The 57671-nt window shown below is 31.3% G+C and carries 52 protein-coding genes, 1 pseudogene and 1 riboswitch (1 of these 54 running past the window's edge); of the genes and pseudogenes, 43 read left to right on the top strand and 10 right to left on the bottom strand.

The window, feature by feature from the left end:
• The first annotated feature begins 308 nt into the window (after window positions 1-308).
• From CLOBL_RS02300 to CLOBL_RS02360, 13 genes are all read left to right on the top strand, one after another.
• Window positions 309-1520: an MFS transporter gene (locus CLOBL_RS02300; protein WP_077857525.1), complete on the top strand. Its 1212-nt coding sequence runs from the start codon at window positions 309-311 to the stop codon at window positions 1518-1520.
• A gap of 471 nt (window positions 1521-1991) precedes the next feature.
• A complete protein-coding gene (locus CLOBL_RS02305) occupies window positions 1992-3899 on the top strand; it encodes an acyl-CoA dehydrogenase family protein (protein WP_077857526.1) in 1908 nt (635 codons plus the stop codon).
• Window positions 3900-3954: 55 nt separating this feature from the next.
• Complete coding sequence (locus CLOBL_RS02310; protein ID WP_077857527.1) at window positions 3955-5154, top strand: FprA family A-type flavoprotein; 1200 nt, start codon at window positions 3955-3957, stop codon at window positions 5152-5154.
• Window positions 5155-5567: 413 nt separating this feature from the next.
• Window positions 5568-5933, top strand: coding sequence for a metalloregulator ArsR/SmtB family transcription factor (locus CLOBL_RS02315; protein WP_077857528.1), 366 nt, complete (start codon window positions 5568-5570; stop codon window positions 5931-5933).
• 24 nt (window positions 5934-5957) lie between these two features.
• On the top strand, window positions 5958-8390 hold the full coding sequence (locus tag CLOBL_RS02320; RefSeq protein WP_077857529.1) for a heavy metal translocating P-type ATPase: 2433 nt from the start codon (window positions 5958-5960) through the stop codon (window positions 8388-8390).
• A gap of 320 nt (window positions 8391-8710) precedes the next feature.
• Entirely contained in the window at window positions 8711-9325 is a 615-nt protein-coding gene (locus CLOBL_RS02325; RefSeq protein WP_077857530.1) for a class I SAM-dependent methyltransferase, read from the top strand.
• A gap of 181 nt (window positions 9326-9506) precedes the next feature.
• Window positions 9507-10457, top strand: coding sequence for a transglutaminase domain-containing protein (locus CLOBL_RS02330; RefSeq protein WP_077857531.1), 951 nt, complete (start codon window positions 9507-9509; stop codon window positions 10455-10457).
• Window positions 10458-10636: 179 nt separating this feature from the next.
• A complete protein-coding gene (locus CLOBL_RS02335) occupies window positions 10637-11104 on the top strand; it encodes a hypothetical protein (RefSeq protein WP_077857532.1) in 468 nt (155 codons plus the stop codon).
• A gap of 305 nt (window positions 11105-11409) precedes the next feature.
• Window positions 11410-12306, top strand: coding sequence for a zinc ABC transporter substrate-binding protein (locus CLOBL_RS02340; RefSeq protein ID WP_077857533.1), 897 nt, complete (start codon window positions 11410-11412; stop codon window positions 12304-12306).
• 79 nt (window positions 12307-12385) lie between these two features.
• Window positions 12386-12577: riboswitch (cobalamin riboswitch) on the top strand.
• A gap of 314 nt (window positions 12578-12891) precedes the next feature.
• Window positions 12892-13707, top strand: coding sequence for a cobalt ECF transporter T component CbiQ (gene cbiQ / locus CLOBL_RS02345; RefSeq protein ID WP_077857534.1), 816 nt, complete (start codon window positions 12892-12894; stop codon window positions 13705-13707).
• 67 nt (window positions 13708-13774) lie between these two features.
• Window positions 13775-14596 (top strand): ABC transporter ATP-binding protein, encoded by an 822-nt coding sequence (locus CLOBL_RS02350; RefSeq protein ID WP_077857535.1) that lies wholly within the window; start codon window positions 13775-13777, stop codon window positions 14594-14596.
• A gap of 124 nt (window positions 14597-14720) precedes the next feature.
• Window positions 14721-15473, top strand: a complete 753-nt coding sequence (locus CLOBL_RS02355; protein WP_077857536.1) for an energy-coupling factor ABC transporter permease — start codon at window positions 14721-14723, stop codon at window positions 15471-15473.
• On the top strand, window positions 15473-15796 hold the full coding sequence (locus CLOBL_RS02360; RefSeq protein WP_077857537.1) for a cobalt transport protein CbiN: 324 nt from the start codon (window positions 15473-15475) through the stop codon (window positions 15794-15796). Before CLOBL_RS02355 ends, CLOBL_RS02360 begins: the two co-directional genes overlap by 1 nt.
• Before the next feature lie 130 nt (window positions 15797-15926).
• Here the strand turns inward: CLOBL_RS02360 and CLOBL_RS02365 are convergent, their stop codons facing one another.
• The gene (locus CLOBL_RS02365) at window positions 15927-16364 is read right to left on the bottom strand and encodes a DUF3842 family protein (protein ID WP_077857538.1); all 438 of its coding nucleotides are present in this window, start codon (window positions 16362-16364) and stop codon (window positions 15927-15929) included.
• A gap of 360 nt (window positions 16365-16724) precedes the next feature.
• Between CLOBL_RS02365 and hypB the strand changes: the two genes are divergently transcribed.
• From hypB to CLOBL_RS02465, 20 genes are all read left to right on the top strand, one after another.
• Window positions 16725-17378, top strand: coding sequence for a hydrogenase nickel incorporation protein HypB (gene hypB / locus CLOBL_RS02370; RefSeq protein ID WP_077857539.1), 654 nt, complete (start codon window positions 16725-16727; stop codon window positions 17376-17378).
• A gap of 205 nt (window positions 17379-17583) precedes the next feature.
• The gene (cbiM, locus tag CLOBL_RS02375) at window positions 17584-18579 is read left to right on the top strand and encodes a cobalt transporter CbiM (RefSeq protein WP_077857540.1); all 996 of its coding nucleotides are present in this window, start codon (window positions 17584-17586) and stop codon (window positions 18577-18579) included.
• A 25-nt stretch (window positions 18580-18604) separates the two neighbouring features.
• Window positions 18605-19399, top strand: a complete 795-nt coding sequence (locus CLOBL_RS02380) for an energy-coupling factor transporter transmembrane component T (protein WP_077857541.1) — start codon at window positions 18605-18607, stop codon at window positions 19397-19399.
• 4 nt (window positions 19400-19403) lie between these two features.
• A complete protein-coding gene (locus CLOBL_RS02385; RefSeq protein ID WP_009171586.1) occupies window positions 19404-20132 on the top strand; it encodes an ABC transporter ATP-binding protein in 729 nt (242 codons plus the stop codon).
• A gap of 80 nt (window positions 20133-20212) precedes the next feature.
• Window positions 20213-20725 (top strand): GNAT family N-acetyltransferase, encoded by a 513-nt coding sequence (locus CLOBL_RS02390; RefSeq protein ID WP_077857542.1) that lies wholly within the window; start codon window positions 20213-20215, stop codon window positions 20723-20725.
• A gap of 66 nt (window positions 20726-20791) precedes the next feature.
• Entirely contained in the window at window positions 20792-21556 is a 765-nt protein-coding gene (locus CLOBL_RS02395; protein WP_077857543.1) for a ChbG/HpnK family deacetylase, read from the top strand.
• 389 nt (window positions 21557-21945) lie between these two features.
• Entirely contained in the window at window positions 21946-27138 is a 5193-nt protein-coding gene (locus CLOBL_RS02400; protein ID WP_077857544.1) for a discoidin domain-containing protein, read from the top strand.
• A 449-nt stretch (window positions 27139-27587) separates the two neighbouring features.
• Complete coding sequence (locus CLOBL_RS02405; RefSeq protein ID WP_077857545.1) at window positions 27588-28493, top strand: 4Fe-4S binding protein; 906 nt, start codon at window positions 27588-27590, stop codon at window positions 28491-28493.
• 1 nt (window position 28494) lies between these two features.
• Entirely contained in the window at window positions 28495-29808 is a 1314-nt protein-coding gene (locus tag CLOBL_RS02410; protein WP_077857546.1) for an O-acetylhomoserine aminocarboxypropyltransferase/cysteine synthase family protein, read from the top strand.
• A 224-nt stretch (window positions 29809-30032) separates the two neighbouring features.
• Window positions 30033-30884 carry an EamA family transporter gene (locus CLOBL_RS02415; RefSeq protein ID WP_077857547.1) on the top strand — a complete coding sequence of 284 codons (852 nt, stop codon included), beginning with the start codon at window positions 30033-30035 and terminating at the stop codon, window positions 30882-30884.
• 4 nt (window positions 30885-30888) lie between these two features.
• The gene (locus CLOBL_RS02420) at window positions 30889-31539 is read left to right on the top strand and encodes an ABC transporter permease (RefSeq protein WP_077857548.1); all 651 of its coding nucleotides are present in this window, start codon (window positions 30889-30891) and stop codon (window positions 31537-31539) included.
• 117 nt (window positions 31540-31656) lie between these two features.
• Window positions 31657-32559: a glycine betaine ABC transporter substrate-binding protein gene (locus tag CLOBL_RS02425; RefSeq protein ID WP_077857549.1), complete on the top strand. Its 903-nt coding sequence runs from the start codon at window positions 31657-31659 to the stop codon at window positions 32557-32559.
• Window positions 32560-32580: 21 nt separating this feature from the next.
• Window positions 32581-33342, top strand: a complete 762-nt coding sequence (locus tag CLOBL_RS02430) for an ABC transporter ATP-binding protein (protein ID WP_077857550.1) — start codon at window positions 32581-32583, stop codon at window positions 33340-33342.
• A 6-nt stretch (window positions 33343-33348) separates the two neighbouring features.
• Window positions 33349-33960: an ABC transporter permease gene (locus CLOBL_RS02435; protein ID WP_077857551.1), complete on the top strand. Its 612-nt coding sequence runs from the start codon at window positions 33349-33351 to the stop codon at window positions 33958-33960.
• Between the two features lie 229 nt (window positions 33961-34189).
• Window positions 34190-34468 carry an autorepressor SdpR family transcription factor gene (locus CLOBL_RS02440; RefSeq protein ID WP_077857552.1) on the top strand — a complete coding sequence of 93 codons (279 nt, stop codon included), beginning with the start codon at window positions 34190-34192 and terminating at the stop codon, window positions 34466-34468.
• Entirely contained in the window at window positions 34455-35087 is a 633-nt protein-coding gene (locus CLOBL_RS02445; protein ID WP_077857553.1) for an SdpI family protein, read from the top strand. Before CLOBL_RS02440 ends, CLOBL_RS02445 begins: the two co-directional genes overlap by 14 nt.
• A 337-nt stretch (window positions 35088-35424) precedes the next feature.
• Complete coding sequence (locus CLOBL_RS02450) at window positions 35425-35916, top strand: MarR family transcriptional regulator (protein ID WP_077857554.1); 492 nt, start codon at window positions 35425-35427, stop codon at window positions 35914-35916.
• A 26-nt stretch (window positions 35917-35942) separates the two neighbouring features.
• The gene (locus CLOBL_RS02455) at window positions 35943-36929 is read left to right on the top strand and encodes an efflux RND transporter periplasmic adaptor subunit (protein WP_077857555.1); all 987 of its coding nucleotides are present in this window, start codon (window positions 35943-35945) and stop codon (window positions 36927-36929) included.
• A gap of 15 nt (window positions 36930-36944) precedes the next feature.
• Window positions 36945-37598, top strand: a complete 654-nt coding sequence (locus tag CLOBL_RS02460) for an HlyD family efflux transporter periplasmic adaptor subunit (RefSeq protein WP_077857632.1) — start codon at window positions 36945-36947, stop codon at window positions 37596-37598.
• A gap of 9 nt (window positions 37599-37607) precedes the next feature.
• The gene (locus CLOBL_RS02465; RefSeq protein WP_077857556.1) at window positions 37608-39146 is read left to right on the top strand and encodes a DHA2 family efflux MFS transporter permease subunit; all 1539 of its coding nucleotides are present in this window, start codon (window positions 37608-37610) and stop codon (window positions 39144-39146) included.
• 191 nt (window positions 39147-39337) lie between these two features.
• On the opposite strand, the pseudogene CLOBL_RS28425 reads toward CLOBL_RS02465, so the two are convergent.
• Window positions 39338-39637, bottom strand: a pseudogene (locus CLOBL_RS28425) (elongation factor G-binding protein); the annotation flags it as partial.
• 70 nt (window positions 39638-39707) lie between these two features.
• Window positions 39708-40166 carry a MarR family transcriptional regulator gene (locus CLOBL_RS02475; RefSeq protein ID WP_077857557.1) on the bottom strand — a complete coding sequence of 153 codons (459 nt, stop codon included), beginning with the start codon at window positions 40164-40166 and terminating at the stop codon, window positions 39708-39710.
• Between the two features lie 194 nt (window positions 40167-40360).
• On the opposite strand from CLOBL_RS02475, the gene CLOBL_RS02480 reads away from it, so the two are divergent.
• The 5 genes from CLOBL_RS02480 to CLOBL_RS02500 all read left to right on the top strand — a co-directional run bounded on the left by CLOBL_RS02480 (window position 40361) and on the right by CLOBL_RS02500 (window position 46458).
• Complete coding sequence (locus tag CLOBL_RS02480; RefSeq protein ID WP_077857558.1) at window positions 40361-41236, top strand: SDR family NAD(P)-dependent oxidoreductase; 876 nt, start codon at window positions 40361-40363, stop codon at window positions 41234-41236.
• Between the two features lie 206 nt (window positions 41237-41442).
• Window positions 41443-42792: a citrate transporter gene (locus tag CLOBL_RS02485; protein WP_077857559.1), complete on the top strand. Its 1350-nt coding sequence runs from the start codon at window positions 41443-41445 to the stop codon at window positions 42790-42792.
• 97 nt (window positions 42793-42889) lie between these two features.
• Window positions 42890-45022 (top strand): hydantoinase/oxoprolinase family protein, encoded by a 2133-nt coding sequence (locus tag CLOBL_RS02490; protein ID WP_077857560.1) that lies wholly within the window; start codon window positions 42890-42892, stop codon window positions 45020-45022.
• Between the two features lie 58 nt (window positions 45023-45080).
• Complete coding sequence (locus CLOBL_RS02495; protein ID WP_077857561.1) at window positions 45081-45752, top strand: hypothetical protein; 672 nt, start codon at window positions 45081-45083, stop codon at window positions 45750-45752.
• A gap of 22 nt (window positions 45753-45774) precedes the next feature.
• The gene (locus tag CLOBL_RS02500) at window positions 45775-46458 is read left to right on the top strand and encodes a GntR family transcriptional regulator (protein WP_077857562.1); all 684 of its coding nucleotides are present in this window, start codon (window positions 45775-45777) and stop codon (window positions 46456-46458) included.
• A gap of 156 nt (window positions 46459-46614) precedes the next feature.
• Here the strand turns inward: CLOBL_RS02500 and CLOBL_RS02505 are convergent, their stop codons facing one another.
• The 4 genes from CLOBL_RS02505 to CLOBL_RS02520 all read right to left on the bottom strand — a co-directional run bounded on the left by CLOBL_RS02505 (window position 46615) and on the right by CLOBL_RS02520 (window position 50436).
• Window positions 46615-47670 (bottom strand): NADH:flavin oxidoreductase, encoded by a 1056-nt coding sequence (locus CLOBL_RS02505; protein WP_077857563.1) that lies wholly within the window; start codon window positions 47668-47670, stop codon window positions 46615-46617.
• A gap of 235 nt (window positions 47671-47905) precedes the next feature.
• Window positions 47906-48469, bottom strand: a complete 564-nt coding sequence (locus CLOBL_RS02510) for a hypothetical protein (RefSeq protein WP_077857564.1) — start codon at window positions 48467-48469, stop codon at window positions 47906-47908.
• A gap of 172 nt (window positions 48470-48641) precedes the next feature.
• On the bottom strand, window positions 48642-49694 hold the full coding sequence (locus CLOBL_RS02515) for a galactose ABC transporter substrate-binding protein (protein WP_077857565.1): 1053 nt from the start codon (window positions 49692-49694) through the stop codon (window positions 48642-48644).
• A 178-nt stretch (window positions 49695-49872) separates the two neighbouring features.
• Window positions 49873-50436 carry a TetR/AcrR family transcriptional regulator gene (locus tag CLOBL_RS02520; protein WP_077857566.1) on the bottom strand — a complete coding sequence of 188 codons (564 nt, stop codon included), beginning with the start codon at window positions 50434-50436 and terminating at the stop codon, window positions 49873-49875.
• Between the two features lie 330 nt (window positions 50437-50766).
• Between CLOBL_RS02520 and CLOBL_RS02525 the strand changes: the two genes are divergently transcribed.
• The 3 genes from CLOBL_RS02525 to CLOBL_RS02535 all read left to right on the top strand — a co-directional run bounded on the left by CLOBL_RS02525 (window position 50767) and on the right by CLOBL_RS02535 (window position 53071).
• Window positions 50767-51957 (top strand): multidrug efflux MFS transporter, encoded by a 1191-nt coding sequence (locus CLOBL_RS02525; protein ID WP_009171560.1) that lies wholly within the window; start codon window positions 50767-50769, stop codon window positions 51955-51957.
• 41 nt (window positions 51958-51998) lie between these two features.
• A complete protein-coding gene (locus CLOBL_RS02530) occupies window positions 51999-52583 on the top strand; it encodes an isochorismatase family protein (RefSeq protein ID WP_143323831.1) in 585 nt (194 codons plus the stop codon).
• A 290-nt stretch (window positions 52584-52873) separates the two neighbouring features.
• Window positions 52874-53071, top strand: coding sequence for a hypothetical protein (locus tag CLOBL_RS02535; RefSeq protein WP_077857568.1), 198 nt, complete (start codon window positions 52874-52876; stop codon window positions 53069-53071).
• Between the two features lie 40 nt (window positions 53072-53111).
• Here CLOBL_RS02535 and CLOBL_RS02540 read toward each other — a convergent pair whose 3' ends face one another.
• Both CLOBL_RS02540 and CLOBL_RS02545 read right to left on the bottom strand, forming a co-directional pair.
• Window positions 53112-54158, bottom strand: a complete 1047-nt coding sequence (locus CLOBL_RS02540; protein ID WP_077857569.1) for a substrate-binding domain-containing protein — start codon at window positions 54156-54158, stop codon at window positions 53112-53114.
• Between the two features lie 498 nt (window positions 54159-54656).
• Window positions 54657-55355 carry a DUF975 family protein gene (locus CLOBL_RS02545; RefSeq protein WP_077857570.1) on the bottom strand — a complete coding sequence of 233 codons (699 nt, stop codon included), beginning with the start codon at window positions 55353-55355 and terminating at the stop codon, window positions 54657-54659.
• Between the two features lie 121 nt (window positions 55356-55476).
• Here CLOBL_RS02545 and CLOBL_RS02550 point away from each other — a divergent pair, with 121 nt between their 5' ends.
• Together CLOBL_RS02550 and blaOXA are read left to right on the top strand one after the other, a co-directional pair.
• On the top strand, window positions 55477-56205 hold the full coding sequence (locus CLOBL_RS02550; protein WP_077857571.1) for a tetratricopeptide repeat protein: 729 nt from the start codon (window positions 55477-55479) through the stop codon (window positions 56203-56205).
• Between the two features lie 62 nt (window positions 56206-56267).
• Window positions 56268-57119, top strand: a complete 852-nt coding sequence (gene blaOXA / locus CLOBL_RS02555; RefSeq protein ID WP_077857572.1) for a class D beta-lactamase — start codon at window positions 56268-56270, stop codon at window positions 57117-57119.
• Between the two features lie 72 nt (window positions 57120-57191).
• On the opposite strand, the gene CLOBL_RS02560 is transcribed toward blaOXA, so the two are convergent.
• On the bottom strand, window positions 57192-57671 hold the 3' portion of the coding sequence (locus CLOBL_RS02560) for a glycyl-radical enzyme activating protein (protein WP_077857573.1). It continues 420 nt past the right edge of the window; 480 of the gene's 900 nt are visible here — the last part of the coding sequence; its start codon lies off the right edge, out of view — the gene reads right to left on this strand; it ends in the stop codon at window positions 57192-57194.

Here is a 57671-nt window from a genome sequence, read left to right on the forward strand (position 1 = left end):
ACAAATGTTTAAGTCATAAATAGAAATTAGTTCAATTTGTTATTGCAATTGAGCATTAATAATACTCAAAATAGTTATTAATAAAATATAAACTTTTTAGATATAAGATAGCTTAGATTAATATTAAGCTAGTTTTTATTTGCTTCATGCAAAAGTGTCAGATATTAATAGGTCAAAAATATTACCAATGTTAACTATGCTTTAAGACGAAAAGTGAATAATAAGCAGTTTATTGTGAAAAAGTATTTCTATGTCATAAAAAATCTAATTACGCTATTGAAATTAGAAATACATAGGGAGACTATAAGATGAAAGCTTTTAAAGAAAACAGAAACTTATTAATTTTAGGAATTCTATTCTTAGGGTGGACTTTCGGAAATCTTGATAAAACAGCGATTAATGTGGTAGCAACATCTATTTCTGAAGAGTTTGGATTAAATACCAGTCAAATAGGATTTATGATGAGTAGTTCATTTATTAGCTACTCTTTTATGAGTCTTATTGGAGGATACCTTGCAGATAAGTTTGGATCAAAGAAGATAGTTACTACTATTATGTTATTGTGGTCAGTGTTTACGTGTTTTACTGGAGCAGCTTGGTCATTTACTTCACTTGTTGCAATTCGCTTTATATTTGGAGCTTGTGAAGGTGGATTTCCTTCTGCAAGTTCAGTGACTATTGCAGAACTTTTTTCAAAAGAAAAACGTGCTAGAGCTAAATCCTTTTTAATATCAGCATGGGCTATTGGATGCGCATTTGGAACATTTGTTGTCTCTGAATTAACAGCTAGCAGAGGATGGAGAAGTTCATTTTATTTGTTTGGTATATGCGGATTAATAATTTCAGCAGCTTTTTTTATGGTATTTAGAAACAATAATCATGAAGGTGAAAAAACTACAAAAGAAATTGCAAAAAAAGCACCTTTAAAAGAAGTTATGAAGATTCAGCTTGTTTGGAAACTTGCTATGATGCAGTTTAGTATTGGTGTTTTTATGTGGGGAATGACTTCTTGGATGCCTTCCTACTGGATAAATGTTAGGCAGCTAGATGTAGTTACTATGGGAAAACTTTCGGCTATACCGTGGATTATAACTTTTTTGTTCATGAATTTTAGCGGCTGGCTTCTAGATAAATTAATGTCGGGACGAGAGAGAGTATTTTTATGTATAGCATTTGCAATAATAGGAGGTTTTACTTATCTTATGTATACTGCAGGTACCGTTCTCTTAGCTCTTTTTTATTTAACTATAACGACTGTAGCTGTAGGGATATCCTCTACAGCAATCTTTGTTATACCACTAAAATATATGGAGCAGGAATCCATAGGAACAGCAACAGGTATCTTTGATTTTGGACAGCAATTAGCAGGAATTATCTCACCATCAATTATGGGCTATATGATAACAAAGTTTAATGGATCTTATAATGGAGTTTTTTTATTTGTAATTTTTACAGTATCTATATCGTTTATTATATCATTATCAATTAGAACTAATAAATATGCTGAGAGAAAAGAATAAAACAATGAGAACGATACATAAAAGAAGTAATATTAAAAACCATGGAGCATATCAAAGCTCTATGGCTTTAATTATTTGTTATCTCTATATGACGATTTTATTTATATAAATGAGAGTAGTCCGATATTATATTAAAAAATTTCTGATATTTTTAAGTAAATAAACGATTTCAATAGATAATCAGAGCAAAAGTGACTAAAGTTTAAAAATATAACTATATACACCATTATATGGATTATTATGATAGAAAAAGGAGCGGTTTGAACTTGAAAAGTATACCGATGAAGTATACAATTAAACTATACGGTTTAGGTATACAATTCGTATGAATGATTCAATATATGGAATATAAAGCAAAATAAATAATTGTTAAGCTAGATTGCTTTGAAGAATTTTGCTCATATAATGAGAGTATTTTGGATATTTATAATATGTAATAAAAAAACCGTATTATTAAAGGGAGGTGCATTTATGTTTTTTAAGACTACTGAACAACATGAGAATTTGAGAACAAAAATTAGAGAATTTGCTGAAGAGGAAATTAAACCTATTGCATTTATGTTGGATCAAGAAAACAAATTCCCTTCAGAAATAGTTCAAAAGTTAGCACAAATGGGTGTGATGGGAATTCCGTATTCTAAAGAGTACGGCGGAGCAGGTTTAGATGTATTAAGTTATGCAATTGCAGTGGAGGAGTTATCAAGAGTTGATGGTGGAACAGGAGTAGTTCTTTCAGCTCATACGTCTTTAGGAACATATCCAATTGCTGCATATGGAACTGAGGAGCAGAAGCAAAAGTATTTAGTTCCTCTTGCAAAGGGAGAAAAGCTTGGGGCCTTTGGTCTTACAGAAGAAAATGCGGGCAGCGATGCTGGAGGAACAGAAACCACTGCAGTTTTGGATGGAGATCATTACATTTTAAATGGTGAAAAAATTTTTATAACAAATGGTGGAGAAGCAGATATTTATGTTGTATTTGCAGTTACAACACCGAATATTGGTACTCGAGGTATAAGTGCCTTTATTGTTGAAAAAGGTTCAGAAGGTTTTACCTTTGGCAAACATTACGATAAGATGGGAATTCGTTCATCGGCAACAGCAGAGCTCATTTTCAATGACGTAAAAGTTCCTAAGGAAAATTTATTAGGCAAAGAAGGAGATGGCTTTAAAATTGCTATGTCCACATTGGATGGTGGACGTATTGGGATAGCATCTCAAGCGCTTGGAATTGCTCAAGGTGCTTATGAAAATGCCTTAGAGTATTCGAAGGAAAGAATTCAATTTGGGAAACCAATATGCCAGCAGCAAATTATATCTTTTAAATTAGCAGATATGGCAACAAAGCTTAGAGCAGCTAGATTACTAATTTATAGTGCCGCAGAATTAAAAGAAAATCATGAAGCTTATAGCATGGAAGCGGCTATGGCAAAACAATATGCTTCAGACGTATGTCTTGAGATTGTTAATGATGCCCTTCAAATATTTGGAGGAAGCGGATACCTTAAAGGTATGGAAGTTGAACGTGCTTACAGGGATGCGAAAATTTGTACAATATATGAAGGAACTAATGAAATTCAACGTGTTGTTATAGCAGCTCATATCATAGGAAAAATGCCAAAGAATGAGCAGGTAACTAAAACTTCACAAAGTGGACCTATAACAGGTTATCGTAAAAAAGTAATCTTTAAAGATGGAACTTTGCAGGAAAGAGTTAATGCACTTGTAGAAGCTCTTAAAACAGATGGTTATGATTTTACTGTTGGAATTCCTATGAATACTCCTATCAGTAAAGCAGATAGAGTAGTAAGTGCAGGACAAGGTATTGGGGAAAAGAAAAATATGAGGCTTATAGAAGACTTAGCAGCTCAGGCTGGTGCCACTGTAGGATCATCTCGTCCAGTAGCTGAAACTCTTAAATATGTTCCACTAAATAGATATGTTGGTATGTCTGGTCAAAAGTTTAATGGAAATCTTTATATTGCCTGCGGTATTTCAGGTGCAGGACAACATTTGAAAGGTATAAAGGATGCAACAACAATAGTCGCTATAAATATTAATCCAAATGCAAAAATTTTCAAAAATGCGGATTATGGTATTGTTGGGGATTTGATGGAAGTCTTACCTCTACTCTCTTCTGCTTTAGATAATGGAGAACCAAAGAAAGAAGCTCCGCCAATGAAGAAGATGAAGAGAGCAGTTCCAAAGAAAGTAGTTCCTACATGGAAGCACTATGTATGTAATGGCTGTGGTTATGAATATGATCCTGGTATAGGAGACCCAGAAGGTGAAATAGTGCCTGGAACTCTTTTTGAAAATATTCCAGAAGAATGGACTTGCCCTGCTTGTGGGGAAGAAAAAGATATGTTTATCGAAGTCTAATTTCTATGAGAAGTAAAACTGAAAATTTGTTTTAGTGTAAAGGAGGAATAAATTCATGTATTGTGTTAGAAATATAACTGAGGATCTTTATTGGGTTGGCGGTAATGACAGGCGCCTTGCTCTTTTTGAAAATGTACATCCAATTCCAAGAGGTGTTTCTTACAATTCGTATTTGCTTTTAGATGAAAAAACTGTACTATTTGATACAGTGGACTGGTCAATTTGTCGTCAATTTCTTGAGAATATTAAAGGTGTTTTAGAAAATAGAGACTTAGACTATATGGTAATCAACCATATGGAACCTGATCATGCAGCATGCATTGAAGAAATTGTTCTTAGATATCCAAACGTAAAAATTGTATGTACTGAAAAAGCTTTTATGTTTATGCATCAGTTTGGTTTTAATATAGATGATAATATAATAAAAGTTAAAGAGGGAGATACAATGTCCTTCGGAAAACACACTGTTGCCTTTGTATCAGCTCCAATGGTTCATTGGCCAGAAGCAATGGTAACATATGATACTACTAATGGTGTATTGTTTTCTGCTGATGCCTTTGGTTCTTTTGGAGCCTTAGACGGCAAAATGTTTAATGATGAAGTAAATTTTGATCGTGATTGGATTGATGATGCAAGAAGATACTATACAAATATAGTAGGAAAATATGGCCCACATGTTCAAGCACTTTTAAAAAAGGCTGGTACTATAGAAATAAAGACTATCTGCCCATTGCATGGACCAGTATGGCGTAATGATTTTGGATATTTTTTAGATAAGTATGATAAATGGAGCCGCTATGAACCAGAAGAAAAGGGAGTAATGATAGTTTATGGAACAATGTATGGAAATACAGAAGCAGCTGCTAATGATTTAGCAACAAGATTAGTTAAAAAAGGAATGACAAATGTAGTTATGTATGATGCTTCAAAGACTCATGTTTCTTATTTGATTTCTGAAACTTTTAAATACAGCCATGTGGTTTTAGCTTCTGTAACTTATAATTTAAAAATTTATCCACCAATACTAAATTATATAATGGATATGAAAGCTTTGAATCTTCAAAAACGTACCTTTGCACTTATAGAAAATGGCTCATGGGCGCCTCAATCTGCAAAACTAATGAGTGAACTTCTAGACGAAATGAAGAATATGACTATTTTAGATAATCAAATGACAATAAGTTCAGCTATGAAAGAAGAGGATACAGATTCAATGGAGGCTTTAGCTGATAGTATTATTGAATCTATGAAGTAATTTAGATAAACAACAGCATAAAAATTTAGAGTAATACAAATTTTAATCAGATATAAATCGCATAAATAGAATTAATTTTATTAAGTTTAGGGTAAAATATAAATATAAGCTCATAATCTCAAAATTATAAAATATTAATTAAAACCAGCTAATAGAGAAATCTATGAGCTGGTTTTAATTATATAATGAAACTCTATATGTTTTGAATAGAAATTAAATAATAGAGACATTACTACATAGAGCAGCATTTGAAAAATGCAGAGATATTTAATATATGCAGACTAAAATTACACCTAAACTAAATCAAAAATTTATCAGAAAATATTTCCTATTTTATTGACATATTTTAATTCTTTGAATATAATGAACATATGAACAAGTATTCATATGTTCATGCGAGGAGGATTATTATTTTGGAAGATAGAAATATTGAAGTTTGCAATTGTACTATAATTCATGAAGATATAATTAATAAAGTTAAGAAATCTATTCCGGAAGAAGAAACCCTTTATGATTTAGCAGATTTATTTAAAGTTCTTGGAGATTCTACAAGAATAAGAGTATTGTGTGCATTATTTGAAGCTGAAATGTGTGTTTGCGACATAGCAGCCTTACTTGGAATGACACAATCAGCTATTTCTCACCAACTAAGAGTTTTAAAGCAGGCAAGATTAGTTAAATATAAAAGAGAAGGTAAAGTAGTTTATTATTCGTTAGAAGATGAACATGTTAAGAGGATTTTTGATCAGGGATTAGCCCATATATCAGAAAAAAAGTAGATTTAAGCAAGAGGAGGGGTAACCATGGCAAGCAATATAAAAATAGTTAATGGCAATGTTAAGAAAGCTAAATTATCTAATAAAGACAGCATGAAAAAAATAAGAAAAGAATTTATATTAGAGGGACTTGGATGTGCAAATTGTGCAGCTAAAATGGAGAAAAGAATAAGTGAATTAGATGAAGTTAATTCTGCAAGCGTAAATTTTCTTACTAAAACTTTAATATTAGAAATAAAAGAGGCTAGTAGAGTAGAAGAAATAGTAGAAATGATAACTAATATTGTAACAAGTATTGAATCTCATGTAAAAGTTAGAGAAAAAGTTAATGAGAAAGTTTTTAAAAACGAAATTTTACTAGAGGGATTATGCTGTGGTAACTGTGCTGCAAAAATAGAAAGAGAATCTAATAATTTAGATGGTGTGAAGTCTGCAGTTGTAGATTTCGTATCCACAAAGCTTACTATAGAAATAGAAGATTCATCGAAGCAAAATGATATTTTGGATGATATTAAAAAAATAGTTAAAAGAATCGAACCAGATGTAAAAGTGACTTTGATTGATAGTACAGATAAATTGTCAAAAAGCAAAAATGAAAAAATTGATGAGGAAAATAATAAGGGTGAGATTATTAGACTTGCTATTGGTGCTATAATATTTGGAATAGCAACTGCTATGAAATTTCCTAATTCAGTAGAGCTTATTTTATATTTGGTAAGTTATGTGCTTGTAGGAGGAGAAGTTGTTCTAGGTGCATGTAGGAATATAATCAAGGGCCAAGTTTTTGATGAAAACTTTTTAATGACTATTGCAACCGTTGGTGCTTTTGCTATAGGTGAATATCCTGAAGGTGTAGCAGTTATGCTTTTTTACCAAATAGGAGAAATGTTTCAGGATATGGCGGTTAATCGTTCAAGAAAGTCTATATCGGCACTTATGGATATCAGACCGGATTTTGCTAACCTAAAGATAAATGGTGATATTAAAAAAGTGGAACCAGAAGAAGTGAGAATAGGAGATGTAGTAGTAGTAAAACCAGGAGAGAAAGTTCCTTTAGATGGGAAAGTAATTGAAGGTAATTCTATGATAGATACGGCTGCATTAACTGGTGAAAGTGTTCCTAGGGAAGTAGGAGTCGGAGATAGTATTTTAAGTGGAGTTATCAACAAAAATGGGCTTTTAACAATAAAAGTTGAGAAGGAATTTGGAGATTCTACCGTTTCTAAGATATTGGATTTAGTTCAAAATGCAAGCAGCAAAAAGGCTCCAACAGAAAATTTTATAACAAAATTTGCAAGGTTTTATACTCCAGCTGTTGTATTTGCAGCATTGGCATTAGCGGTAATACCACCACTTGTCATAGAAGGAGCAACATTTTCACAGTGGATTTATAGAGCATTAGCATTTTTAGTAGTTTCTTGTCCTTGTGCTTTAGTTGTATCTATACCTCTTGGATTCTTTGGAGGAATAGGTGGAGCATCAAAAAATGGAATATTAGTTAAAGGTGGAAATTATCTTGAAGCATTAAATTCTGTTGAAATGGTTGTGTTTGATAAAACAGGAACACTCACAAAGGGGATATTTAAGGTAACAGAAATAAAACCGGAAAATAATATTTCCAAAGAGGAACTTATGAATTTAGCAGCCTATGCAGAAAATTATTCTAATCATCCAATAGCAGCATCTATATTAAAGGCGTATGATAAAGAAATAAGTAAAGATAAAATAAAAGATTATAAAGAAATATCAGGTCATGGCGTTAAGGTTCTCCTTGATGAAAAAGAGGTACTTGCTGGTAATTATAAGTTAATGAATGAAGAAAATATACCTTATAAGCAAGTTGAGACTATAGGAACTGTAGTTCATGTTGCTGTAGATAAAAAATATGCAGGATATATAGTTATATCAGATGAGGTAAAAGAGGATTCAGCAAAAGCTATAAAAGCATTAAAAAATATTGGGATTAAGAAAAGTATTATGCTCACAGGAGATAATAAAACTGTTGGAATTAAGATTGCTGAAGAATTAGGATTAGATGAAGTTCATGCTGAATTATTGCCAGATCAAAAAGTTGAAAAGCTGGAAGCATTATTTAAAGAGAAATCTAATAAAGGTAAAATTGTGTTTGTTGGAGATGGAATAAATGATGCTCCAGTATTGGCTAGAGCCGATATCGGCATAGCAATGGGCGGTGTTGGCTCAGATGCAGCAATTGAAGCTGCTGATGTAGTTATAATGACAGATGAGCCTTCAAAAATCGCTACAGCTATAAAGATAGCAAAGAAAACAAGAAGTATAGTAATGCAAAATATAGTTTTTGCATTAGGAGTTAAACTAGTAATATTAGTATTAGTAGCAGCAGGTATGGGAACTATGTGGGAAGCAGTATTTGGAGATGTTGGAGTAGCACTTATTGCTGTTTTAAATGCAATGAGAGCAATGAAAACAGAAAATATATAATATTATCAAAAAATGAAAGCCAATTGTTTGATGACGCAATTGGCTTTCATTTTTTAATAATTATAAAGTTTATTTACTTGATTAGTTTTTGAATTGTATAACAGGCATAGTTATTAATCTATAGTTTTAATTACAAAATCACAATTTTCATTTCTATTTATCTATAATATCATACATTATGTTTATAATTGGGTTATCTTAGTAAGATTTTTATCGTAGATATGGATACTCTTGCTATAAATTAGGAGCACGAGTATCATTATTCTTAGGAGAATTGTTGGAATTCTTTAAGTTATTTTTTAAGATTATGGAGGATTTTTATGAAATTAGTATTTAGACAAACACAGCTATATAAATTTTTAAATTATTGCAATAATAATGAGATTACTTTAGAAAAAAGTGTCTTGGATTGTGGGGCAGGAGGAAATTGTCCACCACTTGCACTTTTTTCAGAATATGGATATAAGACATATGGAATTGAATTTAGTGACTCTCAAATTGAAAAAGCTAAAAAATTTTCTGAAGAACATAATGTTGAGCTTAATATTACTAAGGGAGATATAAGAAAGCTTCCTTTTGAAGATGAAACAATTAGCTATATCTATTCATATAATACAATTTTTCATATGAAGAAAGAGGAAATGGTAAAAGCTGTAAGAGAGATAAAAAGAGTTTTGAAACCAGGAGGAATTTGTTTTATAAATTTTCTTACCATAAATGATGAAAGTTTTGGACGAGGAGAAAAGGTTGGTAAGGGGGAATTTTTGCAGGTCGAGGATGGGGAAAAGGTTGTTCATGCTTATTACGATATTGAAGAAGCTGAAGAATACTTTAAGGATATGAAAATAGTATTTAAGGAAAATAGAGTTTTAGAAAGAATATTCGATGGTGAAAACATAAAGCAGGGATATGTGGATTATATAGTGCAGAAATAAAAGTGAGTTTATGGTTTGTTTATCCTAATATGGAAGAAAGCAACGGTGAAGAGAAAACTAATAGGTATCGATAATAATTTTGTAACTGTTTCTTTATAAAATCTTATAAAATTTTATATTAAATAGCACCAAGAATTGGTATAAAATTATATTATACAAATATATGAGGGGAGGAAAACATATGAAGAAATTAAAGTTAACAAAATTGATATCGAGTACATTAATAGCAGTTTCAGTGGTAGCGCTTAATCCAATCGGAGCAAATGCAGAGTGGAAAAGTAACAGTAATGGATGGTGGTATACTGAGGGTTCAAGCTGGGCTACTGGATGGAGATTAATAGATAAAAATTGGTATTATTTTTATTCAAATGGCTATATGGCACACGATACTGATATTGATGGATACTACTTAAATAGCAGTGGAGCTTGGACAAATTCAGCTAGTGATATAATAAGCCAAGAAATATTGAAAAATGTCAGTGTTGAAAATCCAACCTTTAATATACAGTGTTCAAGCAGTGATATAAAGATGGATAGTGCAAAAAGTGTTATAGAATCAGCGATAAATAAGCTAAAAATTACAAATCCATATGAAATGTACAATGTATCAGATTATAAAGTAAACATGTCTAGTTATGGTTCTGGCCCAATTAACATGCAAATTACTTGTACTTATAAGATGACAGCAGAAATGGCAGCTGATTTAGATGAAAGAGTAAAAGAAATACTTGCAGCTATTGCTCCAGATAGTATGAGTCAGTCTGAAAAGGAACGTGCTATACATGATTGGATAATTAATAATACTAGTTATGATCAATCTTACTCTATATTTGATCCTTACAATACATTAATTAAACATACAGGAGTTTGTGAGGGATATGCTCTCCTTGCACAAAAAATGTTTACTACAGCTGGCATTAAATCTATGGTTGTTGCAGGAACAGCTGGTGGAGAAGATCATGCATGGAATTTGGTATATATAGATGGCAAGTGGCGTCATGTAGACTGCACCTGGGATGATCCAGTATCTTCTTATGAGAATGTTTTGAGATATGACTATTATAATTTAACCGATGATGAAATGAGTGCAGATCATTCGTGGGACACTAGTGCCTACCCACATGCTGATTAAGTAAATTCAATATATGCAATTTTTGTCCATTAATGTTTTCAAAGTACTTATTAAGAGTTTACCAGAAAACATAATGGGCTTTTATTATAAATGAACCAATTGACTGCAGAATGAATAAGATAATATGTAAGATGTTTACTAAAGACTATAAAGAGATTATCATGAAGCAGGTGTTTTTAATGGCAAGTGTATTTAATCAAATTATGTTAAATATACAAAAAGGATATTATAGATATATTGGTTCTGGTTCCTGCAGGAATGTATTTGATTTAGGTAATGGATATGTAATTAAAATAGCAAAAAATAAAGCTGGTATTGAACAAAATAAGAATGAGTACAAAATTTCGTGTTGTGACAAATCGGATTTATTTGCAAAAGTCATACAAGTATCAGAGGATTTTAGCTATTTAATAATGGAAAAAGCAAAGCGAGTAAACAATATTTTAGATATATGTAATTATTTTAAAGTTTCGAATAAAAATGAACTAAGAAACTTAGATAAAATGCAGAATATACGAAAAAGTTATGATTTGCTGCTCGGTGACTTCGAGCGAAAAAATAACTGGGGAATAATAAAAGGAAAACCTGTTATTATTGATTATGGTTTTACAAATGAAGTCAGATCAAAATATTATCATTCTAAGTAAATATAAAGCAGGATATTATAATTTATATCCTGCTAAAATTTATGAAATAAGCATATAAAAGCAGTTCATTTTCTTTCAAATCTATATGCATTTTAATTTTTTATATCACATTTGTATTTCACATCAAGAATATTATCACTTCATTTTGCAATTTTGTAGAATATATAAAACTACACCTCTAAGATTCTCAAAAAGCAAGAAATAAATAGGTTATGCTTAATTGGTATTGACATATTTAACTTGGAATAGTAGTATTATTAAATGAAGAATGCAAATGCAAATCATATGCATATGGAGGTGCAAATGTGAAAAAGAAAATTATTTCAGGAGTTTTAGCCAGCCTAATTGGTATTACATTAATAGGATGTGGAGCGGATACAAAAACTACAGCGCAAAAGGCAGAAGACGGTAAGTTAAGCATTGTGGTTTCTATATATCCCCTAAAGGAATTTGCAGAAGAGATTGCAGGAGACAAAGTGGATATTACGTGTTTAGTTCCAGATAATGTAGAGCCGCATGATTATGAGCCTAAAACTAAGGATTTTGAGGAATTAACTAAAGGAAAGGCCTTTATTTATAATGGCTTAGGTATGGAGACGTGGGTGGATAAAGTCAATGATACTATTAATGATAAAGATATACTTATTGTAGATTCAAGTGAAGGAGTACAAGCTAGGAAAGAAGATAATGCTATTGATCCTCACAGTTGGCTTAGTTTGAAGAATGCAGAAATACAATCTGAAAATATAAAAAATACTTTAGTTAAATTAGATGGAAAGAACAAAGATTATTATGAAGAAAATTATAATAAATTTAAAGGCGAATTAGAGGATTTATATAATGAATATCAACCTAAATTTGATCAATTAAGTAAAAAAGATTTTGTAACAGGACATGCTGCATTTGGATATCTATGCAGGGATTTTGGATTAACTCAGAAATCAGTAGAAAATTTATTTGCTGAAGGGGAACCCACTCCTAAACAATTGGAGGATTTGGTTAATTTCTGCAGAGAAAATAATATAAAAACTGTTTTTTCTGAGGAACTTGCTAGCCCAAAAGTTTCAGAAACTTTGGCTAATGAGGTCGGAGCTGTTGTTGTGCCAATATTGACGTTAGAATCAAAAGAAGATGATAAGGATTATATAGAAGCTATGAGATATAATTTAGATCAAATATATCAATGCTTGGAAAAAGAATAAAATCTATATAATAAAAAACTTTCATTGGTTACCATAAACAATTTATGGTATAATATAAAAACATAGTTGAGAAAGTAAAATTTAATAAGAAAATATAGGTTTGATTAAAATAAATTTTAATTGATTAAAAGGGAATTAGGTGAGAATCCTAAACTATCCCGTAGCTGTATTGGAGGAGTTTGAATACATGTTATGTCACTTAGAAATAGGGAAGGCGTATTCGAATGATAATTCTTAAGTCAGAAGACCTGCCTATATTTTGCACCGTAAGGCACATAGGAAATATAATGGTATATTACCTTGTTATTTTTTTTGTGACTAAACTCTACGAGTGATAGGGGGAGCGTTTTAATAACGGTTTATTTGTGCATTTTATATGAGTAAACAGGTTTTATTATTATGTCTTTTTAACACTTTTGTTAGAAGGACTTTTTATTTTTCATAAAATTCATATAAAGATTAAAGCAGGAATTTAATAAATGTACATATGATTCAACAACCTGCATATATGCATATAATAGAGAAATTTTATCTATGAATTTTTAAAGAATGCTCATATGAACCAAAATACAAAGGAGATGTTAGATGGGGAAAAATGTTAATAACCATAAAATTGGACATAAACATGGAGAAGGATATTCAATTGATTTTTATGCTTATGCTTCAAAAATTAGAAAGTGGAACGCTGTATTTAAAGTATATCTATCAATTTTAACACTAATTCTTTGTATTGCATTTGATAATCCATGTGTATCTATTGCAGTAATAATTACAATGGGATATGTTACAGTTATTAAAGGTGAGATCCCATTAACTAAATATTTGTCAATACTGGCAATTCCAATTACTTTTATTTTACTTAGTACTTTTACTATTGCCATTGATTTTTCAAAACAGCCAATAGGACAGTATAACTTATATCTTGGATTTTGCTATGTCTTTACTTCAATTATTCAGCTTAAGAAAATGACATTTTTGATTTTGAAAATTTTTGCGGCTATTAGTGCTCTACAGATGATGACATTATCAACTCCAACTTCTGAGATTATTTATGTGCTTAGAAAGGCGCATGTGCCAAAGATTATTATGGAATTGATGAGCCTTATTTATCGCTACATATTTATTTTAATGGACGTCTCTGATAAAATGAAAAATTCTGCAAAGTCTCGCCAAGGTTATTGTGATTTTAAAACTTCTTGTTATACATTTGGAAGTATAGCAAGTAACATGCTTATTATTTCACTTAAGAAAGCAAATGCTTATTATGATGCTATGGAAGCTAGATGCTATGATGGAGAACTTGTGTTTTTAGAAGAAGATAAAAAAATAGAAATAATACAGATTGTCTTTGCAATAGTATTTATAATTTTTTTGATTTTGCTTTGGAGCTTTACAAGATAAGGCACATTCCAAAATAACAAGTTCATTTGATGATTATTTATTTTCATGCGCTTAGAAAGGAACAATCATGAAGAAGTTAATACTAAAAATTGAAGATTTATGTTATACCTATGGAAATGGAAAATCTGCCTTAGATGGAGTAAGCGTGGATATTTATGAAGGGGATAAAATCGCTGTAATTGGTTCAAACGGCTCAGGAAAGTCTACCTTTTTCTTAAATGTAGATGGTGTACTTACACCAGAGCAGGGGAAAATTATTTACAGGGATATGGTTATTAATAAAAAAAATTTAAATGAACTTAGAAAGAATATAGGAATTGTATTTCAAGATGCTGACAATCAAATTATCGCATCTACAGTTAAGGCTGAAGTTGCTTTCGGGCCTATGAATTTAAAACTTCCAAAAGAAGAAGTATTAAAACGAGTTGATGAAGCTCTGGAATATATGAATATTTCTAATCTAAAGGATCGCCCGCCTCATTATTTAAGCGGCGGTGAAAAGAAACGCGTTAGTATTGCTGATATTATTGCAATGAAATCAGAAATTATAATTTTTGATGAACCAACAGCGGCATTGGATCCATTAAATGCAATGATGCTAGAAGAAGTCTTGCTAAAGCTTGGAGCTGAAGGAAAGACAATGCTTATTTCTACACATGATGTGGATTTTGCATATAGATGGGCTGAAAGAGTCCTAGTATTTAGTGAAGGAAAAATTATTGCAGATGGATCACCACTTGAGATATTTCAAAATATGGGAATTTTAAAAGCGGCAAATTTAAAACAGCCAACCCTACTTGAGGTTTATGAATCTCTTGTAGAAAAACAGATTTTAAAAGATATAAAAGCCTATCCTAAAAGCATACAGGAATTTAAAGACATACTATAAGAATATGGATTATAAATAAAATAAAATTTTTAAGATGGAGTTCTATACTTCAGCTGAATTTATATGATTGTATTATTTAGCTTTTGATTATATAAATATCAGAAGCTTTTGGAGGGGGAGAAAAATGAATAAAAAAGAAAAGAGAATAGTCGCTTTAGCAGCAGCATTTGCTTTAGTATTTGGAGTGGCTCCGGCAGCTAATGCCATGCACATTATGGAAGGATATCTTCCGCCACAATTTTGTATTATATGGGGTGTTGTATGTGTTCCATTTTTAGTGGCCGGCTATTTATCAATTAAGAAAACAGTATCTGAGCATCGTAGATCAATCACAATTTTGGCTATGGCTGGAGCATTTGTATTTGTACTTTCATCTTTAAAGATTCCATCAGTAACAGGAAGCTGCTCACATATGACTGGTACTGGACTTGGTGCAATATTGTTTGGACCAGCCGCAGTTAGTATTTTAGGAATTATTGTACTTGTTTTCCAGGCGATTTTGCTTGCTCATGGAGGAATAACTACCCTTGGTGCTAATACATTTTCTATGGCTATTGCAGGCCCATTTGTTTCTTACGGAATATATAAATTATGTCAAATACTCAAAATCAATAAATATGTAGGGATTTTCCTAGCGGCATCAATTGGCGATTTATTTACTTATTGTATAACAAGTTTTCAGCTTGCACTAGCATATCCATCAGAAAATGGTGGTGTTATTGTATCAGCAGCTAAATTCCTTGCAGTATTTGCGCCAACACAAGTCCCACTTGCAATTATCGAAGGAATTCTAACAGTAGTTATTATAATCGGTCTTGAAACATATGCAAAATCTGAATTGGCAGGCCTTGGATTAGTGAAGGGAGGGGAAAATTAATGTCGAAGACTAAAAAAACAGTTATAAGTCTATTAATAATTGCTGTGCTTATAGCAGCTATCCCTTTATTTACATTAAAAGGAGCTGAATTTGGTGGATCTGATGATGCAGGAAGCAAAGTGGTTTCTGAGATTACAGGTACTGAGTATAAGCCATGGTTTAAGCCAGTTATGGAAACCTGGATTGGCGGAGAATTGCCAGTTGAGGTTGAGAGCTTGCTTTTTTGTGTACAGACAGGTATTGGAGTTGGAGTAATTGCCTTTTTAATGGGAAGATTAGTAGAAAGAAATAAAATTGAAAAGGAGAAGAATAAAACTAAATAACCTAGATGAGAGATAAAGGACAAAATCGCGAACATAAGCTATAGAGGTGTAACAATAACATAAAAAGTGGACCAACTAGAAATATAAAAATAAAGAAAAAGTTTAATTGAGAGCTGACGATAGAGTCAGCTTAATTCTTATTTATATTTATATCTGTTAATCGATTCTTAATATCAAAAATAATCTCTTCAACTATATCTCTGATTTGTAGATTTCTTGTTCCAGGAATATAAATGCCATGCTTTTGTAGTGGAAGAATATATTTAGTACAATCCATATTAAATATTGCATTGGAAATCATAGAGGTAATTTCTCCGTTTATGCCTCCACTACAAATCATTCCGATTGGTCCTATTATGCTATCTATTTTAGCTGTCTTACAAAATGAACTGATTGCTCTTTCTCCGCTTATACCAACATTTGCACCTGCTTGTACCATTTTTGATGTGGCAAAGGAGTTTGTACCAAGTGCAATAATATAAACATCATTGTCTATTTCTCTACGAATTCTCTTTATGATGTTTTGGCCAAGACCTGCGCCTTGCGCGTCTATTACAGCAATTTTCATATTAATGATCATTCCTTTCGCTATGATTAAGGCACAGAATTTAATGAAAGTGATTAATCTATAGATTAAATACGGATAAACTATAAACAACATTTTTTTGTTTTCTTGTGCATGATATCATTTTATACCTTTAAGTTAACTCTAAGTCAAGTGTTTTTATGGATGTGGATGGATGTGCTGCCTACAAAACTCTTCACAATTATAATAGTGAGAATTGATGAAAAACATCCATGGTAACTTTGGACTTGTCATTTATTTTCATGTGCCTTATTATAAAGTAAAGAAAAAGTATTCTATATGTTTATTAGAGAGATAAGGTGAGTATGTTATTAGAAAATTTCAGATACGAGAGGTGAATGAATGAAAATTAAAGTTCTAAAGCAGGTCGCAGAAAATAATGAAGAGTGTAGTAAAGAAATTAAAGAGATTATGAAAAGTAAAAATGTATATTTAGTAAATGTCATGGGCTCACCTGGGGCGGGTAAGACAAGCTTGATTATAGAATTAATAAAAAAGTTAAAAGATAAATATAATATTGCTGTGGTAGAAGGAGATATTGCGGGACAATTAGATGCTGAAAAAATTGATTCACTTGGAATTCCTGTTATTCAGCTAAATACTGAGGGAGCGTGCCATATAGAAGCAGTATCAATTAAGAATATATTAGAATATTTTGATTTAGAAGAAATCGATATAATCTTTATTGAGAATATAGGGAATCTTGTTTGCCCTGCTGAATTTGATATTGGAGAAGATTTTAAGATTGCTATTTTAAGTATTCCAGAAGGTGATGATAAAGTTGAAAAATATCCATTATTGTTTTCAACAGCGGATGTAGTTATATTGAATAAGTATGACATGATGGAGTATTTTGATTTTGATGCTGATAAAACAGAACAAAATGTTAAGTTTTTAAATGAATCAGCTAACATTTTTAAGGTATCTTCAAGAACAGGAGAAGGATTAAATTCATTTGTTAAATATATTGAGGAGAAAGTAAAAAACAAAAGCTAAAATCAAGTTGATATTTACAAAGTGCAAAGATTGTAGTAATATATTATGTGTGCCACGAGGGCATGCGTAAATTTAGAAATTAAAATTTAATAAATATAAAATATTAATTTGAATTATAACCACGAAGGTTGATTACTTTTAAGTTTAATTAGTGATCGCTTTTGGTGGTTTTGTTTTTTTATTAAAGTTAGAGGAGGATTAATGAATGCATATTCCAGATAATTATTTAAGTCCGGCTACCTGTGCGGTTATGGGAGCTGTAATGATTCCAGTTTGGGCAAAATCAATAAAGACAGTAAAAAAAGAAATAACAAAAAAGAAAATGCCACTTATGGGGATAGGCGCCTCTCTTTCATTTTTAACAATGATGTTTAATGTGCCATTACCAGGAGGAACAACAGGACATGCTGTAGGTGGAACTTTGCTAGCTATGCTTTTAGGCCCTGAGGCAGCATGCATTTCTATAACGGTGGCACTTTTGATTCAAGCGTTACTATTTGGAGATGGCGGGGTTCTAGCCTTTGGAGCAAATTCATTTAATATGGCTTTTATTATTCCATTTGTAGGATATTATATTTACAAATTTTTAAAGGAAAGAATTAAATCAGAGAGAGGGGAATATATTGGAGCTTTAATCGGTTCGTATGTTGGTATTAATGCTGGTGCATTGTTTGCTTCAATAGAGCTTGGTATACAGCCATTACTTTTTAAGGATGCAGTAGGTATGCCTTTATATTGCCCATATCCGTTATCAATTTCTATACCGGCAATGCTTATTCCGCATCTTGCAGTTGCAGGAATTTTAGAAGCAATTATAACTATTGGAGTGTTGAGTTTTATAAGAAAAGTTTCACCTGACATCGTATATGACGGTTCAGCTAAAAAAACTAAACCAATATATGCTTTGATAATAGCACTTATATGTTTATCACCTTTAGGTTTATTAGCAACTGGTACGGCTTGGGGCGAATGGGGGACTGATGAAATAAATTCTGTAGTTGTAGGCGGTAAAGCCTTAGGATTTGTGCCAAAAGGAATGGAAAATGGATTTAATTTTAGTGCATTGATGCGGAATTATTCTGTCCAAGGTATGCCAGATAGTTTTGGATATATTTTATCAGCAATCGCTGGAGTTGCAATATTTTTAATAGTATTCAGGATAATAGCCAGTATGAGAAAAGATAATGGTATTAATGGTTAAATTTTAGTGAGAGAGGAAGTTATAGATGCCAGAATGGCTTTTGAAGAAAGATGATTATATACCACAAAAAGATAAGGATGCTTTTATAAATAAAAGCATTCTTTCTATATTAAGTGTGCTTACTAGATTTAGAAGGCAAACTGAATATAAGTCAAGTAAACTTGAGTTTAATGCTTTGCTTAAGCTCATGTCAACATTTATACTAATAATATTTGTTTCAATGACAAAAAGTTTTACTTTTGTTTTGATATCTAATGTATTGATGCTTGTAATAATTAATTTTTTAAGTATTAATGAAATAAAATATATTTTAAGGGTAAGTTTTGGAGTGGCAATTTTTACTTTTATAATTCTGTTACCCTCACTTTTTTTAGGTTATGGCAATAATGCTTTAATGATTTCATTAAAGATTTTAGTTTCTGTTGCTTCGGTTAATGTATTAGCCTTTACTACACAATGGAATGATCTCACAGGTTCTTTAAAGCTTCTTAGGGTGCCAGATATGTTTATATTCGTACTTGATACTACAATAAAATATATATTAGTTTTAGGTGAGTTTTCATTAAATATGGTTTATGCACTTAAGTTAAGGTCTGTTGGCAGGAGCAGTAATAAGAGTACATCACTTTCTGGTATTGTTGGAACTATGTTTATAGTATCTAAAGAAATGTCAGAAGAAATGTATGGCGCAATGGAATGTAGAGGTTTTACAGGAACATACAAGGTATATAAGAACTTTAAATTTAAGTTATCAGATTATATTTGTATTATTTGCAATATTATTTTTATACTAGCATATTTTTACTTTGATAGGTTGTGATTTAATGATTGATATTAATAATGTTTCTTATTCATATGAAAATAAGGTTTTCGCACTCAAAAATATAAATCTTCATATTGAGGAAGGAGAAGCAGCTGCCTTAATAGGAGTCAATGGAAGTGGAAAGTCCACATTAATGAAACTAATTAATGGATTAATAACACCAGATAGCGGAAGCTATCTATTTGCAGGAGAAGAAATCAATGATAAGAAACTACAAAATGAACAATTTTCAAAATCTTTTCATAAAAAGATAGGTTTTGTGTTTCAAAATTCTGATGTACAGCTTTTTTGCTCAAATGTTTATGATGAAATTGCATTTGGGCCAAGGCAGATGGGAATGGATGAAGAGGAAGTCAAAAAAAGAGTTGAGGACACTTTAAAGCTACTTAATATTGAGGAATTAAGAAATAGGCAGCCGTATCATTTAAGCGGAGGCGAAAAGAAAAAGGTATCTATAGCTTCTGTAGTAGTGCTGAATCCAGATGTATACATATTTGATGAACCAATGAATGGACTTGATCCTAAAACAAAGAGATTTTTAAAAGAATTTATGATAAATATAAATAGGGCAGGAAAGACAATTTTATGTTCAACCCATGACTTTGAATATGTAAAAGGAGTATTTAAAAGAGCAGTTGTTTTTTCAAATGAACATACAATTATAAGAGATGGAGTCTATGATGAAATAATGAATGATAGCAATTTCTTATATAATAATAATATTATATAAATGATAAAAAAGAATTTTGCTTATTGTATGGAAAATGCTAAAATGTAGAAAGATTAATTTATATGAGAAGGGATAAAAAAATGATAAGAGAAGCAACTGAAAAAGATTTAAAAGACATTTTGGAAATTTATAATGATGCCATATTGAATACAACAGCAATCTATACTTATAAGACTCATACTCTTGAGAGTAGAAGAAAGTGGTATGAAGAGAAGAAACAAGATGGACATCCTTTATTAGTAGTTGAGAAAGATGGTAAAGCTGTTGCTTTTGCTACATATGGCCCATTTAGAGCTTATCCAGCTTTTAAATATACAATAGAGCATTCTGTATATGTTCATAAGGATTATAGAAATTTAGGATTTGGTAAGCTTTTATTAAAGGAGCTTATAAATATAGCTAATAAACAAGAGTATGCAACTATGGTAGCTTGTATTGACAGCCTGAATGAAAATAGTATAAAAATTCATGAGAAATTTGGATTTAAGTATTCAGGTACAATAACAAAAGCGGGATATAAATTTAATAAGTGGCTGGACTTAGTTTTTTACCAACTAGATTTAACAGGACCTGAAAAGCCAACAGAAGAATAAATGAATAATTAAAAGAAGGGATTCATTTGAATTTATTATAAAATGTTTCGTTTGGAGGGTGAATAAATGAAATTAATTATTCGTGCAGATGATTTAGGATTAACAGATGGTGTAAATCATGGGATATGTAAAGCTATTGAAGACGGAATAGTTACTAGTGTAGGTTTAATGGCAAACATGCCAGATGCACAAGCAGGTTATAATCTAGTCAAGAAATTCAAACATGTAAGTATAGGTCAACATTCAAATGCATCAATAGGAAAACCATGTAGTGATCCTCAAGAAATTCCCTCAATGGTAGATGAACATGGTAATTTTATTTCTTCAAAAAAACATCGGAATGCATTTAATAATGGCATGGATCTTATAAATTTTGAAGATGCAGTTAGGGAAGTAGAAGCACAATTGGACAAGTTTAGAAAAATAACTGGAGGCAATCCAGCATATTTTGATAGACATGCAATTGAATCTAAAAATTTAGACAAGGCAATAGAATATGTTGCAAATAAAAATGATGTAGTATATATACCCTTTATGAAGAGCTTTAGTGCGAAGGATATATATTGCAAATTTGCTAAACTTCCTATAATGTCAGAAGAGAATCTATATGATCCCTTTTCATATTTTCTAAATGATGAAGGAGAAATACTAGAAAATAATTTATCTATGATTGCAGTACATCCAGGATATGTAGATCAAAATTTATTGGAATTATCATCATATAATATGATTAGGCCATTAGAAGTAAAAGTATTAACTTCTATAGAAATAAAAGATTGGATAAAAAGAAATAATATAGAATTGATAAATTGCACTGTATTTAATAAATAGTTAAACATAATAAAATTAAATACATTTTATATGAGGTGGTAATAATTATTTATAAGTTATTACTGCCTTTTTAATCTAGATAAATTGCGATTTAATCTAGATTAGTTCCTATATATGATACAAGTATAAAGAAATTTATACTTGTAACGATAATTCTATGAATATAAAAACATACTGTTTAGGTATGAATTTATATTCATAGAATTTTTTAGTGAAGGGAGAGAAAATAAGCAAACATCGAATGATAAAAATACTGTTAATGATATCATCAATTATTACTAAAGGTATAAAGGATACTAAGGAACAATTTGTAGTAAACAAATGACTTTTAAATAAAAATTAATTTAGAGATAAATTGCTACTAAATACTATAGAAGAGGAGTAAAGTAATGCTTAAAACAAAAAATGTTCAAGTAGGGAAGTTAAAAAAGCCGTTTGCTATTTTCACTATTTTTTTTATGCTTATTAGTATAATGCAGTTTCCTATGGCAAACACGGCTAAGGCAGATACGACAACGCCATATCTGCTTTCACAAGACAGAACAACATATGCATCATCTAATAATGGGGGAAATACTTCAGATAAGGTAGTGGACGGAGATAATACATCACGTTGGGAATCTGAATGGAAAAAAGATGATGAATGGTTATATGTTGATTTAGGTGCATCAGCATCAATAACTGAGGTAAAAATCAATTGGGAGAATGCTTATGCTAAAGACTATACAATAGAGGTTTCTGATGATGAAGTAACATGGAGTGATCCGATATATACAGAAACCGATGGAAAAGGTGGAAATGAAGATATTACTGTATCTGGAAAAGGAAGATATGTTCGTTTACATTTTAGTAAAAGATCTCAAGAAGCTTATGGATATTCAATTTATGAATTACAAGTATACGGAACAGGCGGAATAAATCCTCCTCCTTCAGCGCCACTTGGAGAGAATATAGCTTTAAACAAAACTGCAACAGCATCGTCTGTAGATCAAGAGTGGTATATTACTCCTGGACAAGCAGATGCAAAGAATGCCTTTGATGGAGACGTGAATACACATTGGGGTTCAACACCTGAAGATAATCAATGGATCTATGTTGATTTGGGAAGCCAGCATACGATAGGAAGGGTTATCTTAGATTGGGATTCTCCAGCAAGAAGTTATGATCTCGAAGTATCAGATGATGCTCAAAATTGGACTAAGGTTTATAGACAATTAAACTGTAGAGGTGGAGAAGAAAATATTCCGATATATGCTACAGGAAGATATGTAAGAATGAATGGAATGACTAGAGTTAATACTGGTGAATTTGGAATAAAGGAATTCAAAGTATATGATTACGTTGAAGGTGATCAAAAACCTGTATATACAATACCAGAGATACCTTCATCAACTGTTACTAAGGCAGGAGAAGGAAGTTATGTAAGTGATATGTCTTTATTCCCACAACCAAGAGAACCTTTTGAGAAGACTGATAATCTTAAGTCGCCAATTCCATCAAATGACTGGTGGCAGTCATTGCTTATAAAAAATATGGGAGATACATTAATAACTTTACCATTAAAAGCCAAGTATCAGCAGCAAGGTTTAGGATTATTAACACCAAGTGCTGGCTGGCTTCAAGATAGAAGTGTTGAAACAGAAAAAAATATTGATTTGTTTTTGATGGCAAATAATATTAATACTTCAGAAATGGACAGTAAAATTGATGGTTATGGAGATTACTCTGCAAATGTTGTGTTAAGCGATGATGATACTCAAAAAATGAAGACTACTTTTATAAAGGGTTCACCATACGTATTTACAGAGTTTAGTGATCCTAATTCCCCTGAAATATATTCTACAGCTGTTACAAGAATATTTGATGATAATGGCAATGATATACTAGCTAATAATGGAGACTCTATATCAGCAGATCATATCGGTATAGAAACAGTTAATTCTAATGGTGCACCTGATCCTAGCAACGTAACTAGATATTATGGAGTATTTGCACCTAAAGGAACTACATTTATAAAAGCCGGAAGCAAGATTAAAATGAAGCTTGGAAATGGAGAAGGTTATTTATCAGTAGCAACTATGCCATCTGATAGTAATTTAAATTATTTCTATAAGCATGCTTATGCTTTTGTTACAGATACTAAAGCAGATTATACTTACGATGATAAAACGTCTGATGTTACCACTACTTTCAAGCAAAGTATATCTTTAAAACGTAATGATCTTGCAGATACAACTTTAATGTGTATGTTGCCTGCTCAATGGAAAGTTAGCTCAGATTCAACAAATGATATGACTTATCCATCTGTAAGGGGAACACTTAAGGTTCATGAAGGTAATTCATTTAGTACAGTGGATAAGTTTAATGGAATTGTTCCACAATTTACAGAACCATTAAATCCTGAATATTCTAGAAGCAATTTACTTCAATATCTTGATATACTTGATAAATCTACTGATGCAAATTATATGAGTGGAGATGCTTATTGGCAGGGAAAGGTGCTGCATCCATTGGCGATGGGTGTACTTATAGCTGATCAAGTAGGGGCAGAAGATTATAAAAAGAAATTTTTAGATAGACTAAAAACAATTTTAACAGATTGGTATACATATAAACCTGGTGAAACTGAAGGATACTATTTTGATTATAATCCAGAATGGGGAACATTAATATATAAAAATAGCGAATTTGGTGCAAATACAGGTATTACTGATCATCATTTTACGTATGGTTACTTTACATTTGCGTCTGCAGTACTAGCAAGCTATGATAGTGACTTCTTAAAAAACTATGGACCTATGGTAGATACTTTAATAAGGGATTACGTAAATCCATCAAGAACAGATGAGAAGTTCCCTCAATTTAGAAACTTTGATCCATATGAAGGTCATTCATGGGCTGGTGGTTATGCAGATAACTTCGATGGAAACAATCAAGAAGCAGCTGGAGAATCATTATTTGGCTGGGTTGGAGAATACATGTGGGGATCAGTATCTGGAAATAATAAATACAGAGATGCTGGAATATATGGATTCACTACTGAATTAAGATCTATAGAACAATACTGGTTTAATTATGACGGTGATAACTGGATATCAGATTACAATCATAAGACAGTTGGACAAGTATATGGAAGCGCAAATTTCTTTGGTACATTTTTCAATGGAGATTCAGTATATGTTTATGGAATACACTGGCTTCCAACAGGAGAATATTTAACAAACTATGGTGTTGATAAGACAAAAGCAGCTGGTTTATATGAAGGCATGAAGGAAGACATTATAAATGATTATAATAAGAGCACCGATCCTAAAAAAGGAGCTCCGCCAGATCCTAATGATGTTGAGCCGGATTGGCGTCATATAACATGGCCAATTGAATCTTTAAGTGATCCTCAGGCAGTATTAGGTAAATGGGATCAAGATACATCTAAATTACAACAAAATGAAATGTACGATACTTATTGGTTTGTAAATAATATGGCAACACTTGGGCAGCGTACAAGAGATATATGGGCAGAAAATGGGGTAACAGCAAGTGTGTATAAAAATGGAGATAAATATACAGCACTAGCATGGAATCCTACAGATAATCCTGTAACTGTCCAATTCTGCAGTAATGATGGTGAATTAGGATACACTGTGGTTGCGCCAAAAGCTTTAGTTGCGGTAGATCCTACAGTAAAAGGAGCTATAAGCAAAAATGCGTTACAGGCAGAAATAAATGTTGCAAATAAATTAGTACAAACTGATTATACTGAAGAAAGCTGGGCAGTGTTTAGTGCAGCACTAACTGAAGCAGTAACGGTTAATAATGATACTGCTGCAACTAGTGATCAAGTTGATACAGCCCTTAAGAACTTAAGAGCAGCAGAAACAGCCTTAGTAAAAACAACTGCAATTCCTGGTGCGGATGTTAATTTAGCACTTAATAAGACAGCAGTGTCTTCATCAAATGAAGCAGATGGCTTAGGTCCACAAAATACTACAGATACTAATTTGGATAGCAGATGGAGCTCAAACTGGGCAGCAAATAAGGATAATCATCCAGAATATGTTTATGTAGATTTAGGTCAACCTTATTTTATAGGAGATGTAAAAGTTACTTGGTCAGATGCTTATGCTAAGGGATATAAAGTGCAGGCATGTGTTTCAAATCCAGAGGATGAGAGCAGTTGGCAGACGGTTTCAACTGTTGAAGATGGAACAGGTGGAATTCAGGATTCAACCTTTACAAGTGCAGCTGCAAGATATGTAAGAATATATTGTACTGATCCAGCAACTCAATTTGGATATTCAATAAAGAATATAGAGGTATATGGTGCTAAGGTTGATAAGACAGCACTTCAGGCAGAAATTGATAAGGCAAGTCAATTAAATGAGAGTGACTATACCCAGGAAAGCTTCGAAAACTTTAGTAATGTATTAAAGGAAGCAGAGAGTGTTAATTCAAATGATTCAGCAACTCAAGATAAAATAGAGGAAGCACTTAAGAATCTACAAGCAGCAGAGAGTCAATTGGTAAGAGTTAATGTAACTACTGGTTCAGCTGTTAATTTGGCACTTGATAAATCAGCAGTATCATCATCAAATGAAGCAGATGGTTTAGGTGCAAAAAATACTACAGATGAAAACACTGATAGCAGATGGAGTTCAAACTGGGCAGCAAACACAGATAATCATCCAGAATATGTTTACGTAGACTTAGGTAATATTTCCGATATTAGTAATGTAAAAATATTATGGGATACAGCTTATGCTAGAGGTTATAAAATACAGGTAAGTACTTCAGATCCAGATGATGAAGATGGTTGGATGACTGTAGCAAAAGTTGATGATGGTGCAGGTGGAATTGCAGACGTAGTTTTCCCTAGCACTTCAGCTAAATATGTAAGAATTTATTGTGAAAAGCCAGTAACTCAATTTGGATATTCTTTAAGAAACATAGAGGTTTATGCAGGTAAATCAGCATTAGATAATGAAATAGCACAAGGAGATTCCTTACAAGAAGATAATTATACAGAAGATACCTGGAAAGATTTCAGTGAAGCTTTAGATGAAGCGAAGGATGTTCAAAATAATGAATCAGCATCTAAAGAAGACTTAGATGGTGCTCTTAAAAATCTAAATGAAGCAATTGCTAACCTTATAGAAGATAAGAAGACTAATAATTTTAACTTAGCGTTAAATAGACCAGTAGAATCTTCTTCTAATGAAGCAGCAGGATTAGATGGCCAGCATGTTACAGATAAGGATATAGATAGTAGATGGAGCTCAAATTGGGCAGCTAATAAGGATAACCATCCAGAATATGTTTATGTAGATTTAGGTAAGGATTATGACATAAATGATGTAAAAGTATTATGGGATAATGCTTATGCTAAGGGATATAAAGTACAAACATGTACATCTGACCCAGAAGATGATAACAGCTGGGAAACAGCAGCAACCGTTAATGATTCAGAAGGTGGACTTCAAGATTCATCCTTTGATGGTACAAAAGCAAGATACGTAAGAATATATTGTACAGATCCATTAAATCAATTTGGATATTCTATAAAAAACATTGAAATATATTCTTAAGTAGAAAAATTGAGAAATGGCATTAAATAATAAGTGCTAGGTAAGTAAAATTCTCTCATAGCTATGGAAATAATAAGCTATAGTTATGAGGGTTTTTATTATGAATTAAATATTACATTGAAATTAATAATTTTCAATGTACATAGTATGGATTAAGTTAAAAAATTAATTTAATCTCATAAATAATCAATATTCGATATAAGTTTTTATTGACAAATTATAGGTTGGAATCTATACTTGTATAAAGTAAACATATAGAAATAGTGTGAAATGTGTTTTTTACATTTATATGTATTATTAAAAAAATAATATAATGATTGACTAGAAAACTAGAGATCGTGAAAAGAATTTGGATAGTAGAACTTTTTTTGGAGTTTGCTGCCTGAAGGTTTTTTGCGGTCTTTTTTATTTATTTTAAACATTAATAATTTTGTTGTGGGGATGTGTTTATGAATTTAGAAAATTTTATTGTAAAATTCCAAATACCTGAAGTGGCTTATCCTTTTATTTATAAAGTATTTAAAAAGGAAGAAATTGATTTCGTAGATAAAATGGACAAGGATGTATTTAATAAAGAAGATATAGAAAAAATCATAGTCAATAATGTAGAAAAATTTATAACAAACAGTTATAGAAGAGGAATCATTTCTTTTGTAAATGAAGATTTAGGAACATATAAAATAGCGAATTTTTATAGTAGACTGGATATATTCTCAATATCAGAGCAAAAGACTTATAGAAGTATTCCAAAGGAAGATCAAATTGCTATAGATGCTTGGTATTTTGAGGCTTACTATAATGGATTAAATTCTGATCCTAGTGTAAGGCCTACGGAAGATGAGATTTTGCAACTTGATAAAGTGCTAGAGTTCATTGATGCTCAAGATAAGCCTGTGTATCTAAATTATTGCGATTGCAGAAGTCTTAGAGGTGAATGTGGAAAGCCAACTAAAACCTGCATTACATATAGAAATGGAATTAATACGTTTGTGCATAGAGGTCTGTCAGAAGAAATAGATAAAGAAAGAGCAAAGGAAATCGTAAAAAATGCTGATAAAAAAGGTCTTATGCATACTGTTAATTCTAATGGAATATGTAATTGCTGTGGAGATTGCTGCTATTTGTTTAGGAGTCAGGCAAGAAGAAATAGTAGTGGATTTTGGCCAAAAACAAAATATATTATTGAATTTGATCCAGAAAAGTGCATTGGATGTAGTGTTTGTGTAAATAGATGCCACTTTAATGTATTCATTAAGGCAGATGGACAGATAAAAGATTTTTCAAAATGTGTGGGCTGCGGTATTTGTGCAAATTCATGTCCTACAAAAGCATTAAAATTAGTAGAGAGGAATTAATATGAGTTACGAAGCATATAAAAACAATCAATTAGGTTTTACTACAAGACAATTACATGCTGGTTATAATCCGGCAGAACATTATAGATCAAAGGCTGTTCCAATTTATCAAACAGCAGCCTTTGAACTTGGAGATTTTGAGAGATGTATTAGATTATTTGATTACTCAGAAGAGGGACATTCTTACGTGAGGTTTTCAAATCCAACTAATACAGTACTTGAAAAAAGGCTTGCATCCCTTGAAGGGGGTGCAGAAGCAATTGCGCTGGGTTCAGGAATGGCGGCAATATCAAACACTTTTTTAAATATTGCATCAGCAGGTGATGAAATAGTAGCTGTTAATACTTTGTATGGAGGAAGTACAACTCTATTAAATAGTATTTTACCTGATTACGGGATTGTAGGAAAGTTTGTAGAAGATGAAGACAACATAGAATCATACAAAAAAGTTATTACAGATAAAACAAAAGCAATTTATATTGAAAGCCTTGGCAATCCAGGAATGAATATAATTGATATTGAACCAGTAGCTAATTTGGCACATGAACATGGAATACCACTTATTGTTGATAATACATTTGCAACACCGTATTTATTAAGACCATTTGAATATGGTGCAGATATTGTCTGTTATTCAGCAACTAAATATCTTGCAGGTCATGGAACTACTATTGTAGGAGCTGTAGTTGAAAGCGGTGGATTCAATTGGCTAAATGGGAAATTTCCTCAATTTGAAAAATTTTATCAGGAGTATAAAGATACAATAGGAAAAGAAATATTAGATAAAACTATGTTTACTAAAAGACTTAGGATAAGATATTTAACTGATTTAGGTGCACACTTAAGTCCAACAAGTGCATTTTATTTATTGCAGGGTATAGAAACCTTGTCCTTGAGAATGAGAGAACATGCAGCTAATGCTCAGAAAGTAGCTGAATTTCTTGAAGGTCATCCACAAGTTCTTTCGGTAGCTTATCCAGGGCTTAAAAATAATAAGTATCATGAACTTGCTAAGAGATATTTTCCTAAAGGACCAGGTGCAATAATGTCTATCAGATTAAAAGGAGGGATAAAAGCAGCAAGAAAAGTTCTTGAGGAGGTCAAAGTCTTTGATTATATGGTAAATGTGGGAGATGCTAAATCACTTATAGTTCATTCAGCAACATCAACTCATTTTGGGCAATCTAAAGAGGAAAGAGAAAAAGCAGGAGTATATGATGACACTTTAAGATTATCAATAGGAATTGAAGAAGCAGAGGATTTGATAGTTGACCTTAAAAATGCTCTTGACTCTATAGAGCGTACTGACAATTAATATTAGTCAGTATATATAGTGTTGTTATTTAAATTAATAAAAACTTTAGTATTAATATTCTATATAGAAATTAATCTAATAAATATATAAATGTATTCTTATACCTAACGGCAAACCTACGTTCCCAGAACATAAGTTTGCTATAAGAAGTGTTATATGATATAATTGTTGGAAGAATAGCAGGATATTAGTGGCAAATGAAAAGGATAGGAAATTAGAGATAAATGAAGAATTATAAGATTTATTCAATAATTACAATAATAATTTGGGCAATGGCATACATACTTACAAAAATAGGACTTATATATTATTCGCCATTGGGTCTGAGCGTATTTAGATATATTGCAGCATCAATATTTTTTCTTATAGTAATTTTAGTGAAGAAAGTAACTTTGCCAGATTTTAAAGATATACCTTGGTTCTTTGCCTTAGGGGCTACCGGCTTTTCAATATATGTATTAACCTTTAATATTGGAGTTCAATCAGTTAGTGTTGCAACATCAAGCATAATTATAGCAACTACGCCTATTTTTACAGCTTTAATAGCTAAGGTAATATTTAATGAAGGAATAGGTAAGATTGGCTGGAGTGGAATTTTAATAGAATTTATTGGAGTAGTTGTTATATGCTTATGGGAAGGTATATTTTCATTAAATACCGGAGTGCTTTGGATCTTAATTTCAGCATTTTCTTTTAGTATATATAATATTTTGCAAAGAAAATTGGTTAATAAATATACACCAATGCAAAGTACAGCGTACAGTATTTTTTCTGGAACAATAATACTTTTAGTTTTTTTACCGAAGGTATTGCCAGAACTTAATAATTCGGTTTGGCAGGCTAATGTAAGCGTAATTATAATGGGAGTTGCCTGCAGCGGTATAGCTTATTTGCTATGGTCAAAGGCACTATCTTTAGCTGATAAAACTAGTGAAATCAGTAACTTCTTATTTATATCTCCTTTGCTGACAACGATAATGGGATTTTTCACATTATCTGAAATACCGAGTACTGGTACTTGGATAGGTGGAGCAATTATATTTTTAGGAATTATATTATTTGAAAGAGGGAAGTGAAAACATGTGGCAAAATATTTTAGAATATTTTCAAAAAGATATGGATACTTATTTGCAGGCAATAGGTCAGCATTTAGAGATAAGTTTATTATCTTTACTGGTAGCGGCAATTATTGGGATTCCGTTTGGAATATTATCTACAAAAAATAAAGTATGGTATCAATGGGTGACAACATGGTTTAATACACTTAGAATTGTGCCCAGCTTAGCTGTATTAATTATGCTGATTCCTATTGTAGGAACAGGGATTAAACCAGCAGTAATTGCTCTAGTTTTGCTTGGAATACCACCAATACTTTTAAATACTGCACTTGCCTTTAATACGATTCCTGAATTTATGATAGAGACTTCAATGGCAATGGGGATGTCAAAAGCACAGAGTTTTTGGAAAGTAAGAGTACCATTAGCAGCGCCTCTTATACTAACTGGACTGAAAACAGCAATGGTTGAGATTATTGCTAGTGCAACACTTGCTGCGTATATTGGTGGCGGGGGAGTTGGTAACATTATTTTTACGGGGCTTGGACTTAATAGAGCGGATTTACTGATTATAGGAGGAGTTACTGTAGCAATTCTTTCAATGCTTGCTAATATAATTATGCTAAGCCTAGAAAAATATTTGATTAGATATAAATATATTAATTTAAATACGTAATTTAAAAATAATTAGAATCATTTGATGCTCACGCATTTAATCTATGAAATGAGTGAGATAACTTATAATATAGCGAAATGTTATATATAAAATAAATATAAATCGGGGAGTGATAATATGAATAAAAAAATTAAGAGAATTATAGGAACGTTATTAATTTCAGTTGTATTAGGGAGTCTTGCAGCTTGTGGAAACAGTAAAGGTTCAAATGGAGATAAAGATACAATTCGTATAGGATCAAAAGATTTTACAGAGAATTCAATTGTAGGTGAAATTTATGCACTAGCTCTTGAAGATAAAGGATATAAGGTAGAAAGGGTACCTAATATTGCAAGCTCAGTTATTCACACATCACTTGTGAATGGTGAGATTGATTTATATCCAGAGTATACTGGTACAGGTTTATTGGCAGTTCTAAAAAAGGATTTAATTACTGACCCTCAAAAGGTTTATGATACAGTAAAATCAGAGTATGAGAAACAATTTAATTTAGAATGGCTTAATTATTCAGCTGCAAATGATGGACAAGGTTTAGTAATCCGTACTGACGTAGCAAATAAGCTTGGAATTAAAACTATTTCTGATTTACAGGCTCATGCAAGTGAAATTAGATTTGCATCACAAGGTGAATTCGATCAAAGAGAGGATGGTATTCCAGGTTTAGAAAAGGTATATGGAAAATTCAACTTTAAGTCTTCAAAGATATATGATAATGGTTTAAAATATCAAGTATTAGAGAATAATGAAGCTGATCTTGCACCAGCATCTACTACAGAAGGACAATTGACAAAACCGGAATTTACTTTGTTAGAGGATGATAAACATGTATGGCCGCCATATAACTTAGCTCCAGTAGTTAAAAAATCATTATTAGATGCGCATCCAGATATTGCTGATATTTTAAATAAAGTTAGTGCAACCTTAGATACAAAAACAGTAACAAAGTTAAATGCAGAGGTGGATGTAGATAAGAAAGAATATGAAGAAGTAGCAAAGGCGTATTACGATTCTATTAAGTAATAATGTAGAAGGAGATACACAATGAGTACAGCAATAGAATTTAAAAATGTTAATAAAAAATTTAAAGGATCAGCGTATAGTGCAGTTGATGATGTAAGTCTGACAATAGAACATGGAGAATTTATTACGATTCTAGGTTCTTCAGGCTGTGGAAAGACAACTTTGCTTAAGATGATTAATAGATTGTATGATCCAGGTAGAGGAAGTATTGAATTTTTTGGTGAGGATATTAGCAAGAAAGATCCAGTAGAGTTTCGTAGAAAAATAGGTTATGTAATTCAGCAGGTAGGATTATTTCCTCATATGACTATAGCAGGTAATATTGCAACTGTTCCTAAAATACTCAAATGGTCCAAGGAAAAAATAGATGATAGAGTGGATGAACTTCTTAAACTTGTAGGATTAGAGCCAAATGAGTTCAAAAATAGATATCCTTCGCAGCTATCAGGAGGTCAACAGCAACGTGTGGGACTTGCAAGGGCATTGGCAGTTAATCCAGATGTAATGCTACTCGATGAGCCTTTTGGTGCCATTGATGCAATAAATAGAATTAACCTTCAAGATGAATTATTAAAGATTTATAATACTTCGAAAAAAACATATTTATTTGTAACCCATGATATAAATGAAGCATTTAAACTTGGTACCAGAGTGTTAATAATGGATAAAGGGAAGATACAACAATTTGATACGCCAAGAAATATTGTTAGAAATCCAGCAAATGATTTTGTTAGGTCCTTGATTAATTCCGCAAAAGGACAGGAAATATTTTCGGAGGATTAAAAGCTTATGATTAATTATTTATTAAAATATCCTGATAAGTTATTAAATGCTTTGGCAGGGCATGTAGAGATTGTTTTAATTACCCTAATAATCTCTATTATATTGGCAGCTTTATTAGCAACTTTAGCAGTATATTCAAAAATAGCATCCAAGCTTTTGATTAATATATTTGCAATGGTATATTCAATACCTAGTTTGGCATTATTTGCAATTTTAGTACCATTAACAGGGCTTGGAAAAGTTACTGCAATCATAGTTTTAGTACTTTATAATCAGTACATATTACTAAGAAACATATTAGATGGATTAAATAATATAGATTCGGCTATTATTGAAGCGGCAACTGGAATGGGAATGAGTAAAAGTCAAATATTAGTTCGAGTTAAATTACCGCTAATTACTAAACCAATTTTTACGGGAATTCATCTTGCAGTAGTGTCTACAATGGGTATTGCAACAATTGCAGCATCTATTAATGCTGGTGGAATTGGAAGCATTCTATTAGATGGACTTAGAACAGTAAATACAGCAAAAATACTGTGGGGAACTTTGATGTCAGCAGGTTTGGCAATAGTTGTAAATACAATACTTAATGCTATTGAGAAGAAAATTAGTTAGAATCAAAAATATACATGATATAAAATATAAAAAGCAGTCGAGCTTATTGATTATAATTGTCAATAGGCCTGGCTGTTTTCTATGTTCAGGGCGTTTTAGGAGTTTGGATAAATATTTTAACAGATATCTATTTAGAAAGAGATCTAAATAGATATTGACTTTTTATAGAAAACTTGATACATTCTATTTAGAGATATTTCTAAATAGAATATAAAAAGGAGATGATAAATTGGGATTTCCAGAAACCTTTAAAGCACTATCAGATCCAGTCAGACGAGAAATTTTAGTAATGCTCAAAGGCGGGAAAAAATCAGCAGGAGAGATTTCAAAGGAATTCGATATGACAGGAGCAACAATTTCATATCACCTATCTCAATTGAAAAAGGCTGGACTTATTTTAGAAACAAAGTATAAAAATTTTATATATTACGAAATCAATGTATCTGTATTTGAAGAAATGATGCTTTGGTTTTCACAATTTGGAGGCGATAAAGATGAAAAAAAATAAACTTTTATGGACTACAACTATTATTTGTTTTCTACCTTTGATTCTTTCAGTTATGTTATATAATAAATTACCTGAATTAGTTCCTATTCATTTTAATTATCAGGGAGTTCCTAATAATTATGCGCCTAAATCAGTTGGAGCATTTGGGTTGCCAGTTTTAATGGCAGTAATTAATATTTTTACGCATTTTAAGCTTAATAATGATCCGAAAAAAATGAATTCGCCAGAAATATTGAAATATTTAGGAAAATGGTCCGCTCCCATTCTTTCAGTTATATTAGTACCTGTAACCTTGTTTATTGCACTTGGATATAAAATTCCTATTCAAATTATTTCTTTAGGAATTGTAGGGGTCATTCTTGTAGCAACAGGAAACTATTTACCAAAGTGCAGGCAAAATTACACTGTAGGTATTAGATTGCCATGGACATTAAATAGTGAAGTGAATTGGAATAAAACACATCATATGGCAGGATACCTTTGGATATTAGGTGGAATTTTTATGATAATTGGAGGCTGTATACAGGTAAAGGGGATTCCATTGACTTTGCTTATTATACTAATTATTGTGATAGTACCTTGCGGCTATTCATATTGGTTATATAAAAAAGGAATATAGCATAGAACAAGGTTAGAGCTTCAAATTATTATAATTTTAATAGTTTATCTAAATTAATAAGAGGAACCCAATATAGATTAAAAGATTGGGTTTCTCTTATTTTTTATAATTACTGTTGTTACAACTACTTGTATATATTTATGTAAAATATGCTTATAAAAAATAATCATTTTCTCTATTTAAGGGGGAATTATTAAATAGTTCAGTTCAATCAAAACCATATTATTTTAAAAATGCTTGATTATGGAAAAAAACTATGATATCATTCAATTAGTCAAGCGATTGACTATCCAATGATTTAATATCAGATGTTTAACTTAACAGAAGGAGATTTATTATGATAAACGAAGAGATAGAAAATTTAATGAGAGATACAGCTCATGCAGCTCATAATTTTAAGGATATTTTATATGGTAAGATGGATAAACTTTTAAAAGAAGGTGAGGAAGGATTGGTTAGATCTCACATACTAATTCTTCACGGATTAATGGGAGGAGAACTATCAATGAGTGAACTGGGAAACAAACTACAGGTTACAAAGCAGAATATCACTGTTTTAGTAGATAAGCTTGAAAGACTTGGATTTGTAGAACGTGTAAGCTCAGAAAAAGATAGAAGGGTTTTTTTAATCAAGCTAAATGAAAAAGGTAAAGAATACGTAAAAGTTAACATAGAAAAATATAAGAATTCATTTAGTGATACTTTTAGCAAATTAAATTCAGATGATTTAGAAGCCTTTAAAAATGCGATAGTAACATTAAATGAAATATTACCTAAGCTTAAAGATGAAAATTCTAAATTGGAAGTAAAAAATAATGATTTTTTGTAAATAAATAATTAAAGGAGTAAGTGATTATGAAAAAATATATCCTATTAATTATATTGCCAGTATTTATTTGGACATCTATCCTCACTAGCTGCTCTTCAAACAATAATAAGAATGAAAATTTTGTTCAAGTTGAAAATGTTAATAAGCAAGATTCTGTATACCTTATGGCTGGAAGGATTGAAACTGATGATGAGGTCAGTGTGGCTTCAAAAATTTCAGCTAGAGTTTCGGATATATCAGTTAATATTGGATCAATTGTGAATAAAGGCGATATTATCATTAAATTAGATACTCAAGATTTACAAGCTCAGGTAGCTCAAGAACAGGCAGCAGTAGATACTGCAAATGCTAATTTAACTAATGCAATGAATAGCACGCGGCCTGAACAGATAGAACAAGCACAAGCATCGCTAGATAGTGCAACGGAAGCATGTAATGTTGCTAAAAAAAATTATGATCGTACAAAGGCCTTACTTGATGCAGATGCAGGAACAGATCAGCAGCTGGATTCAGCACAGCAACAACTTACAGCTGCAGAGTCAGCACAAAAATCAGCGCAGGATCAGTTAGATATGCTTAAAAATGGGGCTACAGAAACTAGCATAGATGTTTATAAGGCACAGGTTAAACAAGCTGAAGCAGCATTAAACACCGCGCAGGTAGCACTAAATAATGGAAACATTACAGCACCAATTTCAGGGAAAATTACTGGTAAAAATATAAATCTAGGAGAAATGGCATCACCAGGTACAGCTCTTGTTTCAATATCTAATCCTGATGCTTTATGTGTAAATGCATATGTACCATTAAATATTGCAAAAAACTTAAAAGAAGGACAAGCTACAACTATTAAAGTATCAGAAGTAGAGGATTTAGAATTTGAAGGAACAATATCAGTAATAAATTCGAAGTTAAATTCTCAAAGTAATACTGTTTTAGTAAAAATAATTTTATCAGATCCAAATTCACAATTAAAACCTGGTATGTTTGCAGAAGTTGGTGTAAGAGGTTAGGAGAGGATGATAGCAATGAAAGGAAAACGTAAAATAATAATTATGTGCATATTTGCTGCTATGTTAATAACCCTTAGTGGAGTTGGAATTTATTATTGGTATGAAAATGAATATTTTGTTTCAACCGAAGATGCTCAAGTAGCGGGTGATTTTATAGATATAACGCCTCAAGTTTCAGGGAACCTTTTGGAATTTAATGCAGAAGAAGGAGATACTCTAATTAAAGATCAAATTGTTGGTCGCATGGATGACGATGGAATAACTGATGCAAATATTAACAAATCTTTGCTTAGAGCACCAATCAGCGGCTTGGTAATAAAAAAAGAAGCAGAGAGCGGTGAATTTACTTCTGCTGGATCTACACTAGCAGTGATGGTTGATCCACAAAAACTTTATATTACAGCAAATATTGAAGAAACAGAGGTAAAAAAATTAAAGTCAGGGCAAAATGTAGATGTAAAAATAGATGAATTTGATGGACAGGCATTTCAAGGAAAAGTAGAATCTATAGGAAAAGCTTCAAACTCGGCATTTTCACTTCTTCCATCTTCTTCAAGCGGAACTTTCACAAAAGTAGTTCAAAAAGTACCCGTAAAAATTGAACTTGAAAATATAAATGAGAGTATTCTACCTGGTACAAATGCATATATAAAAATTCATGTTAAGTAGGTGAAGAACATGGAAAATAAAGAAGAAGTCTCATCTAAGTGGCTTATAATGAGTGCTGTAGTTATGGCAGTATTTATGTCAAGTTTGAATACAAGCGTTGTTAATCTCTCTATTACAAAAATGATGCAGACCTTCAATGTATCCATTGACCAAATACAATGGGTTATTAGTTCATATACTCTCACATTAGGAGTTATTATTCCTTCAACAAGTTATTTTGGCGATAAGTTTGGTATGAAAAAAGTGTTTGTTACTGCACTTATACTATTTACATTAGGCTCATTAATGTGTGGAATTGCATGGAATGAAACTAGTATAATTGTTGCAAGAGTAGTTCAGGGAATTGGGGGAGCCTTCATCATATCTCTTGGTATGACAATATTAATGCTGACTTTTGATAAAAGTGAAATAGGACTTGTCATAGGGCTGATGGGCATGTGTGTAATGGCAGCGCCAGCCTTAGGCCCAACATTAGGGGGATATATTATTCAAAATTTTAATTGGAGATTTGTTTTCTTTATAAATATTCCAATTGGAGTAATCGCTACAATAATGGCTATTTTAATATTTAAGGAATCAGAGAACAAGTTCTCAAAGAAATTTGATATTATTGGATTTTTTTCATCAAGTATAGGAATGTCATGCGTTCTTTATGTACTTGGACAAAGCGATATAGACTGGAGCGATATTAAAAATATTATGCTTATGATTATTGGATGTTACAGTCTTATAATGTTTATAGTGAATGAATTGCTAATTGAAGAACCTATGCTTGATTTAAGGCTTTTGAAAAATTATACTTTTTGCATGAGTAATATTATTATGAACGTTGCAATATTAGCCCTTTATGGCGGTGTGTTTTTAATGCCTATATTTCTTCAACAAATTAAAGGACTTGATTCATTGAGTGCAGGGCTTATATTATTCCCTGAAGCTATAGCAACTGCTATTTCAATGAATGTTTATGGTAAGTTTGGAAGCAAAATTGATATAAGAATATTTGCTGTAGCTGCATTAATTTTAATAGGTTTTAATAGTTATAGCATGTCAAAAATAACCTTGGATACTTCAAATTCAACTATTACGATTTTATTAATGATTAGAGGTTTTGGAGTAGGATTTCTTATGGCACCAGTTCAAGCCATAGGTTTTAGCGGATTACCTAAAGCAGCAATGGCAGATGCTTCAGCTTTAATGAATACGGTAAAACAAATAGGAACATCTATAGGCATTACAGTTATTACAAGCATTATGCAGCATAGAAATGTAATTGATTATTCTAACTTAGCAGCACAAGTAACTTCGTTTAATGAAAATAGTATGAAGCTATATAAAATGATTCAAGGAGTGCTTATTAAAAGCGGGATATCTGCTGGTAATGCAAAGGGGATAGCTTTAACAAAGATTTTTGGAGAGGTTGCGGTTAAGTCAGAACTTCAAGCTCTTAATGATACCATGTTTGTTATTTCAATAATTACTGCTATAGTAATTATTCCAACACTTTTGTTAAAACAAGGGAAGCGAGAAGACAAGCCTAAAGCAGAATAATTAAAAGTTAAGTATTCTGCTTCAGGCCTACTAAGGCATCTGAAAGTAGAAATGTAATTCTATAATAAAATAAATGAGCAAGCTAATAGGTGCAAGTCTAAAGAATTATATAATATTCTTTAAACTTGCACCTATTAATTTTATTATTACTACAATTTTTTGTTTAGGGAAACTGAAAATTCAGGGTGTTATTACTTCATGTTATTAACTTCTTTTAGAATTTTTTCGAGTTTTTCAATAGACGAAATTCGGTAATTACATTTTTTGATATCCAAACATATTGATTTATAAGCTCCTTCTCCAGAATTAGATGTTTTGCAGACAGCTTAAACAAAGGCAACATCATTTTTACGTCCTATATTATTGAAAAGAACACACATGTGAGAATTATTAGAAGCTGAATTTGTGATTTTACAAGTCATACCTATGAGTTTTTCGTTCACATTATAAGCAACAAATAACTTTTTGGTTGATTCGTCAGCCCAGCCTAAATTGAATGCAAAATTAAAACTAGAAGTATAAAAATAATAAAACTTAGTTTAAATGTATATGTCTCATGTTTTAGTCATAACCGTTAAAATCTTTAAGCATTTTAACAAATTTTTCAAGTTTATAATCGTCCCACTTGGAAATACGGTCATAAAAAGCAGATTCTTTTTCTTTTAAAGCATCTATAGTTTTTTGTTTACCAAGTTCTGTTAATGATAAAAGTACACCACGACGATCATTAGGAGAAGGTTCACTTTTTACATAGTTTAATTGTTTCAATTGGCTTATAAGACGACTAACAGAACTACGGTCCATAGCTGTTGATTCTGCTAAAACTGTGGCACTTGCTGGTCCAAATGAAAAAAGCCAACGGACAATTAGGAAAGAAGCAGGTTGTAATGTGGAATCAAAACTTTCTGCAGTTCTGACGTTGAGAGCATGGGCAGCACTAATCAACACATTTAGCTGCTCACCCAACTGTTGTTCTAATATAATTCGTTCATTATTTTCACAATTATTATAATCTTTCATAGTTCACCTCAAGTTTAAATATTTCAAAAATACTTGACATATATCAAATAAATAAATATAATTGACATATATCAAGTATATTTATTGGAATCGAGGATGTCAAGGTTAATATAAAGAATAGTAGTAATTAGAAATGAGAACTTTATGTTCAAAGTGTTAACTAATGAAAGTATATAAGTAGGAGGAAAAATAATATGAATACACAGCAAATTATCGTTATTACTGGTGCTACTAGTGGACTTGGAAAATTAGTTGCAATTGAATTAGCAAAGCGAGGCTCACATTTAGTATTAACGGCGAGAAACAAGGAACGAGCTGAGATAACTAGAAAAATGTTAGAAGATATAAATCCTAAAGCTAAAATTGACTTTTTCTTTGGAGATTTATCAATTATGAAAGATGTAAGAAGAGTTGGGCAGGAAATTAGAGCAGCATATCCCAAAATTGATGTATTGATAAATAATGCAGGATTACATGCATTTGAGCAGCGTGTAACCTCAGAAGGTTTTTCAGAAATGATAGCAGTTAATTATTTAGCTCCATGGCTGCTTACTAATATATTGCAGGATTCTTTAATAAAGTTAGGAAATGCACGAATTGTAAATGTTGCTTCTGAGGCATCACGTAATCATGGTGAGCTTAAGCTGCCGGAAGATTTAATAGATACATCTAGTTTTACAAATAGAGGTTCATCTTTGATTTATGGGAAAACCAAATTGTTAAATATTATGTTCAATGAGAAATTATCACAACAACTTTCAGGAACAGGGGTTACAGTTAATGCACTTAATCCAGGTTTTAATGTTACCGGCTTAGGGAGAGAACTTTGGTTTGCTACTGTACTTGAACGGATATTGAAATTATTACACATTGGAGATCCGCGTAAAGGTGCAGATATTATTCTTCGTTTAGCTATAGATCACCAATATAATGGTGTAACTGGTGGATATTTTAATGTTGGAACAGGTAATGCTATTATTCCTATATATCCTGGTAATGATGAGCTCATGCAAAACAAATTGTGGAATGAAACTAAGGCATTATTGCAACAAAAAGGCTTTATAGAATAGATTTATAAAAATAATTAGATCAAGAGTTGCTGTTGTGGCAGCTCCTTTTTTGGATAGATAAGATAAGTGTTGATTTAGGAAATATTATACAAAATATGAAAATATAGATTGACAACGTTTAACTAACATGTTAGTATGTAAGTGTATTCGACTAACATGTTAGTTAAACGTATTTTTTAAACTATTTTATTAAAGGAGGGTCCTTTATGGATGCTATAAATGTTGTTTTAGGTGTTATTTTAGTTTTAACGTTCTTTGGAATGGTATGGTATTGTGTAAAAGGGTACAACCTAATGGTGGGGTTCTTCATCATGTCTGTACTCTGGGTGGCACTCGCACTTATTGGAAACGTTATCTCAGCAAACCCTGCGATGAAGGGACAAACGTTTATTGATGTTCTTACGAATGTCTTTCAAACAGGTCCTGAAAATTATGGTAAATCAATTCTTGTTAACATATTCTTCGGTGCTTTCTTTGGAAGAGTGTTAATTGATACAGGAATTGCATCAACTTTAATTCGTAAAGTAGTTGAACTTGGTGGTGATAAACCAAGAATAACTATGGCACTTTTGTGCATTGTTACTTCAATTATTTTTACATCTATGACAGGAATTGGACCAGTTATTTCTATTGCTGTAATTGTATTGCCTATTATGCTATCACTAGGTATTCCATCACCTATAGCTCTATTTTCGTTTGTAGGGTCTATTATGGCTGGTATTTTTGCCAATATTGTTAACTTTAAACAATATCAGGCTATATTCGCTACTGCAAACAAGGATTATGCAAGTTACGATTATAATACGTACTTCAAATTTGCTGTAATTGCAATGGTAGTTGCATTGATTGTTGTAATAACTGTAGCTAACATTTCGATGAGCAAGAAGAAGTTATCTCATGCATGGGCAGCTACAGCTGATTCAGGAAATACAACAAATGCACCAGCAATTTCATGGATATCTGTTATTCTTCCAGTAGTAGGAGTAGTCGCTTTTAATATTCCAATTATTTTTGGATTTATTATTTCTGGTTTATATGCACTATTAACTTGTGGAAAATTAAAGGGCGGCTTTTCTAATGTATGTGCAATGCTTGCAAAGCAGTTTGCTGACGGGGCAATTGATGTAGCTCCAATGATTGGTTTCTTATTAGCTTTGGCTATGTTTAATAATGCAGCAGCTTTTGTTGCTCCTTATTTTAAAGCTTTGTTTGGAGGTGTAATTCCTCAAAGTGCATTAATATTATGTGTAGTATTTGCAATACTAACACCACTTGGATTTTTCCGTGGACCTATGAATTTGGTTGGATGTGGTGCGGCACTTCTTGCAGTAGTAGTATCAATAGCAGCTTGGCCTGTTCAATTTTTATATCCACTATTTGCAGTTACAACTATTGCTCCTCAACATTTAGATGTTACTCAATCATGGGTTGCGTGGGGATTTGGATATACAAAGGTATCTACAAAAGAATACATGAGGATGTCAATACCAACTGGATGGATTGTAGGAATAATTCTTTGCATTATTGTATTTATTTTATATGGTAATTTAGTTTAAAAATAATTATATAATAAAACCGGCTGTTAAGGAGTATAATAGCCGGTTATTCAAACTAATTTAGGTAGAATCAGATTAAGATTGGATGGTGAAAGATATGGGAAGAAAAGTTAGAATGGGTATTGATGTAGGTGGAACTCACACAAAGGCTGTTGCTATTGATAATGAAACCCATGATATTATAGGAAAATCATCAGTAAAAACTACTCATGACGATAAGAGAGGAGTAGCAGCTGGGGTTGTAAAATGTTTCGAAAACTGCTTAACTGAAAATGATATAAAACCAGAAGATGTTATATTTGTTGCTCATAGTACAACACAGGCAACCAATGCACTTATTGAAGGAGATGTTGCCAAGGTAGGTATTGTCGGTATGGCAAAAGGTGGTTTTGAAGGCTTCTTAGCAAAAAAGCAAACAAAATTAAATAATATAGATTTAGGAAATGGAAAAGAAATTAAAATCATTAACAGTTTTATGAAAACAAAAGGGCTTAACGAAGAATCTGTACAACAAGTAATTGATGATATTACAAGTCAGGGAGCGCAGGTAGTGGTTTCTTCTATGGCTTTTGGCGTAGACGATGGAAGACCTGAAAAAATAGTTTATGAAGTAGCAGATAAAAAGGGAATTCCGACTACCATGGCTTCAGATATTACAAAGCTTTATGGATTAACAAGAAGAACAAGAACAGCCGCAATTAATGCAAGTATTCTTCCCAAAATGTTAGATACAGCTAATTCAACAGAAAGTTCAGTAAGAGAAGCTGGTGTTAACGTTCCTCTGATGATTATGAGAGGGGATGGAGGTGTTATGGAAATTACTGAAATGAAAAAACGTCCTGTCCTAACTATGCTTTCTGGGCCAGCAGCCTCTGTTATGGGATCTTTAATGTATCTAAGAGCTTCAAATGGTGTATATTTCGAAGTAGGTGGGACAACTACTAATATAGGAGTTATTAAAAATGGACGACCTGCTATTGATTATTCTGTTGTAGGAGGACATTCTACTTATATTAGTTCTTTAGATGTACAAGTTCTTGGTGTGGCTGGAGGTTCTATGGTTCGAGCAGATAAAAACGGAATCATAGATGTTGGACCAAGATCGGCTCATATAGCAGGATTGGACTATTCAGTATTTACAGATCCAGAGAAAATTAATGGACCACAGGTAGAATTCTTCTCTCCAAAGCCTGGAGATCCGGCAGATTATGTAGCAATAAAGCTAGAAAATGGGGAGAGAGTTACCATAACAAATTCTTGTGCAGCTAATGTGCTTGGAATAGTTAAGCCTGAACATTTTTCGTATGGTAAAGTGGAGGCAGCTAAGAAAGCTATGCAGGCATTAGCTGATTATTGTGGAACAACTACTGAAGATATTGCAAAGCAGATAATGGAAAAATCTTATGCAAAAATTGAGCCAGTAATTTTATCTCTTGCAGAAAAGTATAAATTAGAGAAAGATCAAATTTCCTTAGTTGGTGTTGGAGGAGGTGCAGCATCTTTAATTATATATTTTGCAGAAAAAATGGGAGTGAAGTATAGTATTCCTGAAAATGCAGAAGTTATTTCTTCAATTGGTGTAGCATTAGCCATGGTAAGAGACGTGGTAGAGCGTATTATTCCTTCACCTTCGAAAGATGATATTCGTGCAATTAAGATGGAGGCCATGAATAAAGCAATAGAAAGTGGAGCTACAGCAGAAAGTGTGGAAATACATATTGATATTGATGCACAGACCAACAAAGTAACAGCTATAGCAACTGGTTCGACAGAAGTAAAAACAACAGATCTATTAAAAGAATGTGATGAAGAGGAAGCTCTGGAGCTTGCCGCAAATGATATGCGTATTTCAACAGACCAAGTACAACTTTTAGAAAAGACTAAATATTTTTATGTCTATGGGGAGAAAACTTCAAGTTCTGAAAATCCAGGAGCTATACGTATTTTAGATACTAAGGGCTTTATTAAGGTTCAAAGAAGCCGCGCCTTAGCAATAAAAACAACAGCAGAAGAATATATAAATGCTGTTAAGAAATTATGGGAAGATATGGCTGTATATAAGACAGAACTTATTGCAAGACCAGATTTTTATCTGTGCATAGGTGCTCGTGTAATGGACTTTACTGCAAATGATTATGAACAGCTAGAGTTATTAATGGATATAGAAGTGTCTACTCTTGAGCCGGATGAAGAACTTATTGTAGTAGCTGCAAATATTAATCAGAAATAACGAGAAAAGTTTATATTATAAAACGTATATATTGATGATACTTAAAAATGGAGGAAATATGCAGAAACAATTCATATTAGAGGAAATGATTCGAAATTTATTAAAGGTAGACGATGTGACTTGGGGATTGTATGCATTTTCGAGAGATGTTTTAAAAGAGCGTATACCTGTAAACAAGAGATTAGAGATGATTAAAAAAGCTGTGACCTGTGGAAGAGAATATGCGGAGTATGTGATACATGAATACGAAACTTCAGATATAAGCGTAATAGCTGAAAAATTAAAGTTGAAGGTTAGAATGCAAGATGAAAGGATAACTGGAAAACGCATATTATTTGCCTGCTATACACCTCCAGATAAGATAGAAATCATGACAGAACCTATAGAAAAAGCAGCTAATCAGGTTTTAGAAGCTGAACCTGCACTTGTTGAATATTTTGAAAAAAATAGTATAATGAATACTATATTGGGTCATGAGATTTTTCATTATATAGAAGATAAGTTTGAACAAGAAATATATACACGGACGGAAAAAATATTGTTGTGGAATTTTCTTGGCTTAAAAAATTTTTCTACCATACGTGCTTTAGGCGAAATTGGAGCAATGGCATTTACAAGGGAACTGAATGGACTTAAGTATTCACCTTTTATACTAGATATTCTCTTATATTATGCCTATGATTCTTTTAGTGCCGAGAAAATTTATCATGATGTTTTAGAAATGAGTTGAGGAAGGTGTAGATGAATACTTGATGGTTGTTAATAATAGTAATTCATTGAATGATGTAACTTACAACAGAATAAGAAAAGATATTATGAATATGACACTGGAACCAGGAATGAACGTTAGTGTGCAGAAACTTTCAGAGCGCTATGGTGTTAGTAGAACTCCAGTACGTGAGGCTATAGTTCGTCTTCAACAGTCAGGTTTGGTGGAAATATATCCACAGCGAAAAACTGTTGTATCAAAGATTGATTTGGAAAGAGTTTACGAAGAGTGGTTTATTAGAACTTCGCTGGAGTCTGCTGTAGTGGATGCATTTATTCGTCGTTGTAGTGAACTTGTAGCAGATACAATGCAGGAGCTTATAAGTAATCAGAAAAAATATTTAGATAAGGAATATTTTGGAGAGTTTTATTCAAAAGATAACCGCTTTCATCAGCTTATCTTTGAAACAGCAGGGCAGGCACTATCTTGGAAGACTATTGAAAATGTGGCTTCTCATTATAATCGTATCCGCCTATTGCATGGTAAAATTAATGGTGTAGGATCTATTATTGATGAACACCAAAGAATGGTTACAGCAGCTCGTAAGCGTGACACTGAAGCAATGCGAAAAGCTATTATGGAGTATTCAAACAATTTTTTAGAGCAGGTAAAAAGCATGTCAAAACAGTATCCAAATTTTTTTTCTAATTACTTTGAGCAACCATAAGTGATAAATAAAAGTACTATAGAGCTTAAGAAAGCATAATTTCATGATATAAGATGAGAAATAAGATACTAAATTGAAAAAGTATAAAAAGAAAAGGTGGTATTTTTTGAAATACCGCCTTTTCCTTTAAAAAAGTTAGATGAAATTATATTATTCTTATTTATTAATCTTCTCTAATAAAGCTTTTCCAGCACATATGTCAGATTGACCAAACCACATGCATTTTGAACAGTTTAAGCATTTACCAGTGTCTTTACCAGCTTTCGCGTCATTTGCCCAATTAGGATTTATAAGCGTTCCCCTAGCAATATCTACAAGATCCACATTAGTTTTATTTAATATTTCTTCAGCAAGTTCTGGTGAGTTGATTCCGTAAACTGCAAATACAGGAATTGAAACTTCGGCTTTTATTTTTTCAGCAGCATAAACAGGAGCAGAATATTTATAGTCATTACTTATATTCACTTCCTGTTCATTAAAAAATCCATATGAAACATCAAGGAAATCTACATCATTTTTTTCTAGTACTTTAGCATAATGTAATCCATCTTCGATTGTAGGTTCAAATCCACCTAAACGTATTCCAACAACGAATTCCGTTGGAGTTACTTTTCTAATACCTTCTATTATTTCTATTACAAACTTTTCAGGAGAGCTGCCATACTCATCAGTTCTCTTATTTACGTTTTTATTTAGGAATTGGCTAATCAAATATCCGTGACAACCATGAAGTTCAATACCATCATATCCAGCTTTATAAGCTCTTTTTCCAGCTTGGATGAAGTCGCTTTGAATAGATTTAATTTCTTCTATAGTCATTTCGTGTCCAACAACACTTCCAGCAGGGGTTTTATATTCATAGGCGCTTGAACATAGTGGATCTTTTGATATTCCAGTAACGCCTGCATGATGAATTTGAACAAATATCGCACAATCTTCTTTATGAACTGTATCAACTATGCTTTTTAAACCATCAATTTGTTCATCGCTCCATATTCCAATCTGCTTTTCTGCTAATAATCCATGTTTGTTAACACAGGTAGCTTCTTGGATTATAAGTCCAGTGCCACCTTGTGCTAATTGTTTATAACGCTCGATATTTTCAGGGGTTACAAATCCATCATTAGCAAATGGAACCACCATTGGAGGAACACAAATACGATTTTTAATTTGTACATTTTTAATACTGAATTCTGAGAATAACTTTTTCAAAATATCCACACTCCCATTATATTATTTACATGAAGCCAATAATTCGATATGTTATTAGTATATCTATACGGATATAAAATATCAAGTAAGCACATTTTTGTGCCTTAAATCTGGTGAGATTATTAATGAAAGATACATTGGAAGAAGCAAAACATACTTCTTTAAAAGAGTGTCTCTGTAAATAAATAATATTAAAAGCCATAAAATAACATATGAATTATTTTATGACTTATAATTAAAAAATAATAATTTCACCTTCTTCATCTACTCTCTTAATTGCACCAATTGTTTTTAATATATTGCCTATAGCTGAATATGATAAGCCAACAGTTCCTAGTACATTAGGAAGAATGGTGAAGTTAGTAGTACCATTTTGAATATTGTTATATATTTCAATTAATCTGATGAATGAAATTCTAACATAAATAAGAATGGTAAATACACCAAGACAGCTTGCAAAGGTTGCTATTTCGCTTGGAGTTGGATGCTGTGTATTATTCTGATTTTGCTCATTAGACTGAGTCTTTTCATTAGATTGATTTTGTTGTTTATTATGGTTAGAATTTCGTCTTTTATGATGTTTTTTGTGTTTATTTTGCTGTTGGTCTTGTTCCTTGTTTTGGTTCTGTTTTGACTCCATTGCTCTTTGTAATATAAGTTCTTGAGCTTGCTGTGATGCAATAAGACTAAGTATGCTTGAAAATATATCAATGTATGTGGCTGATATTTCTATTTGTAATAATTCTAAATCTAATTCATCATTACCAGTTAGATTTACGGTAGCATTATTAAATTCCATTTTATCACCTAAAAAGAAACGGTATATTATAATATATTAAGCTGCCATTCTAATGTTCTAATTTTATTAGTTGATTACATAATAAGAAGAATCTATAATTTATTGAATTTGGTAATTATTCAGTTGTCTTATAAAGTATAATGTTTTTTTATTTATAAAGCGTTGTCATATTTTATTGTTTAAACATTGGCCCAGTAAGCTCTTTAAAAGGAATTTTTATAGCAACTCCAGTATCATCTAATTTGTAAGGAATGCCTTCAGTAGGATTTTTTCCATCAATCAAATTCAATCCTACAGTGTAAATAGTATCTGCCATATTAGCAGGATCTTGAAAAGCGGTACCTAGCATGAAACCTTTTGAAATAAGATCCTGAGCTTTAGGGACTCCATCTACTCCAACAACTGCAATAACTTTTGCTTTATCTCCGCTATTATAGCCATATTGCTGCAATGCCTGAACAGCGCCAATGGCCATGGAATCATCGTTTGAAATTATGGCCTCTATATTATTGCCATATTTTAAAAACAATGCACCTACTGTATCTTTTGCATTTTCTGTGCTCCAATTTAAAATTTTTGATGCGAGTTCCTGTGTCTTAATACCAGATTCTTGTATAGTTGAGATAGAGAAAGTTGATCTATCCGTAGATGTTTTATTAAACCTTTCACCAACTAGCATGACATATTGTAATATGTCATCATTATTTTTATCCATAGATTTTTTGTAATTTTTCCAGGCATCTGCAATCATTTTTCCTTGCAAAATACCGGCCTGCTTTGAATCTGTTCCTACATATAGGGCTTTTTTATAAGTTTTAAGAGCATCTAAATTAAGAGGTTCTCTATTAAAAAATATTACTGGAATATCATATTTTGCAATTTTGTTTACGAATTCATCTACTTGGTTTACATCAACCATATCTAAAAGAACAAGGTCAATTCCTTCTTTCAGAGTATTTTCAAGATTTAAATTTTGTGTTTCTTGATTAAATTTGGCATCGTAAAAAGTAAAGATAACTTTTTCTGGATTTCTTTTTTGAATTTCTTCAAAACTCTTACGAAGAAGTATAAGATAATCATCATTTAGATCTTTTGAAAAAACACCAATTCTAACAGGAGATCTTGTGTCAGTAGCAAAAACATTGTTAAAATTATTTACTAGTATTATAATACTGCACATAATTATGATTGTGGTCATAGCTAGGATTTTCTTAAGTGTTTTCATTTGAAACCTCCGAGCATAAATGTTCTTATAGCACTATTATTTGAAAAAAATATATATTAATACGTGAAAAACTTGAATTTTAATTAAAATAAAAATAACTTACCGTATAAAAATAATTCGGTAAGTTTAATTTTATATAATGAAAAGTTAAAAGGAATGCAAGTTCTATATAACTTTTTTATTTAGCAACTATTGATAAAATAAAATCATCTATCATTAATTGAAAACTCTCGTGTAAATTAGCTATATCATTATGAAAATATCCAAAGGAATATAAAGAAACAAATCCATGTAAAAGACTTCTTAGATTTCTACTTTTGTGAACTAAAAGTACTTCATCTTTAATATAAAAGCTTAGAAGTTTACGTATGATGCTGTTAGTTTCTCTTGCCAAAAGTTTTACTTCATTATCTTCTGTACTTGGAGTACTTACATAAAGCATATAGGCAGTTTTGTTTTCGAAGGCGTAATCCCTGTAAACATAAGCCAATTCTCTTATAGCATCTTCACCACTCTTGCCAATTAATTTCTGCATGAGTTTCAAATTCAATTCTTTTAATGTATATATTGTCATCTCTATTTTTAGATTATTCATATTAGTAAAATGGTTATATAAAGAAGGGTATTTTATATTAAGTTTCTCAGCAATTTTAGGAAAGGTAAGCTGATTAAAACCAATTTCATCAGCCAATGAAAAGGCTACCTGAATAATTTTTTCTTTAGTTAAATTTCTCTTTTGCATTTTGCGTCACCCCCAGTGATTTCGTCTTGTAAAAATAGTTTAACATTTGAAAGAATATTTATCAACTTATAAAGTATAGTTTACAAGCTATAAAAAATAGTTTAATATTATGTTGAAAAGGATGGTGTATCATATAGATATCAAACTTTGAATTTAGACGTATGTAATTTCTGATATATGTATACAAAAGTTAACAAATATAAGTAACTATTCTATATATAAGTTCAGTTTATAAATTAGATATCTATATCATTATCAATTAAAAAATGAAATAGGATTCTTGAAGGATTTTATATAATTACTTTAAAAGAAATGGGATGAAATATACTTATGAAGATGTGGAAAAGAAATTTAATATTTTGTTGGTTTGGAATGTTTGTAACGGGTATAGGCATGAGCCAGATTGCTCCGGTGTTACCTTTATACATACAACAACTTGGTGTTAGAGATACTGCCTTGATTTCACAAATATCTGGGATTGCCTTTGGAATTACATTTATTATTTCAGCAATTTTTTCACCAATTTGGGGACAGGCCGCAGACAAATTTGGACGAAAGCCAATGTTACTTAGAGCAAGCCTTGGGATGTCAATAGTAATTGGCTGCATGGGATTTGCACCAAATGTATACATACTTATAGGATTAAGATTGCTGCAAGGTGTAATAACAGGTTACAGCACAGCATGTACTACGCTAATTGCAACACAAACTGATAATGAACATGCTGGATATGCTTTAGGTACACTTTCTACAGCAAATATTGCAGGCTCTTTGCTTGGGCCAACATTTGGGGGCTTCATGGAAGAAGCAGTAGGTTTGCAAAGTGTGTTTTTCATAACAAGTGCATTAATGTTTATTGCATTCCTCACAACTGCTTTATTTGTAAAGGAATCATTTAAGCGTGAAGATAAAAAAGTATCTACATTTAAAGAAGTGTGGAGAACTGTTCCAGAGAAGAACTTGACGATTACAATGTTTGTGACCTTCTTCATATTAAGTGTAGCATTATACACTGTAGAGCCTATTGTAACAATATATGTTGATCAGTTATCTAAAAATAGCACTCATGTCGCACTATTAGCTGGAATCACATTTTCAGCTTCGGGTTTAGCAAATATACTAGCGGCTCCGAGACTTGGCAAACTTTCAGATAAGATAGGAGCACATAAAGTTATATTAATAGCTCTTGTGGTTGCTGGAATTATTTTTATACCTCAGGCATTTGTAAAAAATCCTTGGGAGTTAATGTTTCTCCGTTTTGTATTAGGATTAGCGGCAGGAGGGCTTAGTCCATCTGTTAATATCTTAGTAAAAAAAATAACACCAGATGCTATAACTGGTAGAATCTTTGGCTTTAGCATGGCAGCGGGATATCTAGGAGTATTTGGAGGTTCAGTTTTGGGTGGACAGGTAGCAGCATACTTAGGAATAAGATATGTATTTTTTATTACGAGCGCATTGCTGCTAATAAATGCAGCATGGGTTTACTTTAATGTATATAAAAAACTTAGTTTAAATTAATAATTATCATATAAAAAATAAAAATGAGTAGGAGAGAAAAAATGAATAAGTTATCAGAAAATGAATTATTAAAAGCAGACAAAACAGCGCTTGTACTAATAGATTTACAAAATGGAATTGTAAACAGAGAACTTGCACCATATAGTGGTGGGAAGGTAGTTGAAAATGCCAGTAAATTAATTAATGCATTTAGTGAAAAGGGTGCATTTGTAGTTCTTGTAAGAGTTTCTACTACAGATGGAAAAGATATGGTTAAACCAAAGACAGATTTAGAAGCTAATGCAATGAAATATCCAGAAGGCTGGGATATTCTAGTGCCTGAAATAGCAAATACTAAGAATGCTCATATTGTTACAAAAAGACAATGGGGAGCTTTTTATGGTACAGACCTAGACTTGCAATTAAGACGCCGAGGAATTGATACCATAGTATTAGGTGGTATTTCTACTGGAATTGGGGTAGATACTACAGCAAGAGAAGCATACCAACATGGGTATAATCAAATTTTTGTAGAAGATGCAATGGCAGCAATGTCAAAGGAAGAACATGATTATGTTTGTAAATACATCTTTCCTAGAATGGGTAAGATTAGAACAAGCGAAGAAGCAGCATTAATGTTAAAATAAAATGATTTGTTACAGAAAGTGTTGTTAGCCAGGAATATGGTTATCAACGCTTTTTTGTAAATAAATTATTAAAGTAGTAAATTTTGAAGTATATTAAGATAAAAAGACTTTGTTTGATAATTAACAATCAATTATATACGTTTTCGTAAAAGGTTTCAATATAAAAAATAAATTATTAACAAATTGTTAACCGTTTGTTAATAAAATTAAACGATTTCTGTAAAAAAAATCCTTTTATTATATGCGAAAAAAGGGTATTATAAGAGCATAAAATTTAAGGAGATGATTTAATGATTAAATTTATTAAAGAGGTATTTAATTCAAAGGCTTTAAAAAAGGCAGTATTATTAGCAGGAGTAGTTTCAGAGGCAAATGCAGGTTCAGCTGACTATATGAATTTAATTAAATATATTACAAGAGTTGAGGAAAATACTTCTAGTAATGAAAGCACTGTTAACAAGGAAATGGAATTGAAAAAAGCTTCATAAGCTTTATATTAAAAGCTTATGAAGCTTTTTTTATTAATAATTAATTTAAATTTTCAACTACACCTCCATATGGTATAGTTAATAGTTTCTGTGTATAATCAATTGTGCAATTTGTATTTTCAATAAGATTTCTATTATAAATTAAATTCATTCCGATAAAATAAACATCTTTAGCCCAATCATATGGATTTACAAGCACAGTGCCTGTCATTACACCTTTTTGTATTAGATCCTGAGCTTCTTTCCGTCCATCAAATCCTACAACAAGCACATTTTGCCTATTGATATTATAGCCATTTCTTTGCAAAGCCGTAATGGCACCTATAGCCATGGTGTCATCATTAGAGATAATTGCTTCAATCTTATTGCCATATTTTAAGAGTAGTGAATTAACAGTGTTCATGGCTTCTTCCTCTTTCCAGTTACAAATCTTGGTGGATATGTCCTCGGTCTTTATATTATTTTCATTAATTGTTTGAATAGAATATTTTGAACGTGCAACTGCATACATATTATTTAGGGAGCCTTCTAGCATAACATATTGTAATACATTATCATTATTTTTATCAATATATGATTTATTTCTATTCCATGCATCAACAAGAATTTGCCCTTGTAAAACACCACCTTCTGATGGATTTATAATTACTAAACAAGATTTAGTGTAAGACATAACAGGGGTTAATTCACCATTACCAAAAAACATCACAGGAATATTACTTTCTTTAATTCTGTCCATAACATATTTAGTAGAATTTATATTTACCATATCTATTATTAAAATGTCAGCCTCTTTTGATCTGAGAATAGAGTTTACTTGTTTATTTTGTATATCTTGACTTCCTTTGCAATCAAAAAAAGTATAATGAATTGTCTCAGGATTTTCTAACTCAACCTTTTTCATATTATCTACTATAAGTGAAGTTATATAAATATTGAAGTCACTTATTAGCACGCTGGCTCTTATAGGCGGATCTATATTATTTATTGATGAAATACTATTAAAATTTATAGGACGTATTTGCTGTAATATAGATGTAATAAACAAAAATGCAAGAAATAGAGAAATTTTTTTTAATAGTTTCATTGTACTCTCCTTATTTTAAAATAAAAGTTTAGACCCAAGAAATTAGTGTTTATTATTTTAATTAAATAGCATTATTAGTTAAAGTGCACAGAATTAGTTTAAGTTGAAATTTTAGAATTATACAAAATAAAATTTGTATAAGTAAATAGGATATGTTATAATTAATTCATGTTGAAATAAAAGTAATGATTTCATTATTATGGAATTTGGCTTTGAGCAATATACACTCCTTATGAAATAAAGATATAGCTAAGACAAAAGGCAATGAACATTAAATAATAATTGTTCATTGCCTTTTATCTTAGCGTCGTATCATGAGCACTAAAATATTGAATTCTTAAAGCACATTGCAATACTGTCATAATTCCACTGCAATATATAAGTATCAGATAATTAAAAAATATTTATCCATTATTAAATGATTACTAACCGGTATTTAGAATAATTTATTACACTCTAGTAAACCATTCTTTTTCTATTTAAATATAAAACAGATATTTAGTTTTCTCTAACGTCATAGTAATATCTTTTTACACTCAGATAAAAAATAGCAAAAGTTACATTTAAATATGGAAGAAATAATGATAATCCTATCAATAATAGTAAAATATACACTAAAAGAAAGTAAATTGGTAATGGGAATAATATTAATATGAATAATGGCAGTATAATTAATGCAATCCATCCAAGAAAACTTACTGAAAGCATAAAAAATTCTAACTTATGCCCCTTCATCATATTTGCACTTTCCTTTAAACAGTCAATAATTGATTTGCTCTTATCATCCATTAAAATGTATAATGACTGAGAAAATATTAATGCTATTATAATACCTGGTATTATTAATAAAATAAGACCTATAGCTATACATATGGTTATTATAATATAAATTATTAATGCCTTAAAAAAAACACTAAAGCCTGAAAATATGTCATCTAATAAAGGTGTATTTTCAATTTTTGCATAGTTTAATGAAAGGTTTAAGGCTCCCATAAATAGGATAATATTAATAGATAGTGTAATTATATTAACAATTGCTTTTATAAATAAAGAACTGCTAGTATCAGCAAAAAAATTAATTGCAGCTAAAATTGCTGGGAAGAAAATAATAGAAATAAAGCACCCACCAATAGCTAGTCCCCATCTATTTCGTAATTGATTTTTAGCTTGCTTTTTTAACTCAGAAGCGGTATTCATTAAAATTTCCTCCTTAAAACTAAAGAATTTTTATAATCTAATAATTTTAGAATTATATCATAATCGGAGTATTTATACAATATATAGGAGAATTAATATAAATAAAAGGAGTTAGCTAATTGTGAACATTTTTAAGAGATTAATAATAAATATTCTTGAAACAAAAGCAAATGTATTATTAACAGATGGAAAAGTTCAACAAGCTATAAGAATATACGATAAAATCATTAAAATGAATGACACAAAAGCAAAGATTTATTGGAATAAGATGATTGGACATATTACTTTAAGAGAATTTGATCAAGCATTAGAATGTATAGATAGATTAATATATTTACAACCTTATAATGAAGATTTTTATTGTGAAAAGGCGTCAATACTTAGTTCAATTAATCCTAAAAGATTTGAAGAAGCGGTAGATTGCTGTAATTTAGCTATAGAAATAGAAAAAAATTGTGCAGAAGCATATTTTAGAAAAGGTTTCGCATTAGCTGAACTTAATCAATATGATGAAGCTGAAAGCTGCTACAATAAGGTTATTGAATTATCAATGGAAAGTCATAGAGTGTATTTAAACAAAGCGATAATCTTTCTGAAAAAGAAAATGTATAACGAGGCATTAGAATTATGTGATAAATCAGTAAAATTAATTTGTGAGGATAAATCAAACTTAAGTCTAGCTTATTTCACTAAAAGTAGAATATATGCGAGCTTAAATTTGAAAAACGAGTGCATAGAATGCTTGGATAAAGCGATTAAAATAAGTAAGGAATGTAAGGATTTCGTATCTAAATGTGAAGAATTTGAGTTTGTTAAAAATGAAAAGGATTTTATGAAGATTATGTCTTAGGAGGAAGAGACTAATTTATGGTAGATAAATCTAAATTATTTTGAACGAAATAGGGGAAGGCAATGTTTAAAAAGTTAGTTTTTTTAGGAATTCTTTTGTTACCATTAATTTTATGGATTATTTGGAGTAATACAAGTAAAAATAGTTCTAATTCATCTATGATATATGTGGAGAAAAATAATGAAAATAGTGAAAAAGTTTTAAATGAAGATTTAAGTAAATATTTCTCTGGATATGATGGATGTTTTGTTTTATATGATAAAAATGAAAATAAGTATTTAATTTACAATGAGGCGAAAAGTGAGAAGGAAATATCACCATGTTCTACCTTTAAGATTGTTAATGCATTAATAGGTCTCGATACTAATGTTTTGCAGGACGAAAATACTATTTTTAAATGGAATGGGACAAAGTATGCTATAGAGGAATGGAATAAAGATCAAACTCTATCAAGTGCAGTTGCTAATTCTGTTGTGTGGTATTTTCAAGACGTAGCATCAAAAGTTGGAGAAGAAAGGATGCAGGAATATCTTTCTAAAATTGATTATGGAAATAAAGATATATCTGGTGGTCTAACAAAATTTTGGCTGCAGTCTTCTTTGAAGATTTCACCAATGCAACAAGTTGAAATTTTGAGAAATATGTATGATTATAAACTGCCCTTTTCAAGGAGGAATATAGATATTGTTAAGAAGGTTTTAAAGATTTCGGAGCAAAATGGAATAGTGCTTTCAGGTAAGACAGGTTCAGGCACAGATGGAAATAAAAGCATAAACGGGTGGTTTATTGGTTATGTTGAAAGTGATAATGATGTTTTCTTTTTGGCTGTTAATATTGAAGGAAAAGATAATGCAACTGGTGTGTTGGCAGAGCAGATAGCCAAGAATATATTAAAGGATAAAAATATTTTATAATATAGGTAAAGACTAAAAACTATAGGACACAAAATTTTTATAAATTTCAGGGGGAGTATTGAAAAGGGTATTTTATAGTAGTACAAACCCATTTTCGATGAATATATTTTTATATTCCAATAAATATTCCTCATGAAGTTGCTTTATATTACTGAAAGCATAAGGCTTGTTTAAAAGTGTGTATTTTTTTTGGCCAAATTGATGAAACGGAAGCAGGTTTATTTTTTCAGCGTTAATAGATTTAAGTAGTTTACAAAATCCTTTAGCATCTTCTAAACTATAATTTATATTTGGAATAACAGGAATACGTATGATAACGTCTTTCTTACTTTTTATTGCATATTTTAAATTTTCTATGATTATATCATTGTAAACATTTGTGGCTTTAAAATGTTTATCTCTGTCATAATGCTTTACGTCAAATAACAATAAATCAACATTGTTTATAAATTGCGAGAATACTTTATTTGAAATATATCCAGTGGTTTCAATTGCTGTGTGTATATTTTTCTCTTTTAAAAGTTTTAAAAGCTTAGATGCAACTTCGTGCTG

It is taken from the genome of Clostridium sp. BL-8 (assembly GCF_002006495.1).
Classification (GTDB): domain Bacteria; phylum Bacillota; class Clostridia; order Clostridiales; family Clostridiaceae; genus Clostridium.

Excerpts from the sequence above, each read along its gene's own strand:
- CLOBL_RS02300 (WP_077857525.1), top strand. The coding sequence starts at position 309 with ATGAAAGCTTTTAAAGAAAACAGAAACTTATTAATTTTAGGAATTCTA.
- CLOBL_RS02305 (WP_077857526.1), top strand. The coding sequence starts at position 1,992 with ATGTTTTTTAAGACTACTGAACAACATGAGAATTTGAGAACAAAAATT.
- CLOBL_RS02310 (WP_077857527.1), top strand. The coding sequence starts at position 3,955 with ATGTATTGTGTTAGAAATATAACTGAGGATCTTTATTGGGTTGGCGGT.
- CLOBL_RS02320 (WP_077857529.1), top strand. The coding sequence starts at position 5,958 with ATGGCAAGCAATATAAAAATAGTTAATGGCAATGTTAAGAAAGCTAAA.
- CLOBL_RS02325 (WP_077857530.1), top strand. The coding sequence starts at position 8,711 with ATGAAATTAGTATTTAGACAAACACAGCTATATAAATTTTTAAATTAT.
- CLOBL_RS02330 (WP_077857531.1), top strand. The coding sequence starts at position 9,507 with ATGAAGAAATTAAAGTTAACAAAATTGATATCGAGTACATTAATAGCA.
- CLOBL_RS02335 (WP_077857532.1), top strand. The coding sequence starts at position 10,637 with ATGGCAAGTGTATTTAATCAAATTATGTTAAATATACAAAAAGGATAT.
- cbiQ (WP_077857534.1), top strand. The coding sequence starts at position 12,892 with ATGGGGAAAAATGTTAATAACCATAAAATTGGACATAAACATGGAGAA.
- CLOBL_RS02350 (WP_077857535.1), top strand. The coding sequence starts at position 13,775 with ATGAAGAAGTTAATACTAAAAATTGAAGATTTATGTTATACCTATGGA.
- CLOBL_RS02355 (WP_077857536.1), top strand. The coding sequence starts at position 14,721 with ATGAATAAAAAAGAAAAGAGAATAGTCGCTTTAGCAGCAGCATTTGCT.
- CLOBL_RS02360 (WP_077857537.1), top strand. The coding sequence starts at position 15,473 with ATGTCGAAGACTAAAAAAACAGTTATAAGTCTATTAATAATTGCTGTG.
- CLOBL_RS02365 (WP_077857538.1), bottom strand. The coding sequence starts at position 16,364 with ATGAAAATTGCTGTAATAGACGCGCAAGGCGCAGGTCTTGGCCAAAAC.
- hypB (WP_077857539.1), top strand. The coding sequence starts at position 16,725 with ATGAAAATTAAAGTTCTAAAGCAGGTCGCAGAAAATAATGAAGAGTGT.
- cbiM (WP_077857540.1), top strand. The coding sequence starts at position 17,584 with ATGCATATTCCAGATAATTATTTAAGTCCGGCTACCTGTGCGGTTATG.
- CLOBL_RS02380 (WP_077857541.1), top strand. The coding sequence starts at position 18,605 with ATGCCAGAATGGCTTTTGAAGAAAGATGATTATATACCACAAAAAGAT.
- CLOBL_RS02385 (WP_009171586.1), top strand. The coding sequence starts at position 19,404 with ATGATTGATATTAATAATGTTTCTTATTCATATGAAAATAAGGTTTTC.
- CLOBL_RS02390 (WP_077857542.1), top strand. The coding sequence starts at position 20,213 with ATGATAAGAGAAGCAACTGAAAAAGATTTAAAAGACATTTTGGAAATT.
- CLOBL_RS02395 (WP_077857543.1), top strand. The coding sequence starts at position 20,792 with ATGAAATTAATTATTCGTGCAGATGATTTAGGATTAACAGATGGTGTA.
- CLOBL_RS02400 (WP_077857544.1), top strand. The coding sequence starts at position 21,946 with ATGCTTAAAACAAAAAATGTTCAAGTAGGGAAGTTAAAAAAGCCGTTT.
- CLOBL_RS02405 (WP_077857545.1), top strand. The coding sequence starts at position 27,588 with ATGAATTTAGAAAATTTTATTGTAAAATTCCAAATACCTGAAGTGGCT.
- CLOBL_RS02410 (WP_077857546.1), top strand. The coding sequence starts at position 28,495 with ATGAGTTACGAAGCATATAAAAACAATCAATTAGGTTTTACTACAAGA.
- CLOBL_RS02415 (WP_077857547.1), top strand. The coding sequence starts at position 30,033 with ATGAAGAATTATAAGATTTATTCAATAATTACAATAATAATTTGGGCA.
- CLOBL_RS02420 (WP_077857548.1), top strand. The coding sequence starts at position 30,889 with ATGTGGCAAAATATTTTAGAATATTTTCAAAAAGATATGGATACTTAT.
- CLOBL_RS02425 (WP_077857549.1), top strand. The coding sequence starts at position 31,657 with ATGAATAAAAAAATTAAGAGAATTATAGGAACGTTATTAATTTCAGTT.
- CLOBL_RS02430 (WP_077857550.1), top strand. The coding sequence starts at position 32,581 with ATGAGTACAGCAATAGAATTTAAAAATGTTAATAAAAAATTTAAAGGA.
- CLOBL_RS02435 (WP_077857551.1), top strand. The coding sequence starts at position 33,349 with ATGATTAATTATTTATTAAAATATCCTGATAAGTTATTAAATGCTTTG.
- CLOBL_RS02445 (WP_077857553.1), top strand. The coding sequence starts at position 34,455 with ATGAAAAAAAATAAACTTTTATGGACTACAACTATTATTTGTTTTCTA.
- CLOBL_RS02450 (WP_077857554.1), top strand. The coding sequence starts at position 35,425 with ATGATAAACGAAGAGATAGAAAATTTAATGAGAGATACAGCTCATGCA.
- CLOBL_RS02455 (WP_077857555.1), top strand. The coding sequence starts at position 35,943 with ATGAAAAAATATATCCTATTAATTATATTGCCAGTATTTATTTGGACA.
- CLOBL_RS02460 (WP_077857632.1), top strand. The coding sequence starts at position 36,945 with ATGAAAGGAAAACGTAAAATAATAATTATGTGCATATTTGCTGCTATG.
- CLOBL_RS02465 (WP_077857556.1), top strand. The coding sequence starts at position 37,608 with ATGGAAAATAAAGAAGAAGTCTCATCTAAGTGGCTTATAATGAGTGCT.
- CLOBL_RS02475 (WP_077857557.1), bottom strand. The coding sequence starts at position 40,166 with ATGAAAGATTATAATAATTGTGAAAATAATGAACGAATTATATTAGAA.
- CLOBL_RS02480 (WP_077857558.1), top strand. The coding sequence starts at position 40,361 with ATGAATACACAGCAAATTATCGTTATTACTGGTGCTACTAGTGGACTT.
- CLOBL_RS02485 (WP_077857559.1), top strand. The coding sequence starts at position 41,443 with ATGGATGCTATAAATGTTGTTTTAGGTGTTATTTTAGTTTTAACGTTC.
- CLOBL_RS02490 (WP_077857560.1), top strand. The coding sequence starts at position 42,890 with ATGGGAAGAAAAGTTAGAATGGGTATTGATGTAGGTGGAACTCACACA.
- CLOBL_RS02495 (WP_077857561.1), top strand. The coding sequence starts at position 45,081 with ATGCAGAAACAATTCATATTAGAGGAAATGATTCGAAATTTATTAAAG.
- CLOBL_RS02500 (WP_077857562.1), top strand. The coding sequence starts at position 45,775 with ATGGTTGTTAATAATAGTAATTCATTGAATGATGTAACTTACAACAGA.
- CLOBL_RS02510 (WP_077857564.1), bottom strand. The coding sequence starts at position 48,469 with ATGGAATTTAATAATGCTACCGTAAATCTAACTGGTAATGATGAATTA.
- CLOBL_RS02515 (WP_077857565.1), bottom strand. The coding sequence starts at position 49,694 with ATGAAAACACTTAAGAAAATCCTAGCTATGACCACAATCATAATTATG.
- CLOBL_RS02520 (WP_077857566.1), bottom strand. The coding sequence starts at position 50,436 with ATGCAAAAGAGAAATTTAACTAAAGAAAAAATTATTCAGGTAGCCTTT.
- CLOBL_RS02525 (WP_009171560.1), top strand. The coding sequence starts at position 50,767 with ATGAAGATGTGGAAAAGAAATTTAATATTTTGTTGGTTTGGAATGTTT.
- CLOBL_RS02530 (WP_143323831.1), top strand. The coding sequence starts at position 51,999 with ATGAATAAGTTATCAGAAAATGAATTATTAAAAGCAGACAAAACAGCG.
- CLOBL_RS02535 (WP_077857568.1), top strand. The coding sequence starts at position 52,874 with ATGATTAAATTTATTAAAGAGGTATTTAATTCAAAGGCTTTAAAAAAG.
- CLOBL_RS02540 (WP_077857569.1), bottom strand. The coding sequence starts at position 54,158 with ATGAAACTATTAAAAAAAATTTCTCTATTTCTTGCATTTTTGTTTATT.
- CLOBL_RS02545 (WP_077857570.1), bottom strand. The coding sequence starts at position 55,355 with ATGAATACCGCTTCTGAGTTAAAAAAGCAAGCTAAAAATCAATTACGA.
- blaOXA (WP_077857572.1), top strand. The coding sequence starts at position 56,268 with ATGTTTAAAAAGTTAGTTTTTTTAGGAATTCTTTTGTTACCATTAATT.